This is a genomic window from Chitinophaga filiformis, assembly GCF_023100805.1.
In the GTDB taxonomy this organism is placed as follows: Bacteria; Bacteroidota; Bacteroidia; order Chitinophagales; family Chitinophagaceae; genus Chitinophaga; species Chitinophaga filiformis_B.
In genome coordinates, this window is record NZ_CP095855.1 from 7,481,253 (window position 1) to 7,538,923 (window position 57,671).

The 57,671-nt window shown below is 46.3% G+C and carries 37 protein-coding genes and 1 tRNA gene (2 of these 38 cut by a window edge); 13 read left to right on the plus strand and 25 right to left on the minus strand.

Going from position 1 to position 57,671, the window contains the following annotated elements; all coding sequences use genetic code 11:
• Positions 1 to 695: the 3' portion of a hypothetical protein gene (locus MYF79_RS29220; protein ID WP_247811385.1), read on the plus strand. 403 nt of this gene lie to the left of the window's left edge; the window shows 695 of its 1,098 coding nt (coding positions 404-1,098); the start codon falls outside the window, past its left edge; the stop codon is at positions 693 to 695.
• A 140-nt stretch (positions 696 to 835) separates the two neighbouring features.
• On the opposite strand, the gene MYF79_RS29225 is transcribed toward MYF79_RS29220, so the two are convergent.
• The 6 genes from MYF79_RS29225 to MYF79_RS29250 all read right to left on the minus strand — a co-directional run bounded on the left by MYF79_RS29225 (position 836) and on the right by MYF79_RS29250 (position 9,846).
• Entirely contained in the window at positions 836 to 3,787 is a 2,952-nt protein-coding gene (locus MYF79_RS29225) for a glycoside hydrolase family 9 protein (RefSeq protein ID WP_247811386.1), read from the minus strand.
• 421 nt (positions 3,788 to 4,208) lie between these two features.
• Positions 4,209 to 5,240 carry a hypothetical protein gene (locus MYF79_RS29230; RefSeq protein ID WP_247811387.1) on the minus strand — a complete coding sequence of 344 codons (1,032 nt, stop codon included), beginning with the start codon at positions 5,238 to 5,240 and terminating at the stop codon, positions 4,209 to 4,211.
• Positions 5,241 to 5,383: 143 nt separating this feature from the next.
• Positions 5,384 to 5,701, minus strand: a complete 318-nt coding sequence (locus MYF79_RS29235) for a hypothetical protein (RefSeq protein ID WP_247811388.1) — start codon at positions 5,699 to 5,701, stop codon at positions 5,384 to 5,386.
• Between the two features lie 96 nt (positions 5,702 to 5,797).
• Positions 5,798 to 6,247, minus strand: a complete 450-nt coding sequence (locus MYF79_RS29240) for a MauE/DoxX family redox-associated membrane protein (RefSeq protein ID WP_247811389.1) — start codon at positions 6,245 to 6,247, stop codon at positions 5,798 to 5,800.
• Positions 6,248 to 6,501: 254 nt separating this feature from the next.
• Positions 6,502 to 8,643: an outer membrane beta-barrel family protein gene (locus MYF79_RS29245; protein WP_247811390.1), complete on the minus strand. Its 2,142-nt coding sequence runs from the start codon at positions 8,641 to 8,643 to the stop codon at positions 6,502 to 6,504.
• Between the two features lie 126 nt (positions 8,644 to 8,769).
• Positions 8,770 to 9,846 (minus strand): helix-turn-helix domain-containing protein, encoded by a 1,077-nt coding sequence (locus MYF79_RS29250; protein WP_247811391.1) that lies wholly within the window; start codon positions 9,844 to 9,846, stop codon positions 8,770 to 8,772.
• A gap of 109 nt (positions 9,847 to 9,955) precedes the next feature.
• Between MYF79_RS29250 and MYF79_RS29255 the strand changes: the two genes are divergently transcribed.
• Positions 9,956 to 10,333, plus strand: coding sequence for a hypothetical protein (locus tag MYF79_RS29255; RefSeq protein WP_247811392.1), 378 nt, complete (start codon positions 9,956 to 9,958; stop codon positions 10,331 to 10,333).
• A gap of 117 nt (positions 10,334 to 10,450) precedes the next feature.
• Here the strand turns inward: MYF79_RS29255 and MYF79_RS29260 are convergent, their stop codons facing one another.
• Both MYF79_RS29260 and MYF79_RS29265 read right to left on the minus strand, forming a co-directional pair.
• The gene (locus MYF79_RS29260; RefSeq protein WP_247811393.1) at positions 10,451 to 11,428 is read right to left on the minus strand and encodes a helix-turn-helix domain-containing protein; all 978 of its coding nucleotides are present in this window, start codon (positions 11,426 to 11,428) and stop codon (positions 10,451 to 10,453) included.
• Between the two features lies 1 nt (position 11,429).
• The gene (locus MYF79_RS29265) at positions 11,430 to 12,194 is read right to left on the minus strand and encodes an SDR family NAD(P)-dependent oxidoreductase (protein WP_247811394.1); all 765 of its coding nucleotides are present in this window, start codon (positions 12,192 to 12,194) and stop codon (positions 11,430 to 11,432) included.
• 340 nt (positions 12,195 to 12,534) lie between these two features.
• Here MYF79_RS29265 and MYF79_RS29270 point away from each other — a divergent pair, with 340 nt between their 5' ends.
• The 4 genes from MYF79_RS29270 to MYF79_RS29285 all read left to right on the plus strand — a co-directional run bounded on the left by MYF79_RS29270 (position 12,535) and on the right by MYF79_RS29285 (position 21,099).
• The gene (locus MYF79_RS29270; RefSeq protein ID WP_247811395.1) at positions 12,535 to 14,961 is read left to right on the plus strand and encodes a TonB-dependent receptor; all 2,427 of its coding nucleotides are present in this window, start codon (positions 12,535 to 12,537) and stop codon (positions 14,959 to 14,961) included.
• A gap of 318 nt (positions 14,962 to 15,279) precedes the next feature.
• Positions 15,280 to 18,285, plus strand: coding sequence for a SusC/RagA family TonB-linked outer membrane protein (locus tag MYF79_RS29275; protein WP_247811396.1), 3,006 nt, complete (start codon positions 15,280 to 15,282; stop codon positions 18,283 to 18,285).
• Positions 18,286 to 18,330: 45 nt separating this feature from the next.
• A complete protein-coding gene (locus MYF79_RS29280; protein WP_247811397.1) occupies positions 18,331 to 19,935 on the plus strand; it encodes a RagB/SusD family nutrient uptake outer membrane protein in 1,605 nt (534 codons plus the stop codon).
• A gap of 81 nt (positions 19,936 to 20,016) precedes the next feature.
• On the plus strand, positions 20,017 to 21,099 hold the full coding sequence (locus tag MYF79_RS29285; protein ID WP_247811398.1) for a phosphatidylinositol-specific phospholipase C1-like protein: 1,083 nt from the start codon (positions 20,017 to 20,019) through the stop codon (positions 21,097 to 21,099).
• A gap of 64 nt (positions 21,100 to 21,163) precedes the next feature.
• Here MYF79_RS29285 and MYF79_RS29290 read toward each other — a convergent pair whose 3' ends face one another.
• Positions 21,164 to 21,799, minus strand: coding sequence for a DUF6000 family protein (locus MYF79_RS29290; RefSeq protein ID WP_247811399.1), 636 nt, complete (start codon positions 21,797 to 21,799; stop codon positions 21,164 to 21,166).
• Positions 21,800 to 21,992: 193 nt separating this feature from the next.
• Between MYF79_RS29290 and MYF79_RS29295 the strand changes: the two genes are divergently transcribed.
• Positions 21,993 to 22,418 carry an SRPBCC family protein gene (locus MYF79_RS29295; protein WP_247811400.1) on the plus strand — a complete coding sequence of 142 codons (426 nt, stop codon included), beginning with the start codon at positions 21,993 to 21,995 and terminating at the stop codon, positions 22,416 to 22,418.
• Between the two features lie 120 nt (positions 22,419 to 22,538).
• Here the strand turns inward: MYF79_RS29295 and MYF79_RS29300 are convergent, their stop codons facing one another.
• From MYF79_RS29300 to MYF79_RS29335, 8 genes are all read right to left on the minus strand, one after another.
• Positions 22,539 to 23,309, minus strand: a complete 771-nt coding sequence (locus MYF79_RS29300) for a hypothetical protein (RefSeq protein WP_247811401.1) — start codon at positions 23,307 to 23,309, stop codon at positions 22,539 to 22,541.
• A gap of 164 nt (positions 23,310 to 23,473) precedes the next feature.
• A complete protein-coding gene (locus tag MYF79_RS29305; protein ID WP_247811402.1) occupies positions 23,474 to 24,055 on the minus strand; it encodes an HPP family protein in 582 nt (193 codons plus the stop codon).
• Between the two features lie 187 nt (positions 24,056 to 24,242).
• On the minus strand, positions 24,243 to 24,821 hold the full coding sequence (gene nudK / locus MYF79_RS29310) for a GDP-mannose pyrophosphatase NudK (RefSeq protein WP_247811403.1): 579 nt from the start codon (positions 24,819 to 24,821) through the stop codon (positions 24,243 to 24,245).
• A gap of 47 nt (positions 24,822 to 24,868) precedes the next feature.
• Complete coding sequence (locus MYF79_RS29315; RefSeq protein WP_247811404.1) at positions 24,869 to 26,200, minus strand: vanadium-dependent haloperoxidase; 1,332 nt, start codon at positions 26,198 to 26,200, stop codon at positions 24,869 to 24,871.
• A gap of 3 nt (positions 26,201 to 26,203) precedes the next feature.
• The gene (locus MYF79_RS29320) at positions 26,204 to 29,494 is read right to left on the minus strand and encodes a VCBS repeat-containing protein (RefSeq protein WP_247811405.1); all 3,291 of its coding nucleotides are present in this window, start codon (positions 29,492 to 29,494) and stop codon (positions 26,204 to 26,206) included.
• A gap of 131 nt (positions 29,495 to 29,625) precedes the next feature.
• Entirely contained in the window at positions 29,626 to 31,215 is a 1,590-nt protein-coding gene (locus MYF79_RS29325; RefSeq protein ID WP_247811406.1) for a SusD/RagB family nutrient-binding outer membrane lipoprotein, read from the minus strand.
• 5 nt (positions 31,216 to 31,220) lie between these two features.
• The gene (locus MYF79_RS29330) at positions 31,221 to 34,331 is read right to left on the minus strand and encodes a SusC/RagA family TonB-linked outer membrane protein (RefSeq protein ID WP_247811407.1); all 3,111 of its coding nucleotides are present in this window, start codon (positions 34,329 to 34,331) and stop codon (positions 31,221 to 31,223) included.
• 885 nt (positions 34,332 to 35,216) lie between these two features.
• Positions 35,217 to 36,188: a glycoside hydrolase family 43 protein gene (locus tag MYF79_RS29335; protein WP_247811408.1), complete on the minus strand. Its 972-nt coding sequence runs from the start codon at positions 36,186 to 36,188 to the stop codon at positions 35,217 to 35,219.
• A gap of 116 nt (positions 36,189 to 36,304) precedes the next feature.
• On the opposite strand from MYF79_RS29335, the gene MYF79_RS29340 reads away from it, so the two are divergent.
• The 4 genes from MYF79_RS29340 (at position 36,305) to MYF79_RS29355 (ending at position 43,376) form a co-directional block, all read left to right on the plus strand.
• Positions 36,305 to 36,862: an RNA polymerase sigma factor gene (locus MYF79_RS29340; RefSeq protein WP_247811409.1), complete on the plus strand. Its 558-nt coding sequence runs from the start codon at positions 36,305 to 36,307 to the stop codon at positions 36,860 to 36,862.
• A gap of 125 nt (positions 36,863 to 36,987) precedes the next feature.
• Positions 36,988 to 38,169, plus strand: a complete 1,182-nt coding sequence (locus MYF79_RS29345; RefSeq protein WP_247811410.1) for a FecR family protein — start codon at positions 36,988 to 36,990, stop codon at positions 38,167 to 38,169.
• Between the two features lie 258 nt (positions 38,170 to 38,427).
• Positions 38,428 to 41,718: a SusC/RagA family TonB-linked outer membrane protein gene (locus MYF79_RS29350; RefSeq protein WP_247811411.1), complete on the plus strand. Its 3,291-nt coding sequence runs from the start codon at positions 38,428 to 38,430 to the stop codon at positions 41,716 to 41,718.
• A gap of 26 nt (positions 41,719 to 41,744) precedes the next feature.
• Entirely contained in the window at positions 41,745 to 43,376 is a 1,632-nt protein-coding gene (locus MYF79_RS29355; protein ID WP_247811412.1) for a RagB/SusD family nutrient uptake outer membrane protein, read from the plus strand.
• A 226-nt stretch (positions 43,377 to 43,602) separates the two neighbouring features.
• On the opposite strand, the gene MYF79_RS29360 is transcribed toward MYF79_RS29355, so the two are convergent.
• The 8 genes from MYF79_RS29360 to MYF79_RS29395 form a co-directional block, all read right to left on the minus strand.
• On the minus strand, positions 43,603 to 45,060 hold the full coding sequence (locus tag MYF79_RS29360; protein ID WP_247811413.1) for a glycoside hydrolase family 30 protein: 1,458 nt from the start codon (positions 45,058 to 45,060) through the stop codon (positions 43,603 to 43,605).
• Positions 45,061 to 45,079: 19 nt separating this feature from the next.
• Positions 45,080 to 46,537 (minus strand): glycoside hydrolase family 30 protein, encoded by a 1,458-nt coding sequence (locus tag MYF79_RS29365; RefSeq protein ID WP_247811414.1) that lies wholly within the window; start codon positions 46,535 to 46,537, stop codon positions 45,080 to 45,082.
• Entirely contained in the window at positions 46,534 to 47,391 is an 858-nt protein-coding gene (locus tag MYF79_RS29370) for a glycoside hydrolase family 16 protein (protein ID WP_247811415.1), read from the minus strand. Before MYF79_RS29370 ends, MYF79_RS29365 begins: the two co-directional genes overlap by 4 nt.
• 101 nt (positions 47,392 to 47,492) lie before the next feature.
• The gene (locus tag MYF79_RS29375) at positions 47,493 to 48,350 is read right to left on the minus strand and encodes a hypothetical protein (protein WP_247811416.1); all 858 of its coding nucleotides are present in this window, start codon (positions 48,348 to 48,350) and stop codon (positions 47,493 to 47,495) included.
• 38 nt (positions 48,351 to 48,388) lie between these two features.
• Complete coding sequence (locus MYF79_RS29380) at positions 48,389 to 49,927, minus strand: RagB/SusD family nutrient uptake outer membrane protein (RefSeq protein ID WP_247811417.1); 1,539 nt, start codon at positions 49,925 to 49,927, stop codon at positions 48,389 to 48,391.
• A 20-nt stretch (positions 49,928 to 49,947) separates the two neighbouring features.
• Positions 49,948 to 53,304: a TonB-dependent receptor gene (locus tag MYF79_RS29385; RefSeq protein WP_247811418.1), complete on the minus strand. Its 3,357-nt coding sequence runs from the start codon at positions 53,302 to 53,304 to the stop codon at positions 49,948 to 49,950.
• 293 nt (positions 53,305 to 53,597) lie between these two features.
• Positions 53,598 to 54,785: a FecR domain-containing protein gene (locus tag MYF79_RS29390; RefSeq protein WP_247811419.1), complete on the minus strand. Its 1,188-nt coding sequence runs from the start codon at positions 54,783 to 54,785 to the stop codon at positions 53,598 to 53,600.
• 79 nt (positions 54,786 to 54,864) lie between these two features.
• Positions 54,865 to 55,455: an RNA polymerase sigma factor gene (locus tag MYF79_RS29395; RefSeq protein ID WP_247811420.1), complete on the minus strand. Its 591-nt coding sequence runs from the start codon at positions 55,453 to 55,455 to the stop codon at positions 54,865 to 54,867.
• Positions 55,456 to 55,679: 224 nt separating this feature from the next.
• On the opposite strand from MYF79_RS29395, the gene MYF79_RS29400 reads away from it, so the two are divergent.
• Both MYF79_RS29400 and MYF79_RS29405 read left to right on the plus strand, forming a co-directional pair.
• Positions 55,680 to 55,753 (plus strand) — tRNA-Asp (locus MYF79_RS29400).
• A 338-nt stretch (positions 55,754 to 56,091) separates the two neighbouring features.
• Positions 56,092 to 57,671: the 5' portion of a hypothetical protein gene (locus MYF79_RS29405; RefSeq protein WP_247811421.1), read on the plus strand. It continues 13 nt past the right edge of the window; 1,580 of the gene's 1,593 nt are visible here — the first part of the coding sequence; its start codon is at positions 56,092 to 56,094; the stop codon falls past the right edge of the window.

Below are 57,671 nucleotides of genomic sequence, written 5' to 3' on the forward strand. Positions count from 1 at the left end.
CATGGTTATGCATATATCTGGCGCGTGCCTTCGGCACTTATGGATACTTGAAGACCATGGAGCAATATCACTATTGCTACAGGATCTTTACCTGGGTAGCAGAAAATACGGCCATCACTGAAGCGATGCAAGGTGACCTGCATCCTTTTAATGTATTCATGAATTGCCTGAAAAAATCTCCCGGAGTCGAAGACCTCCAGGAGAAAATAATATTGCAGATGATGGGCTTCGGCTGGCACATCTTCGGCTCTACTCATGAAGACCTCAGCACTTCCTTTTTCACCCGGATTATCGAATTCGATCCCCGGTTCCTGACCCTGATTGTCCCTTTTGAACAGGAACAACTAAAATCTTATCTGGACCCCGTGCAGGCAAACATCACCCCTGCCATCATAAAGAACCTCTTAAACGGCTTTTCTTCCAGTAAAAAAGCCAGAAAACATTTCAGGGCATTCTTTTCTATTAAACCCCACTGGCTGTTAAAACTGATCATCACCCGCACACCTGAAATGGTCTTCCACCTGGTCAGAAGGAATGAACAGGACCTGTTACATCCTTTCCTGAAACATTATAAACGGGAAATCGCCGCACTAAAGAACGAAAACGAGCAGACCTTGTTGCAATATGCTATGACATCCAGGGGAGTTGTGGAGAATACTATTCAGATCCTGCGTCAATATGGCCAGCTAGCCTGAACAGCATACCCCGGCCACTAGTAATAATAGGGCTTTTGCATACCACAACTCCATTTTCAAAAGATCTAAAGCGAAGAGCCTTCAAATCCTGCGACTTGAAGGCTCCATACTTTTCAGTTGACTGTTCTATATAAAAATTCCTATTGGATCATCAGTTTTGTGCTTATCACCTTTTTCTTACCGCTGGCTACTTCAACATGATAGATACCTGCCAGTACGGAAGGATCAATCCTAAACGTTTCATTCGCTTTTGCACGCTTCCTCAATACCACTTTACCAGACATATCTGTAAGCGTCACTATCACATCCGTAATAGCGGGATCGGCTACGCGGATGGCGAAGCTATGCTCTGTAACCGGGTTAGGATAAACAGCAGTGGTATATTTTGACGGAACAGTGCTGCTTGCAAGCGTAGCTCTTGCACCTGCCTCCGTTCCTGCTGCCTCGAAATGCGACCATCCATAGGGGCCTATATAATGCACATAATAATTGCCATTCACTCTTGCAGGCAGGCTATTAGACCAGGTATTGGTAAGGTTAACGCCATTGATCTCCAGGAGGCTCAGGTTCCATGAATTGATGTATGAAATATTGCCGGAGATAACGAAGCAATATTCTCCCGTGCCATCTTTCTTAAATGGAAGCATTACCGGCGATGGATCACTGCAATTTCCCTGGTTGGCGTTTGGAGTAAAGTTAGCCGTGATGGATACATTAGCAGTTACTGTGATCTTAACAGGATTGATAGTATCTGATACGGCGCCGCTCCAGTTACTGAACTTATAGCCACTGGCCGGGGTAGCGGTAATGGTCACCTGTGTACCTTCGGGATAGATACCTCCTGCAGGGCTGAGTGAAACAGCGCCCGAACCGCTTACAGCTGTGGTGACAGTATATTGTTTAGGCACAACCACGTTAGTAACTGTAAGGCTTGAGTTGGACACAAAGCCCCCGTCGGTTGTAGTGGCAGTGATGGTAGCCTTACCTGCAGCCAGTGCGCTTACAAGCCCTGTGTTACTTACAGCAGCAATCGCCGGTGCACTGGAAGTCCAGGTCACGTTTTTATTGGTAGCATTAGCAGGTACTACTGTGGCATTGAGCTGCAGGGTAGTATTGATATCCAGTGAGGCTGTTGCAGGGCTGACGCTTACACCCGTAACAGGTACCACCACGGCAGGCGTCGGAGTACTGCCATATACGAGTACATTATCTACATAAAGCGGAATGGTAGCTACTTCCTTAAGCGTGCCATCAAGGCCTTTTGACGACCAGTCATTGGCCGGATTCCAGGCAGCTGCACTGGCCTCATAAGGCAGTCGTATACGTATCTGCGATTCTTTTCTCGATTCCCCCTGTCCGCCGGGCCAGATCTTAATACTGTTATTGAATGTTACTTCAGTGTAGTAGATGTGCTGAACAGAATCCCATGGTTTTAACTGAGTAAAGGTAACATCTGCATTGTTAGACGAAACAACATAACTAGCCGGGGAATAGCCGGCACTCAGCCCCTCAGAAATATCAATGAACAGGCGGAAAGCATGTTTGGAGGCAATACGCGCCGGCCAGGCAGTATGATTGTTCACCCATACAGACCATTCAGTATAAGTATTGCCGCTGCCGTTCAGCCTTGCCTCTATCAGGAACTCTCCTGAAGGCGTTTCAGCAAGCGGGAAATTTGCCAGGGGCGTTCCGCCATAATCTTCCACAAGCTTCGACAGCAGTCCTGAAAAACCAGCATTATAATCGCAGGCTACTTCATTGTTCACATAGTTGGAGCGATCGTCTGTATAAGTATCATCATTTCCCGGGCCTCCTACCAGGGCACCATATAGCGTATGTCTTGTTGCGGCGGGAGGACCATTCAGGTTATTGGACCAGCAGCCATGAGCAGTACGATGATGGGGATTAACCGGTGGATTAGTACCGAAACCACATACATAGCTACGATTACGGGGATTGCTGCCCAGTGCATAGTTCATTTGCCGCAGGGCAAAATTGTAGTACTTTGTTCCCTTTGCGGTAGTGGTAGCAGCATCCTTATAATAGGTGGCCAGGAAACTGGTATTAATGGCATATCTTAAAGCGCCCCATACATCCAGGAATGCCAGGCCGCCTGGCGTATAGGTAATACGCTGCCCATTGTAACCATCTGTCCAGTAATCGAGGTGACGTTCTATATCTTCTTTATACTGTGCCTTACCTGTGAGCTTTGCCAGCAGGGCATAACAGCCATAAGACTTATCATCCCAGGCAAGTCCCCACTTAAAGGATTTAATAGTACTCTGAGGTTCTGAAGACAGGTTGGCATAATAGCTCTCCGCCTTTGCCAGCCACGCTGCATCGCCGGTAGCACGATATAACCATATAGCGCCCCATACCAGTTCGTCATTGTAACCACTGAATGACTGATAATAACCAGCAGCATCGGTGATGGCGCTGGAATACTTCCCGCGGTAGTTGTCAGCAAAGTTGTATAACTGTATAGCGTGGCTCAGCAATGTAGCGCTGTAGGAAGGATCGTCGGTCTTAAATACAATGCTGGCCGCTGCCATCGCCGCAGCGGTTTCACCTGCAAGGTCAGAGCCGGGATGCGCCTGATCGATCTTATAGGAAGGGCGGGACATGGCCATTACTTCAGCTGCGCCCCACCAGGCATGATCGGTACCACCGTTACCTACCTGCCCGTACAATTCATTGGGAGCAGTATGGCAGCGAATAAAGTAATCATTTACAAAACGCAGATTGCTCTTCAGGTATTTCATCTGCCCTGCGGCATTATATCCCCCGGGAAAGTCTATCGCTCCCCATGCCAGCATAGTGGCAGAGAAGGCCATGGGGAAATTGAACTTAACATGATCCCCCGCGTCATACCAGCCACCAGTCAAGTCGTGGCTGACATCACTACCATCATTCATCGCCGAATTAGCGCGCCAGCTTACGCGGTTATCTGCAGGGAGCTGGCCAGAACGCTGGCATTCGTAGAAGAACATCGACTTTTGCAATGCTTCTGCATAATTGTAATTCTGTGCATAGGTTAGTTTGAGGGATACCATTAGTAGAATGGCAGCAATCAGACTACATCTTTTTTTCATGGTCTTTTAATTTTGAAGGTACTTGTTGGATCAACTGAAAATAAAAAGGTATAGTCGCTGCTGCAGGTTGCAGCAGACCAGGAGAGGGAAACGGACTTTATACAGATACGCGGATATTATGCATCAATGACCACTCCATTGATACTTACCTGATGCCGTTGAGCATTGCCAGTTGAATATCCTTAAATATTAGCTTGATATGGTTTTCAGAAGAAATTTCCGGTTAAATGGGTTTAGGATTTATACCAACGGCGAGAAAGAAAGCAGCATCTTTTTTGCCATTGGCAAGGTGAACAATATGATTCCACAAGTTTACGGGAATTATATGCGATAACCAAGCACTCATTTAAAAAAATATTAATTCAATAAAGGGATCCCATGGTGTATATTGTACAATAGACACTTATATACAGGCAGCATATCAGGGCAAGTCCATTGCAAATGCTATCACCTGGTCTTTTAAGAGAACATACAAATTTCCGGCATTGATATGATAGGACAGCACCTCACGTTTGTCTACCGGAAGATAAAAACTGCCGGCATAACTGCCATTTTCCAGATTGTAGGTATCCAGTACCGGATATTGTTTAAACGTATTTTCCAGCTCATTGTCCGCCCGCAAATCAGACTCTATGAATAGTACGCGGTCATTCGCGAAGGCACGCTTATTCACCTTAACGCGGGGCGAGGACGCATACAACTTCTGCATGGGACCAGTCCCCCTGCCCGATACCTGTATATTATTATAAGAAACGGTATCAATGGTATGCTGCTTATAGCGCAGCTGCATATCGGTATCCATACAATAAATACCATTCTCAAAATAAGGTATATAAAACAGGCGGTCCTTTTTCGTATTGCTGCACAAGATCCCATCGGTAGAAAAACCTGCATCCGCTTTTTCCGACAAGAGATCGGATGTGCGCTGTTCGCCACTATGCATGTTGATACGCATAAACACAGGTTGAAAACTCCCCTGAACAAATCCTCTTATCACTACGAAAGAATCTGATAACTGTAGCGACTTCACGAAAGGGCCCGCAGATAATTTTATACTGTCAAACACCATTGCATGCAAGCCTTTGCTAAACAGCTTCCCGCTATTGTATTCATGCACATAAATGTGAGCGGCATCTGCAAAAAAATGTACAGGGGGCCGGAGTTGTTTACTTACATTGAGCAGCACAGTGTCTTTGATGTGCAGCTTGCTGTCAAGGCGGTATACCTGCCGATGGGAAGGTTCGGATAAATACAGGCTGTCTCCCCAGCCAAACAATCGCTCAGCCCTAAGTGGCAATTGATATGAAAGCTGCCGGTGGACATTCACTTTAATCCATTGCCTGTCAAAGCCGTTCTTCTTATCGTTCGGCATACCCGATACAGCCACCAGTACAAGCAAACATGCGAATGCTGCCATCATCGTACAACTGATGAATATGATAGTTCGTTTCATAAACTAAAGCAAAAGAGGAGAACAGAGACTACCCCGGAAGTAGTCCCTGTAAATTAATATGAGACCGGGCAATTGATCGCCACCCGGCATCGTTGCATCGCATTTACTTTAACGGTATTGCTACTATGAGCAATAGAGAAAGCTTACAGGTCCGTCAGGAATACCTCCCAAACGTAAGTCTTCCCCTGTGACTGGAATGTAGTTGCACAACAGAAATAGGAGTCGCCACTGCAGTTGGCAGCACTGTTGGGATCTGCAACACTCTTTACTGTGTTGCCGAATGACAGGATGAGATTACCGCCGTAGGTTGCAGTGCGATCGGCCGGAAGTCCCGGAATGGTCACTGTCCGGTAGCAGACATCCTGTGTCTTTTTAATGATGGTACCTGCGTTAGTAGAAATTGTTAATCCAATGGCAGCTACGGCTACCAATGCAGCAAAACTGAATTTCATCTTTTTCATGTGTTCGCTTTTAAGATTAAGAAATAATAAACAGCCATCATAGGCTGCCCCTACTTATACAAGAGGAGAGGGTCCTGTTTTATTGCAATAAAAGAGTTAAGACAATGACATATTCTGCCTGTTAAGTATCGTCAGCCGGCTTTGCAGCAATATGGCGATTACAGTAAGCAGCGTAAACATAAGGTTAACTACCAGGTGTTGCTCCCAGGTTAACAGCTCGATGATGCCGCCACAACTGCAAGGCAGATCGTAGGCATAATGCAGCATGGTATACACATATCCTGTAAATAGTGTGATCAGGAATAACGATGCATACAGGCCGGCTACCCGTGTGGGTTTAAAGATCAGCATTGCAGCTATCAGCAGTTCGCCTGCAGGCACCATGACAGCTACCAGCGGCGCAATGTGCTGCAGAAAAGGAGAACGGCCGGCTTCAAATCTGAATTTGTCAAATTGGATCAGTTTACTGAGGCCGGTGTAGATCCAGAGTAGTAGCAATACGGCAGTAATTGCTTCAATGGCTAAATTGAGCGCTCTGAGTTTCATATGGAAATCAATACAGAATGAAAGAAAGCTGGCGGGGGCTTAGTGTTTCATTGGATTTTGTAATGGATTTGTCTTTTGGTCAACAAGTCAGTTTCACGTGGTTATCTACTCGATAAAATTAGTAAAAGCCGATGAGAATTACAATACTTTTTCAGGTAGCTAGTATATAAGTATAAATTCAGGACGCAGTGCGCCCTGAATTTTAAGTATAGGGAAACAGTACATTCACAGACATTCAGGTCATTGCTGTTCCTTTACAATCCTGCCCTGTTCTCTTCCTCGTTCTTATTGAGCTGTTTCGCTTTATAAGTGGATTTTCCGAAGCTGTAATTAAGCGAGAGCACTACCCGCTGCTGGCCATACCAGTGAGACAGCTGGTTATTGATGATCTGCTTCTGACGGAACACAATGGTGAATGTTGTACTATTGAACATGTCATAGTAATTGATCCGTGTATTCAGCTTCCCTTTCAGCCAGCTGCGCTGCAGCCCTATATCAACATTCCACAGCGGCTTCGCAATATAAAGACTGATACCACTGCGTGAGCGGTAGGAATAATATACATCAAATGTGAATTGTTTAGGCAAAGTAAATACCTGGCTTCCTCTGATAGAAAAGTCTGTTACTCCCACGGCATAGGTAACGCCGTGATAGGGTATTTGCTCCTTTCTGTAATCACTGCTGATATTATGCTGCATTCTCCACCATTTTGTAACTGTAAAGGGAATACTGGCTGTAATCGTGGCAAAATCTTTATGGGGCATGTTCTTGCCAAGATATTCCAGCACATTGGTAACAGTGTCATACTCCGGGTATCTGAGCATGGCATCTGTTTCCCGGCCGGCATTCAACGTGAATGTAAATGACCTGATGGTGTAAGTTAAAGCCAGCGTATTTGTTTTAGAAGGCAGGAGATAAGGATTGCCTACTACATAATTTAATGGACTGTTATAGAACCTGAATGGGTTCAGCTGGGTAAAATTAGGACGGGTGATGCGGCGGGCAAAAGATAGGCCTATCTGTTGATTTTCACTAATAGTATAAGCCGCATTTATACCCGGCAACCAGGTAAGGTAATTCCGCCTGGTTACCTGTTGTTGGGTGATAGAATTTGCAACGCTATGGGTATGCTCCACACGAAGGCCTCCTGAAAGGTCAAATTTGCCCAGTTTCCTTTCGTAAGAGAGGTATGCTGCGGATATATATTCGTCGTAATGAAAGTTGTTTGACCGTCCGCTATCCGGTACGAAAATGTGCTCTTTGTTCAGTGTGTCATAATGAATGGCATTCCGGGTGGATGTGAATGCAAACCTGCTGCCTGTACGGAAAGTACCATAGCTGGTTTCCCTTGAAAGGTCCGCCTGGATTGTACGGATACGGATGTCCTGCTGTAAGGCTGTTTTCCAGTAATCTTCCAGCATTTTGCTGATGATATCGCTCGTCTGTATATCTTCCTGCTGCCGGGTATTGGCCTGTGCAAATGAACCTAACAACTGCAATTGGGTCTTTCCCCACTGTCCGGCATAATTCAGGTTAACAAGATAATTACGCTGGGTTGGATCATAGCGGTTTTCGGTTTTTGTATTAAAAACAAGGTGCTGCGCTGTAGCATCTGTTGCATGAAGCGTATTGTATGCATAGGCATCCCGGTTTATCAGGTAAGCGCTGAACTGCAATTCAATATGCTGATCCTTCTTAAAATTATAATCCGCTCCCAGCTGATAGCTGAAGTTATTATTAGTGGTGGGCACCCTGGTACTGGTGGTCAGGATATCAGTACTTGCGAGGTGCTGTAAAGCCGAGTACCGGTAAATCGTGGTACCCTTCGTATAACCCAGCCGGGTCATATAGGTGATTTTAGAGGTTTTGTAGGTGAGCTGCAACTGATTATCGCTGTAGGTATGAGCATTCCGCTGTAGACTGGAACTGATATTTCCCCTCCAGCCCAGTGTAATATCCTGCTTCAGGCGTATGTCAATAATTGCTTTGTATGCTGCGTCGTATTGGGAAGACGGGTTATTGATCAGCGCGATAGACGCGATCATGTCCGATGAAAGACCTGCCAGGTAGTTCTGCAGTGCTTCTGGGCTCATCAGCACTGGTTTACCATCAATAAAAACCGCCGGTGTGATCCTGCCATATAGTAAGAGGGCACCGTCCCCTCCTATCTCAAGGCCGGGAACCTTTTTCAATACATCAAAGCCATTGACAGCTGTTCTAAACAGGCGGTTGCCCGATACCGTTATCACCAGCTTATCGGCTTGCTGCCTCACGGACGGAGGGTTTGCATTCACTTCCACGGCCTGCAACTGTCGGGTGCTGATTGTTGAGTCCTGCGCCTGGGTAAACAGGCAAAGCATCATAAGAAAACAAAAAAAGGGAAAGACTTTCGCCATCGACTATAGGTTTCCCCAAACGTAGTAAGGGTTCCAACACCTGTGGTTTTGCTTTTCAAATCAGGAGTCCTGATTTATAAATCCGGACGGCGGCAAAATTATAAACTTCAGGTTTTCAACACATTATCAATCAGTGGTTTTCATGGCATTTTCTTTAAATAGTGCTGGAGTGGTGTCTGTGACCTTCTTAAAAGCAGTATAAAAAGTAGACTTGGAGTTGTACCCCACCTCGTAGCCGATGGCTTCAAATGTCAGGTGTTCTTTCGTAGCGATCAGTTTACAGGCTTCATTGATGCGGTACTCATTGATGTAGGTAGAAAAGCTTTTACCCAGGTTATCGTTCAGCAGTTGCGACAACTGGTGAGCAGGGATATTAATAGCCCGTGCCAGGTCACTGAGTTTAAGATTGGGATCTTTATACAGCGCTTTATCCATGATGGCCTGTCCCAGCTTCTCTGCCCAGGCCCTGGCATCATTGTCAGCTATCTTCTTCTTTTCAGGTTTATTGAAAGAGGCCAGCTCCGGAGCTGTGAGTAGCTGATCCATCTTGCCGCCTTTTACGAAAAAGAAAATAGTGAGATACAGGATTGAAGAGAAGGCAATACCTCCGCCGATATATATACCGTATATATACCGCAATAAGGCCAGCAGGTAAACCACATAAAGCAGGCAATTAGATCCGTATACCCACAGCCAGAACTGCTCCGTAGCATTTAATGCCGAGCGGTTCACCAAAAAGGTCTTTAATGTACTCCACAGTAAAACGCCGGTAGCTACTATATAAGCGGCCCATACCAGGTAAATGAGCCGGGCAACAAAGTGGTTCCATAAGTTGGGACATGTCTGATAAGGGAAAACAGCACCACCTACCACCAATAATCCCAGCAGCACCCCCCATTCCCGTTTCCAGTTGGCCGGTATTGCGGCGACCCGTCCCATGGCGGCCCTAAAAAAGTAATACAGGGATGGACCGATCAGGAAACACGCCGACAGCCCCACCTGCAGATATATCTTGGGCAGCTGGGGATTAAAATAGATAAATACTGATTTAGCCACACGAATACTAATGGCCAGCAACAGGATCCCCAAAAGGAGAAATGGAATGGATTTTCGCTTGTTATACAGGATGTAAATTCCAAGTACCAAACCGTTAAACGCTCCCAGGGCACTAAGGAAAAACAATATTTGCTGGCTGATATTCATGAGGATGGGTGTTAATGGGCACGGGCAAATATATATAATTATAGGGGACATGGCACACAGAAAAGATAAGCTTATATTAGCTTTATTTTCATTACCAAATGCTTGAAAATTGACTGAAGATCTACTCGATTTAACATCCGAAGAAAAAGACGTTGCTCAAAAGAATGCTTTCAATAAATTGAAAATGATATTGTTCGTTCTTGCCATCCTGGTATCACTGCTGAGCATTGTAATCGCTTTTGTTACCATTCCGGATAATGCAACTTTAACCAAACCGTCCTTCCTGTCGGACTGGAAAGTTCCCTATGCCATTGGCCTGGTTAATTTGGTTATTTTTCCTTTGATATCGTTGTTACTGTCTTTTTTAACCGGCATCATACCCTTTCGGAAATTTAACTACCGGCAAAGAGTATTGGTTCTCTTTCTTTTGATATTATTGATAATTGAAAGTATTGCCTTGTATCAACTGGCGTCCATTAAATATTAAGGTGAGTAGGCACGACGATGATTGTAGCCAGATGCAACCTGAATACCATTTCATGGTGCAAATAAAAATCCCTTTTAAGTAAAGTCTTAAAAGGGATTTACTTTATCAGTACATTTCTTATGACCTGAATGCCACCGGCGAAAAAGAAGCCTGTTTCTTGAAGAAATTCGAAAAGTGCGCCGGGTCATCAAACCCTAAAGTGTAAGCGATCTCAGAAACACTCCAATCTGTCTGTTTTAACAGGATCTTCGCTTCCTGGACAATACGCTTGCTGATGATATCGGTAGTGGTCTGGCCGGTTACTTCTTTCAAGACTTTATTCAGATGATTGACATGTACCGCCAGCCTGTCAGCATAATCTTTAGCCGCACGGAGCTTAAGCCTTTGCTCCGGCGATTCTATCGGGAACTGGCGCTCCAGTAATTCCACGAACAGGGACGATATTCTTTCAGACGCGCTGTGAACCGGGTCGAGCACGGACATAGGCTGCAATTTCTGACCGAAATGGATCACTTCCAGGATGAGGTTACGCAGCAGATCATACTTATAAACATAATCGGAAGCCAGCTCTTTCTGCATCTTTCTGAAGATATATTCCAGTTCTGTCCGCTCGTCCTCTGTCAGTTCAAATATTGGCAATGCACCAGGCCGGAATATCGGCAGTTCATCTACTATAACGCCCACTTTATTCCTGGACAGGAAATCTTCCGTGAAGATGAAGAACATGCCTGTCTGGTTGCCATCTTCTGGGATCCAGTGATAGGGTATCTTGGGAGTAGCAAAAAGCAGAGCGCCCTCCCGGATATCCACCACCTTATCTGCATACTCGGCCCTGCTCCTGCCCTTCAGCAGGCTGACCTTATAATAAGATCGCCTGCTGTAAGGCATGATGCGCGAGCCTGTTTTCTTATCAAACAGCTTCTCTATTTCGAATATGTTGAAATGTCCCACTTCTTTCTCAATACCGGCAGGATACTCCGCTTGTGAGTTCCGGTAAAAATCCGTTATAGATGATTTAGAGATCATATCCGGTGCAACCTTTACCTTAAAGGTAGCACTTTTACCAGATCTCCGTTTGGTGACCGTCGCTGGCATATCAGATGCGCATTCCTCCGGAGACCTCTATGCGCTGGGCGGTGATCCACCTGGCGTCATCTGTGCACAGGAAGGCTACCACACCGCCAATATCTTCCGGCACTCCTGTACGTCCCAGGGCTGTCATTTCGCGTACAAACTTGTTCACTTCCGGATTATCTCTCACCACACCTCCGGAAAAGTCTGTCGCAATTGCTCCCGGCGCTATAACATTCGACCTTATGCCTCTTGGCGCCAGTTCAGCAGCCCAGTAGCGGGTAACTGCCTCCACAGCCGCCTTCATAGAACCATATGCGGAATACCTTGGAATGGTTACGCGGGTATGTCCGGAAGATATATTGATGATACCACCTCCGTCATTCATTAAAGCCAAAGCTCCCTGTGTGAGGAAATAAACACCTTTGAAATGGATGTTCATCAGTTCATCGAACATCTGCTCCGGCACTTCTGCAAAGGGTGCATTACGTCCTACGCCGGCATTATTGATAAGGAAATCAAAGCCGGTTGCATTAAAAGTATCAGTCAGTACTTTCTTCAACTGAGCAAAAAAAACATCAAAGCTTTTAATATCCCCTGTATTTAACTGCAGGGCCGCTGCCTTGCGTCCTTTCTCCTGTACCAGCTTTACTACGTTCTGAGCATCCTCTTCCCTGCTGTTATAGGTGATGATCACATCAATTCCTTTTTCTGCGATCCTGAGCGCCATGTCTCTTCCTAAACCACGGCTACCGCCGGTTATCAAAGCTATTTTATTCTTATTTTCCATCTTGCTTATGATTTTGATGGAACAAAGTTCGCACAGGATAAAAGATCCATCGTTGAGCATATCAATCCATTACTTGCAAATTTCAAATAAGGGTTGATTTACAGCTATTAAGTTTGGATGTTCACTTTTATCCACTGTTTCAATACAATGCCTTTATAGTAATGCAGCTGGTTCACACGACCTGGTATGATGAACGCCAACAGTTACGACCAGTCGGCACCGTATATCATTTTTTCCGCATTGCGAAAACCATTTTCCCAATTTGATAAACCATCCCCTGCTTCCTCCTTTAGATTTGCGCCGCGTTCAGAATAATACATTCATCAGCTAATCAGCCTATATGCATACTAAATTTAACCAACTGTTCGGATTGTTGTGTCTACTATGTGCCATGTTCACCGGCACCCATGCCTATTCTATCAATGAACCGCTTTCTGCTATTAAAGGGACCGTCATTACCGGCGATGGTAGTCCTGCCGCTTTTGTAGCAGTACAGATCAAGGAAAAAAACAGGGGTACACTGACCAATGAAAAAGGAGAATTCCTGTTTAAGAGAATGCATCCCGGCCACTACACGCTGCAGGTGATGCTGATCGGTTACAAGGTGGTGACCAAAGAAGTAGACCTTGCCCAGGATGAGATCATCAACGTTACTATCCAGCTGGAAGCTTCCAACCAACAGCTGCAGGAAGTGATCATCAACAGTACCAGGAATAAATATAAAGCCGACGCAGTATCGGGCTCCCTGCGCCTGAAAACGCCATTGCTGGAGATACCACAGAACATCCAGGTGATCTCTGCCAGCCTGCTGGCTGACCAGCAGACCTTCGACATCGTGGATGGCATTACCCGCAATGTGAGCGGCGCTACCCGTGTAGGGCACTGGGACAACCAGTATGCGCAGATCCGGATGAGAGGTTCCAAGATCCCCGCTTTCCGCAATGGCATGAACATCGAAGCCAGCTGGGGGCCGACCGCAGAAGATGCAGCTATGATAGAACGTATTGAGTTCGTAAAAGGTCCTGCAGGCTTCATGTTGGCTGCCGGCGAGCCTGGTGGTTTTTATAACGTGGTTACCAAAAAGCCTACCGGTATCACGAAAGGTGCTGCTAATATCAGCATGGGTAGCTTTAGTACTTATCGTGCAGCGCTCGACTTTGACGGTAAGCTGAGTAAAGATGGTAAATTGTTGTACCGATTGAACGTTGCCGGTCAGCAGAAAGACTTTTATACCAAATACAATTACAGCAATCGTTACCTGTTTGCACCTGTGATTAAATACAACGTAGACGACAGAACATCGATCACATTGGAATATACTTTCCAGGGTTCCAAATATCTCGGCAATGGTAACTACCAGTTCTCCAGAAACAAATTGCTGGACGAAGGCATTTCCAACGACTTCTTTTATGGAGATCCTTCCCTGGAACCTGGCCGCCTCAGAGATCATAGTGCTTACGTTTATTTAGATCATCAGCTGAACGACAAATGGCAGGCACACGCACAGGTTGCTTATTTTAATTTCAGTATGGTGGCCAACAGTGTATGGGCGGATAGTGTAGGCAGAAACGGCAACATGAGCCGCTATTTCAGTGTTGGCGATGAAGCCGGTGAAAACCGGTTTGCACAGATGTCACTCTCAGGAGAGGAATATACCGGCGGCGTCCGTCACAGGATCCTGGCGGGAATTGATATGGGCAATAAGAAGTTCTGGGGCGACTTCCGTACACTGAAACCGCAGCTTCGCCTGAAAGACTCCATCTTCAATGTGTATCATCCTGTATATGGTATTCCGTTCGACTCAATTCCTGTTATAGACCGCTCACAAAGTGTGAGGACCAGGGCTGGGGCAAGCGCCTATATTTCATCCGTGAATTATACATCTGTATATGCGCAGGATGAACTTGGTTTCTTTGATAACAAACTGCGCTTGTCGCTGGGACTGCGATTCACTTATGCAGAAACAGTAGGAAAATCTAAAGCAGCCGAAATGAAAGACAAAGTATTTTCTCCCCGCGCTGGTCTGAGCTATTCCATTGACAAATCAACTTCCGTATACGCCTTATATGATCAGTCGTTCGTGCCACAGTCAGGACTGGATTCAAACCTGCAGGCATTCAAGGCAATCAGGGGTAATGATATTGAAGCGGGCATTAAGAAAGAATTCTTTAATGGCCGTTGGGTAGCCTCATTAACGGGTTACCGCATTGCCCGTCAGAACGCCAAGGTAGCACTTGGCATTAACGATAGCCGCGGCGCTCCGGTGTCTGTTGCACTTGGCGAAACCGTTACAAAGGGTATCGAAGCCGATATCAATGGTGAAATTGTGCCAGGCCTGAATGTGAATATCAACTATGCCTATACTGACTCCAAGATAACCAAAGAAGCGCCTACTACTGAGGCAAGCAAAACAACTGTAGGCAACATCACGCCTAATACGGCTGCACATGTTACCAATGGCTGGCTTTCTTACCGTATTGACCATGGAATATTCACAGGGTTCGGTGCTTCCGCCGGTATTCAGTGGCAGGCAGAACGTGCTGTAGGAACAAATACCAAGAAGTCCAACATTCCTAACTATTTCCGTACAGACGCAGGCCTGAACTATTCCAAAGGGAAATACACTGTAGGCGTCCTCGTAAACAATCTGCTGGACGATCGTAAACTGCTTACTGCTGCTTCATTGCCTGCAAATGCATCCGGGTATTACAGCTACATTGTGGAACCACGCCGTAACTTCCGCATGACAATAGGTTACCGCTTCTAAAAAAAGCAGCTATTTTATTCCTAAAAAAGTAGCGGCTTTATATCTAAAAAGATAGTTACAATTAAAGCGCGGTTGTTGTTTAATCAACGATCGCGCTTTTTTATTATACATACTAACTCCAGTACCCCGCCTCTTCATTTCATATAATATATAGACCACTCGTCCCTGCTTTCACTGCCCTATTTAAAGGAATTGTTATGCTATTGTAAAGTGCTTTGATCCATGGATTCCTTGTAGATACTTTTGCATTTCCATAGCTATGGTTCTTTGACATATCACCATCTCTACTCCTTCAGCAATCCTTAACAATTAAATTACATGAAGAGAATGTATTTTTTAAAATTAAGGTCATTCTGTAGCATTGCAAGTAAGGCAGTCCCTGCATTATTACTTGCGATGTTACTGAGCTTCTCTGCTTTTGCTCAGACGAATGGCACTATTAAAGGTATAGTAACAGACGAGAACAATGTACCTCTTCCCGGTGTAACTGTTTCTGTAAAAGGAACCAACACCGGAACTATTACAAATGCGAACGGGGCCTACACAATTGTCGCTAAAGGACCGGAAGATGTGATCCTCTTCACGTTAATGGGATCCCTTCCGAAAGAAATCATTGCCGGAGACAAAAAAGTGATCAATGTAACGCTGGTTACTGACACAAAACAATTGAAAGATGTAGTAGTGATCGGTTATGGTACCGCCAGTAAGAAAGATGTAACAGGCTCAATTACGACCATCAAATCAGAAGAATTTAATCAGGGTGTACTAACTACTCCCGCTGAATTATTACAGGGTAAAGTGGCTGGTCTGAACGTGACCAAAAGCGGCGACCCTAATGCCACTCCTGCTGTTGTTTTAAGGGGACCTTCCACCATCCGTACTACCGGTGGCGCGATGGAGCCGTTCTATGTAATAGACGGTGTGCCAGGTGCATCTATCGACCTGCTGGCTCCTGCCGATATTGAAAGCATTGATGTATTGAAAGACGCTGCCGCCACCGCTATCTATGGCGCCCGTGCTGCTAACGGCGTGATCATCGTTACTACCAGGAAAGCAAAAGCAGGCCAGACAAGGCTGTCCTACAACGCCTATGTTGCGATGGAAGAAGTGTCCAAACAACTGGACATGCTGACTGGCGATGAGCTGCGTGCATATCTTAAAAAGAACGACCAGACCTTAATTCCCGATCTGAATGACGATGGTTCCAATACGAACTGGCAGAAGCTGGTCGAAAGAAAAGGTTACTCACATAATCACAACGTTTCTTTCGGCGGTTCCAATGCCACTACAGATTATGGCGGCAGTTTCAACTACCTGAAGAACGATGGTATCCTGAAAAACACCTCCCTGGAGCGTACCACTGTAAGAGGTTACATTACCCAGCGCTTCTTTGACAATCGGTTGCGTTTAGGTTTAACTGTTACCAACAGCCATACCAGGAGCAATGACATTGTGCAGGCACAGGTATTATCCAATATGTTATTTTACCTGCCGACCGTAAGTCCTTTCAACCCGGATGGCACTTATAAGGAATATTATGCCAGAACAGGCAGTGGTACATTGAACCCGCTGTCACTGATCAATAATAACTTTATCAAAACAGATGACAGCAAAACGTTGATCACGGGCCTTGTACAGGCAGATATCTTCAAAGGTCTGAAATATACTTTATCGTTGTCTTCCCAGAGAAATCAGAACAACTACAACAGTTATTATAACCATGCTTCAGGCCTGGCCGTAAACCTGAATGGCGTAGCTACGAGGAAGGCTTATCAAAATACAAGTACGGTAGTGGAGTCTTATTTCAACTACGATAAAACACTTGGCGCCAATACTATTAAATTGCTGGCTGGTTATACCTATCAGCAGGACCGTACCAACGATGGTTTCGGTATTACCACACAGAATTTCTCCAATGATGCGCTGACCTATAACAATTTATTCCTTTCAAATCCGGCGAATACGTCACAAATAGGTTTCGACAACAATCCTATCTCTACGCTCAGGCTGATCTCCTACTACGGTCGTGTGCAATATTCATACGCTGACAAGTACCTGTTCATGGCCTCTTTGAGAAATGACGGTTCATCAGCATTCGGTATCAACAATCGCTGGGGATATTTCCCTGCAGTTTCTGCCGGCTGGAATATCAGCAGCGAGCCTTTCATGAAGCATGTTGACCTGGTCAGTGTACTGAAACTGAGAGCAGGTTATGGTGTATCCGGTAACAGTGCCGGCTTTAACGCGTTCTCTTCCCTGCTGATCTATGGCACGCCTGCAGGTAATTCCAAGTTCCTGTACAATGGCAATATTACCAACGCTATTGGTCCTGTGCGTAACGATAACCCAGACCTGAAATGGGAAAGCACTGCTACTACCAACATAGGTCTGGACTTCGGTATCCTGAAAGACAGGGTAAGCGGTTCAATTGATTATTATATCAAGAAAACTTCTGACCTGATCTACGATCAGTACCCGGTATCTACTACACAATATTTCGTACCAACCTATACCGCTAACGTAGGCAGCATTAAGAATAGTGGTATTGAACTGGCATTGAGTGCTACAATAGTGAAATCGCACGGCTTCACCTGGAGAACGAATCTCAACCTGGCGCACAACAAGAATGAGATCACCAATCTATCCAACGAGAAATTTGCCATCAACTATATCCAGACGGCACAGCTGGGTGGTAAAGGGCAATCCGGCAACTACAGTCAGATTATCTTGCCCGGGTATGCTTTAGGCACATTCAACCTGTGGCATTATATGGGAAAGAATGACAATGGTGTAAGTACATATCAGAAAGCAGACGGTACCATTACCGCTACCCAGCCGCTCACGACAGATGCAAAGCTGGGAGGCAACGCACAGCCTAAACTGATGTATGGATGGAGCAACAATTTCTACTATAAGAACTTTGACCTGAATTTCCTGTTACGTGGTGTATTAGGTAACAAGATCCTGAATGCTACACTCGCCGGCCTGAATAACCCAGTCGATTCGAAGATTCAGAATATCCCACATTTTACTACGAATGAATCATATAATGACATCAACGCCTACCTGATATCTGACCGTTTCCTGGAAAGCGGCTCTTACCTGCGCCTGGACAACCTGTCGCTGGGATATACTTTCAAGCCACATACACAGTCAGTAAAGAGCATCCGTTTCTATGCCACCGGCAACAACCTTTTTGTGATCACCAGGTATCGTGGTATAGATCCTGAGATCAATATCGGTGGTGTTACTCCGGGTATTGACAATAACAACTTCTATCCAAAAACACGTACTTATATCGTTGGTCTGAGTGCATCATTTTAATTAAGGCAATGAGTGTTCCTACAGGAACAAAAAAAATATTAACGGATGAAAAAGAGAAATATATTCATCACTGCGCTTGCAGCACTTGTTACTGTCAGTGCCTGCAGGAAATTAGATGTGGATGTTGAATCACAATATGTAAACGGCAACTTTCCTTCCACTTCACAGGACTATGCTGCCTTATTAGGCACCATGTATACAAACCTGGCCTCCAACTATGCCATCGCCTACTGGCGTATGCAGGAGCTCTCTACAGATGAAGCGATCATTCCTGCCCGTGATGGTAACTTTGACGATGGCGGTCAGTACAGGCAATTACACTATCATACCTGGACATATGATCATCCTAACGTAACCGGTATCTGGCAATGGGGTTTCGGCGGCATCAATAACTGTAACCGCCTGATCAATCTGACGAAAGCCTCCAGTGTGGACACCACCACGAAAGCAGCTAATATTGCGGAGGTAAGGGCTATACGCGCCTTGTACTATTTCTTTATGATGGATACTTATGGTAATGTACCACTTATCACTGATTTCCCGGTAGCCACTTTACCAGCCACACAGGAAAGGGCCAAAATCTTTGCGTTCATTGAATCAGAATTGAAAGCCATTGCGCAGCAATTGCCTTCCAAATCGAACAATGCGGCCACCAACGTTTTGCAGTATGGCCGTCCTACAAAAGCAATGGCATTCGCCCTGCTGGCAAAGATGTACCTGAATGCGGCAGTATATCTGGGCGCGGGCAATGACCGTAACCAGGATGTTGTTGCTATGACAGACAGTATCCAGAACAATAGCAGTTACTTCCTGGATGGCAGGTTCCGCGATATCTTCCTGCCGAATAACGGTCCGCAGATCAATGAGACCATCTTCGCTATTCCGTACGATCAGCAGATTCCCGGTAACCAGTTCACCCGTTTTGGATTCTACTATTACCTGGCGCAGGCATACGGCTTTAACGTTGGTCTGAGTATTGCGATGAGCACAACGCCTGAATTCTACAAGCGTTTTAACCTGAAAGGTGATGTAAGGAACAATACCTGGCTGGTAGGCCCTCAATACTATCCTGATGGTAACGGCGGCTTCACTAACCAGCCTGTATATTATCCCAACAGTACCAACCAGGTGGTGATCACTCCAGACCTCATACTGGTACCACCCAAACCAATGGATCTTGGTAATACCATTGCCAGCCAGGCAGAAGGTGTACGTTCCATCAAGTACTATCCTGACCCTGCCATTATCCAGGCTACCCGTCTGAATGGTAATGATGTACCGGTATTCCGCCTGGCAGACGTTTACCTGATGAAAGCAGAGGCTATTCTGCGCGGAGCGGCGCCTACTACAGTCAACGGTGTATTGCAAACACCTGATTATTTGGTTAACTTGCTACGCTCGCGTGCCGGTGCGCCTCCGGTTGCCGGTATTGACCTGCCGGGCTTATTGGACGAACGTGCGCGTGAACTGTCGTGGGAAGGATGGCGTCGTAATGACCTGATCCGCTTCGACCTGTTTGAAAAAGAATATCCTTTGCCAAACGATAACCTGAGCATGAACAAGGATACGAGGAGAAGACTCTATCCTATTCCTATCACGGAGATCAGGCTGAATGGCAACCTGAGACAGAATCCAGGTTACGATCAATAATTAAAGGATTACAATAAAAGAACATTAAGGCCCGGCAGCCGGTTCTTTCACAGGCCGGCTGTTCTTTAAAACAATAAATCAATGAAGGCATTTACAGGATTTGTACTGGCAGCAGCTCTCAGCCTGCTGCATAACGATGTACCAGACAGCGTGAAGATGAACAGGATACAAGTCATCGGTTCACACAACAGTTACAAGAAAGCCATTGATCCTGCACTGTTTAAAATGTTCCAGCAGCGGGACTCAGTATCGGCCAGTAAAATCGACTACGAGCACATTTCCATTGCCGAGCAGCTGGATATGGGCTTACTGAACCTGGAGGTCGATGTTTATGCAGACGCAAAAGGCGGAAAATATGCACATCCCAAAGGACTGGACTGGGTAAAAGGACAGGCGCCTTATGATGAGAAAGGCATTATGAATGAACCTGGGTTCAAAGTATTACACATCCCCGACCTGGACTTCCGCAATGACTACCTGACGTTAAAGAACCTGCTGGCAGAGTTAAGAACATGGTCAGAAAAGCACCCGCAACACTACCCGGTATTTATTACCCTGGAGCCTAAGGATGGCGCTTCAAAAAGTAAGGAAATCACTGAACCGGAACCATTTACTACTGAAGTTTTTGATCAGCTGGATAAGGCACTGATAGATGGATTGGGGAAAGAGCACCTCATTATGCCTGATATGGTGAGAGGAAAATACAAGACGCTGGAAGAAGCCATACTACACGACAACTGGCCAACGGTGAAAGCAGTTGAGGGCAAATTCGCTTTCATCCTTGACGCCAAAGATGCCAAAAGAGATCTGTATATCGCCGGTCATCCCGCGCTGAAAAGCCGTGTTGTGTTCACCAATTCCGATCCCGGTTCTCCGGAAGCAGCAATGATGATCAGGAACGACCCTAATGATCCGGAAATAAAAGACCTGGTAGAGAAAGGATACATCATCCGTACAAGAGCTGATTCCGATACCAGGGAAGCACGCCTGAACGATAGATCAAGCTTTGTAGCCGCCTGCAATTCAGGAGCGCAGATCATTACCACTGATTATTACAGGAAGAGCACACATTTCAAGTCTGACTACGAGATCAGCTTTGAAGGAAAGAAATATTGCAGATTGAATCCTTTATTTAATAACACGGCCGCTGTGAGCAAGAAGTAATTGGGTTCATGTTATTGTTTGAAGAGCGTCTTGTGAAACGGTGATGCGTTTTGCAAGGCGCTTTTTAATTTACCCTGTTTTCCCTGATGCGCTCAAGCTGTTCCATTGACTGGCTAAATTGTTTTTTATATTCTTCCAGATGCCAGCCAGGTTTATTGGCAACAAATTTCTCCCATTTATCCTGATACCGTTTAGCGGCATCCTGATCAATGTACCATAATGCACAAAGGGCTTCAGGTTGATCATGAACAAGATCTTTCCTTTCCAGATAATAATCCAGGTATTGTTCAAGATAACCAATTGATTTTCCGGTACCAAAAGACGCTAGCGCAATACAATATGCAGCACCTGCATAACAGAAATTACTCTTAAGCAATAAAGTACCAATAGTATCTTCAAATTCTATATACCTGTTAGCAGCGGCAAAATATGCACCGGTTGTCAACGTCCTCCAGTTGAAGCATTCTAATAATATTCTGACAACATCTGGAGTAATTTCTTCGGATGCATTTTTAGCAGCGCTAAGTCGCTCCTTTTTAGGAGACAAAAAGCTCATATAAAAAGGTTTTACCCATTTAGTAGTAAATTCCAGTGGCGGTGGGACCTGACTGCCAGTTACCACTAAGCTTTCAAACGGGTTATTATGCAAGGCTACTGTTTCCACCTCATTCGACTTGGTAAATGGTTTTCTGAAAATCATATATGGGCATAGATTATAGCTAGCTATCCTCATCGAAGATACAAATACTCACAATATCCGTTTTATGTGCTCACAGACAGGCAAGTCGTAAATCGCCTCTTCTTTGTCTTTTTCACCCCTCATCCTTATAAACACACCACCGTAAGTTTGTATCGTTAACAACAACAAAATAAACAAACAAAAACGCTCTGATATGACAACTACAACCAAAACCGCAATTACCGTAGAAACCACCATTCAGGCGCCGGTAGCAAAAGTATGGGAATACTGGAACCAGCCTGAACATATTAAGAAATGGGCTTTCGCTTCTGACGACTGGCACGTACCTGCATCCGAAAACGACCTGCGTACAGGCGGTAAGTTCAGTACTACGATGGCAGCTAAAGATGGTAGTTTCAGTTTTGACTTTGGTGGCGTGTATACACAGGTGAAAGAACACAAGCTGATAGAATACACCCTGGGAGATGAAAGAAAGGTAAGCATCCTTTTCAGCAGCATAGGTGAGGCAACCAAAATAGTGGAGACTTTCGAAGCGGAAGATACTCACTCTGTTGAAATGCAGCAGAGCGGCTGGCAGGCCATCCTGGATAACTTTAAAAAGTATACAGAAGCCAATTAATAAAAGTCTTTACGCAGCATCAGCTATTTCCGGTACTGCACGGACATAAAAAGAGGAGTTGTTCCAACACTATATCGGGACAACTCCTTTCTTTACTATTCGAATTGACTGACCTCCTGGTTATCTAAAAAAGCCGGCGGCGGTAGTGGTTTTTTCCACCCAGCAACCCGAACTGGCTTTTAGTACATACTCACTCAACCCCACCCTGTTCGCTCCCGGCGCCCAGTCATAGGTATACCCCAGCCTTGTCCACGGATAATAATAATCCGTAGCTGAATTCAAGGGACGATAGTAGGAGTAGATGATATTGTTATTGAACCACACCCGGTACTCATCAGGTACACTGCTTACCAGCGTGGAGCCCGTGGTGGTAGTGGTAATGGCGGTGTCTCCTGCGGGACGGAACAGCTTTGAAGCGTGCACCCATACCTGTGCAATATGTGTATTACTCTTGCTATTTACAGGAGGCAATCCCAGCAGCTGACTGATACGCTGTATTGTGTCTGAGCTCGGGGTAAAGCCCGGTCCCAGTTTTTGTAACATTTGAGACGGAATGAAAAACCAGCTATCTCCCCAGGTGGTGGTAATAGAATCTCCCGCTGGGAAACTTTCAGGATACCGCATGAAGGTAGCCATCAATACATAGCTTTGTCCATTGATGGTCTTCCATTGCAGCCTGGGGTTGCTTGCCGAAACAGGCCAGAGGGTATCTATTGCTTCCGAGCCATTATCCACCATGGCATCTTTAATAGATTGAGCATATAGCGCATTCATGTCCGGATTGGGTGTTACCTCGTCGTCATCTTTCGAGCAACTCACTACGGTAAGGCCAAGCAGAACAATAACAATGGTAAATAAGCTGTTGTGGAAACAGGGAGAGGCGTTTTTCATTGGATTTCTTGTGATCTATTGAGAATGAGATAAAATTAACAGCTATTTCCATTCATTCTCCGGCCATTCCTGGTCATTATTATTTCCCTTGTTCATTTTGTTCATTTTCCCAGCCCTGGCAATAGCACCCTTCCTGTTGGAAAGGGCCTACGCCACCACGCGGGCTAATGCGCACGCCTTCTTCGTGTAGTATGCCAGATGCGGTGATGGGGATACTTCCTGTGGGAGGTCACGTTATTGAAGATGAGTGCTACCATCAATAAGATCAGGACGCCAGACAGCACAGGACTTAATACATACATATATCCCATGGCTTTAATCTTCTCCGACCCGATATTAGCGATCAGGGCTGTAGCGCCGCCAGGCGGGTGCAGGGTTTTGGTGATCTGCATCAGCACGATGGACAGCGAGACGGATAATGCTGCGGCCAGCCACAATTCACCCGGTATCAGCTTATGAACAGTAACCCCTACCAGGGCACAGATAAGATGCCCGCCTACCAGGTTTCTCGGTTGGGCAAGGGGACTGTTGATGATGCCATAAATGAGCACGGAAGATGCTCCAAAGGAGCCAATGAGGAATAAATTATCTGTAGGGGATAAAAAGTTACTTTGCAGAAGGCCGATCAGCCCGATACCGGTAAATGCGCCCAGGAAAGTCCAGAAGTGTTCCCTGAAGTCAAGCAAAGTTTCCTTGTACAGGACATACCTCACCCTGCGGAGATGCCGCTTTGTCTTTTTTCCCATTATTTCCCTTTATTCCCTTTTTTGAGCGGCAAAACTAAGGCAACAAAATGGCATCGTCAATAGTCATTATGTGTCGTATAGCAGTCATATACCTGAGGTTGGTCTGCATTCAGGTTGGAGCTGAGGTGGATCCAGTCGCCGCTGCTGACGGCAGAACCATTTAAATATCAGCAACATACAGATCCAATCATAATATTCCTTTCAAGCGCAGGTGCTGCAACAACATAATCGTTTTTGCATCTCTGATATCTCCATTATCTATCATGGCAAGCGCTTTTTCAAAAGGAAGCTCCAACACTTCAATCTCTTCCTGCTCATGCGCTACCCCACCGCCTTCATGCACTTTCATGTCAGGGGCATACTCAGCGACAAAGAAGTAAAGGATCTCGGTCACTGAACCCGGCGACATATACGCTTCAAATATCTTGCGGACATGAGATAGCTTGTAACCCGTTTCTTCTTCTACCTCCCTGCGGATGCAGTCCTCAGGACTATCCTTATCCAGCAGGCCGGCACAGGCTTCGATGAGCATACCGGAAGCATTACCGTTAACAAAAGTGGGCAGGCGGAACTGACGCGTCAGGATAACAGACCTTTGTTCCACATTATACAGGAGAATTACCGCCCCGTTTCCACGGTCATAGGCTTCCCGGGTCTGGGTCTGCCAGCTACCGTTCTTCAGTTTAAAATCGTAGGTGTATTTGCGAAGTGTATACCAATTGTCGGACAGGACCTCTTCTTTCTGAATTTTTATTTCGGGCAACATAAACTGATCAATGTTAACGGTTAGCCCCAAATATACCTCAAAAGATCTTACATACTGCTGCCATATATAGGTTTAATACCAGCAGCTTTGATCTTTTCCAGTACCTTCTCTCCCACCTTACGTCCCTGTGCTACGCCATTGTCAATTGCATCACGATAATGGATGCCTCCGTATAAACGGGAAATGGCGGCTTCCTGTGATGCGGCCAGGAAGGAGTTAAACTTACGCGCAGGGATCTCAAACATTTCCTCGGAGTTATCTTCATAGGCAAAATGATCGCCCAGCAGGTAGGTCAGCACGGTAGCCGCAGCAGAAGATACCACACTATGGCCACTGGTGTATTCAGGAAATGGAGGTGTTTGTAATAAAGGCTTCCATTTCACGTCTATGTAACGGTTAATATATGTTTCCGGACGGATGCGGTTAGAAAGGTATTTTGCGTCCCAGCAACTGATAAAAGCATCCATCATCGTAACGGCAGCGACAGCATGCAGCAGGACGGTCTTATCGAAATCCAGCTGTGCCCTGCGGGCGGCAATGCCAGCAATATTCATCCAATGGCCGCCTGGTGTGATCTTTTTAAAACCGATGGCCATATGTCCGTAAGTACTTACGGCAAAAGGATTACAATCCCAAAAGGACGCAATGACCCGCTGTTCCATATTGAGATTGACACCGGCATCAAACACTTCCCTGTTCAGTGCATAGAACGCGCTTGCAGTGTCTTTGCTGAAAGGTACAGGAGCTGCCGGCACAAACTGGTTGCAGGAATCTATGATCATGGGCCTGATAGTGTTCCAGTGAGGCTCTACCGCTTCAATATAAGCCGGTGGCGTGGGATACCAGTATTCTTCTCCTTTCACCGGTGTATAACGTACAAGTGTACTGAGCTTTCCGTAACCATCCGGCCGCGACCACTGCACGGTTTGTTTGGCAACATCTTCCGCAACAGCCACGGAATTCCGGACAATGCTATCCGGCACCTTATCTTTCTTAAATAACAGCAGCAGTTTTTCCTCATCCTTCTGCAGCATAAACCCTGAAGGCAACATCAGCTTACCTGTTTCCAGTATGCTGTACACTGCTGCTATGCGATAATCATACATACGCCCGCCATCATGTACTGCGATGCCAGGATATGATCTGATAAATGTAGCCGCATCGGGAATGTTTTTGTTATGTGCTGTTATGATGCTGTAAGCCGATATCATCGCATAGCTGTAAAAGCGGCAGGCGGCAGGAGGATTCACCACATCGTGCATCATAACCATCGACAGTGAAAATACCGATGGCTGTATATAGTCTGTAAAGCTCGTTTTAGACTGTTGTGTATATCCGAACTGATATACAAAGAGCAGAAGGATCGTCAATCTTTTCATACGTTAGTTTACTTTAAACAGGGTGATCCCTTTATTATTCACACCTATCATGACATATGGCTTATTGCCGATGTTCATGACAGTAGCCGATTTCACATCTCCTTTCACGCAAAGGCCTGAAGCAGGCTGCGGGATATAGGTGAAATTCCCTTTGCCATCACCTTTTAACAGGCAGCCGTAACCGGCATCAAAACTGCCCAGTTTCAGGCGGTTATCACACTGGTTACCCAGTAGCAGGAGGTCCAGTTTCCCGTCCCTGTCATAGTCAGCAGGAAGGATCTTTGACACAACTGAGAACTGTGCTTCCACAGGCAGCACTGCTGGTACAAACTTACCGTTGCGGTATAAAAAGCAACATGTTTTCGTTTCCACAGCGGTTAATTTGCCAGCCTGGCTCAGTTCTTCCGCCGAAAAAATATCCTTCATTGTAGCATTGGAATAATTGCGGTAAGAAGAGAACTTACGGCGCATGGGATAGATCTGCTCATTGAGCTCATCGCGGCTGACGAAGGGATAGCTTACGCCTTCGACATAAAAGTTAAGGAAGGGATCAATAGAACCATTTTTGTCAAAGTCGGCAAAGTAAAGCTCTGCCGGCTGTTTTACAGACGTATGTATCTGGGTATTTTGTCCCAGGTTGCCTGCAATAATATCTTCATGACCATCGCCATCTACATCCGCCATTGTCAGCCCAAACCAGAAACCTGTTTCCGGCTGGTCAAAGTATTGCAAAGTCAGATCTTTAAAACCATCCTGTTTGTTGGCAAAGACCATCACCGGCATAAATTCACCACAGATCACCAGGTCCTTTCTGCCATCCCTGTCAATGTCCGTCCAGCGGGCGTCGGTCACCATTCCCGCCGAGGCGAAAGGAATGCTTGCAGCGGTGAATTGCCCTTTGCCGTCGTTGATCAGCAGGTAAGATACAGGTGGTGTCGGATACTTGCCAGGAATGACACGGCCTCCTACAAATACATCCATATCGCCGTCATTGTCAAAATCGCATGGACGTACGCAGGCCTTACTGCTGGCACTCACATTGGGTAAAGCGCCCTTTGAAAGAGAGAAAACCCCTTTGCCGTTGTTGAGATACAGCTCATCCTGTAAAGCTGCCGTATTGGGCTCAAAAAGGCCATATCCCCCCTTTGCCACATAAAGGTCGGGAGCACCGTCGCCATTGGCGTCAAAGAAAGCGGCTGCGGCCACCTGCGATGGCATGTCGCTGCCGGAGATCACCTTCGTTCCCATTATAAAACCGCCACCCGGTTTCTGGAAGTAGATCCTGGCCGGTTGTTCGTTATCACCTCCTATGAACAGGTCTTCCAGTCCGTCCCTGTTCACATCGGCCTTTTCAAAGACAGGACCGGTTTTGGAATACATGAACATCATGAGCAGCTGGCGTTTGAAATCATTGACAGGAAGCTCGGTATGCCTGTAGGTAAAAAGACTGTCTGCATTACTGAAATAGGTGACTGCGGGCGGCTGCGCTGCATTGGCGGCTTGCGGCCCATCCGGTGCATAAGCAACAGTCAGCAGCTGATTGGCGGCAACGTCTTTGAGGTGCTGTACTTTATTGTCGGGCCAGATAATACAAACAGAGTCTGCCCGCGTATCATCACCCAGGCCGAATAACAACTGGGTGGATACGGCGGACAGATAACCCCTGTTTGGATTGACCTCCAGATATTGTTTTACACCTTTGCTATAGACGTATACCTTCGCGCCTATAGCGCCGGTATTTTTATCGTTTCCTTTTAATTTAACAGCCAGATACGACCGCTTGTTCTGTTCGCGGCTCATATTCTGGTATATGGCGGCTGTTTCATTGATCTTATTCACCACCAGGTCAAGATCGCCGTCGTTGTCAAGATCTGCATACACAGCGCCACTCGAAATCCCGCCGGCGTCCAGGCCCCATTCATTCCGCATGTTGGTGAATGTAAGGTCCCTGTTGTTTTTAAAGATGTAATTCTGCAATGATGTTGAGGGCATAGCAGCCACAAGGTCCATCAGCAATACCGGCTCCCGGTCAATGGCCTTTTTTACCTTATAGTCTCCCCAGTAACGCAGGAAATCTTTATTGGTATAATCCCGCAGGTAGCCGTTGGTAACAAAAATATCTTTATAGCCGTCGTTGTCGAGGTCCGCAATGAGCGGGCACCAGCTCCAGTCGGTATTGGATACACCGGCCAGCTGACCTATCTCACTGAAAGTACCGTCCCCATTGTTCAGTTGTAGCATGTTGCGCATGTACTGCTTGTAGAGATCCTGTGAGATCATCAGCTCAAAGGATTCATAGTTCTCCTGCAATTGCAGCAGCTTCTGACGTTGGTTATCTTCCGGCAGCATATCCAGGGTCATGACATCAGGCAGGCCATCGTTGTTAAAGTCTGCGATATCAACCCCCATAGAGAAATGAGAGAGATGCCCAAAACAGTTGGTAGCATCTTCCGCGAAGGTGCCGTCATGTTTATTTATATAGAGGTAATCGCGTTCGTTGTAATCGTTGGTGACATAAATATCCTGCCAGCCATCTTTGTTGATATCCGCTATTGCAACCCCCAGGCCGAAGGTCAGCGGATTCTGTATGATTCCGGCCTGTTTTGATATTTCGGTAAAATGGTTCCCGTCGTTCCTGTACAATTTATTACCTGCCAGCGAATCCGTTTCATTGCGGAACCTCGTAAACTCCATATTATCTATCTTGATCACGTTGTGGTTCAGCAGGAACATGTCGAGGTCACCGTCATTGTCCATATCAAAGAAAACAGCTGTTGTACTATATCCCGGGTCGTCCAGGCCATACTCTTTTGCTTTCTCTGCAAATTTTGCGTTGCCCTGGTTGATGAATAGCTGGTTCCTGCGCAGTTCATCGCTTTTTTTACCAGAGTAGCATACATAGATATCGAGCAGGCCATCTCCGTTCACATCGGCCATGGTAACGCCGGTCTTCCAGCCATCAGGCTTTCCCTCCAACCCTTTCCCGGCTTCTTTTGTAATATCGGCAAACCGCATGTTGCCTTTATTGAGATAAAGTTTGTTAGGGGTCATATTTGCGGTAAAGAACAGGTCCTGCAGACCATCATTGTTAATATCTCCTACGGCCACACCGCCACCATTATAGAAATATTCATAAGCCAGTACATTCAGCTTTTCAGTTTCGTTCAATGCATTACTGAATTTAACGCCGGTCGTTTTGGGCGCCAACAGCTGGAATAGTGGTTGCTGGGCTACTGTACGGGAAGCTGTAATAGTTAACAACAGGAAGATAGCAGGGATACTAATTTTTTTCATCAGGTATTGATTGCATTGGTGTCCTGCCGTGGAATAGCTGATCATCGAATACTTTTTTACAGAGGAACTTTCCTGGAATAAAAGCTAATGCGACCCTCAGGGGTCGCATTAGCATAAGTTCAATAGTTAAATTATTGCGCATCCCACCATACTCTGGAAGTGTAGGTATCACCTTTATCAAGGCGACCTACAGCGGCCTGGTAGTTAGTTGGATTAGTAGATGCTTCTGTTGTCTGGTAAGCAATTCTTCTTGGTATGGTACCACCGGTGAAATTACCTATGTAGTTAACAGGAGTCAGCACAGGATAACCAGATCTTCTCCAATTAATCCATGCTTCAATAAAGTTGAACAGCAAACCATCAGTCGCCCAGTACTGTTCATTAATCATTTTCAGTGAAGCATTTGCACTGCTTTGATCCAGCGGATGAGCGTCAGCATAGGCGTCGGCAGTACCAGCATTGATAGCAGCAGCTGAGCTGAAGGTGGCCAGTGACTGTAAAGCTGCAGATACTCCGTTCCTGTAGTGACCGGCAGCAGTACCTGGAATAGTCCAGCCACGTACAGCTGCTTCTGCCAGTAACAGTTCTGTTTCAGCATAGGTCAGCACGAAATTCGGAGCACTGCGGCCGAGATACACAGCGGTAGTAGGACGGGAATATTTACCTAAAGGATAGATATCGCCTGCTGCACCTGTACTTCCCGGATAATCTGACCTCTTGGTAATGTCTGTGGCGCCCCCTGCCAGATCATAGCCATTAGGCATACCGATCTGCGCGCTGGGTGTTTTATCACCCGGCAAGGAACTATTGGTTCCATTTTTCAGACCAGCAGGCGGTACTTCCGCCGCTACGCCCAGGCGAGGGTCATTGTTAGCTTTCAGATAGTCGATCAGTGGTTTTGACCATTTTACTTCCCTGTAGTCTTCTGTAACCAACAAAGCACTGCTGGTACCGTTACCGTTACCGGTAGAGTTATCGGTAGGGCAGACAGCATTGTCACCTATACCCTCAAAAGTACCGCCTGCTGCAGCTTTTTCAGCATACTGGCGAGCCAGTGTAGGATTAGCCCTCACCAGGCGCATAGCAGAACGTAACATCAGTGAATAACCAAATCTCTTCCATTTCGGAATGTTACCACCATAGAAAAGGTCTGAGGTGATCTGATCTTTTGATGCGTCCAGCCCATTAATAGCAGTCTCCAGTTCTGACAGCATGGAAGTATAGATTGCTTCCTGCGTATCGTATACCGGCGTGAACGTATTTGTCTTGCCTTTCAGTGCTTCGGAATAAGGCACGTCGCCATAGCAATCAGTGATATGCTGCATGATCAACACTTTCATAATAGTACCCACATTGGCGAGGTTCGTCAATTGTTTCTCATTAGCCAGCTGTATCATTTCGTAAGCAAGGCTGGCAGCCCTGTAATCATCACTCCACAACTGGTTCTGATAACCTATGATACCGGATGATGCAACATATTTATCACCATTGCTATAGTAATTGTAAGTAGAAGCCAATAATTGCGGCCACATACTTTCGAACAGCAATTGTGCATATCCTGTATTAGCATACTGATATTGCGCCCTGGAAAGCAGCAGATTAGCATTATACCTTGAAGCATCCACAGCAACCGGGTCGGTGTTAATTTCATCAAAATCATGGGTACAACCTGAAGAGAACAGTGTCAGACCCAGTGTTATATATAGCAAACCTTTTTTCATGTCCATTATTTTTTAAATTTAACATTCACGTTCACACCGTAGGTACGGGTACTTGGCAAGCTTGTACCTTCGATACCTGCATAGTTGATGAGTGAAGAAAATCCTGCTTCAGGGTCTACGTTATCAGATTTCCGCATGAGGGTAAGCAGATTACGTGCTACGAGAGAAACACCGATAGACTCGAATGGAGTTTTGCCCAGCATCTTTCTACCCATTGTATAACCCAATGTTACCTGGCGCAGCTTGATGAAGTCAGCATCCAGCACGCTATTCTTGGAGATCTTATTCGCATAGGTCTGATAATAGGTTTGCGCATCTACATTCTTCGTGTTTTTCAATCCGGTACTTTCAATAATACCATCTACTACTATACCTGATTCCCTGCCTACCAGCGTCATTTTATCCAGACCGCGGTTTACAGCATAGTCTTTCGTTGCTGACAGGAGTTTTGCTCCGAACTTACCATCAATTAAGAATGACAGGTTGAAGCCTTTGTAAGAGAAGTCATTATTGATACCACCGAAGAATTTAGGCAGTACACTACCCATTGGCCTCAGCACACCATCGTTCTGTGGCAGACCGGAAGCATCCAGCAGCAGTTCGCCTTTATCATTACGTTTGAAATCGTAAGCCAGGATCTGTGGACCAGCCATACCTTTTACAAGAGCAGTGTTAGCGTTCAGCGGGCGGTAAGTACCCAGTGTCAGTACAGTACTGCTACTGTTCGCGCCATAGATGTCGAGGATCTTATTCTTAACATAGGTACCATTCACAGAAGCATTCCAGGTGAAGCTTGATGTAGACACAATAGTACCATTTACAGCAGCTTCAAAACCTATGTTCTGGGTAGAACCGGTGGGGAAATAAGCCCTGTCGTAACCGGTTGCCGGAGAGATCGTACCCTGGATGATCTCGTTCTTTGTTTTACGGTGGAAATAAGCCAGGTCAACACCTAATCTGTTATTGAAGAATTTCGTTTCCAGACCTACTTCTATTTCTTTCAACGTAAATGGTTTCAGATACAGGTTTGGCAGTGTTGAAGAGAAGTCGCCTGTGCTCACGCTGCCGATTGTACTACCTACGTTATAATAAGATTTGGTGATATAAGCGTCAACAGGCTCACCACTCGCATTGGCCCAGGAAGCGCGCAACTTACCATAGTTCAACTTAGGAATATGAACCAGCTCGGAGAATATAAAGCTACCGGACACAGATGGTACAAAGATACTCCTGTTGCTGGAAGGCAAAGTGGAGTAAACATCGTAACGGCCGGTTGTTCCTATAGTCAGGAAGCCTTTATATGAGAAGTCAGCAGTATAGTAACCTGATTGTGATTCTCTTGATTCATAATCGTAATTTCTGCCGAAGTTCGTTACGTTACTATAGGAATACACGTAAGGTATGATAAACTGGTTACCGGATACGCCAACCATTTCCCAGTTCCTTTTGCGTAGGTTACCACCCACTGCCAGGTCTACCTGCAGGTCTTCCACGATGTTCTTTTTGAAACCGATCAAACCGTCCACATTCATTTCAGTGGTTTGTTCATTACGCAGGTCCAGGTCACCACTCACTGTTGTACCATTCGGAAGTGTACTGGTAGAGTAAGCGGTACCCCATGGCGTTACTCTGAATTTCCTGTCATTGATGTTGTCATAACCAATACGAGCCTGAGCATATAAGAAGTCGAAAAGGTCATAACGGGCAGTCAGCGCAGAGATCCAGCGCCTCCTGTCTATGTTGTTGATATACTGGTTCACTACAAACCAGGGGTTTGTTACATAGTTATCGTCTGTCCATACTACTTCACGGCCGTTATTGTTGGGATCATAACCCGGCTTCATGAGATCTTCATTGATATTTGTAGCGAGGAAGATACCGTTGTTCGCATTCAGCGGACCATCACTCAACTGCGGACGGTTCTGTGAACGGTCATCGATATAGTTTACCAGTGCGCTTACTTTCAGCTTGGAAGTTACATTCTGTTCCAGGTTCAGGTTGAAGGTTTTACGTTTCAGTCCACTGTTCCTTAAGATGGACTTATTGTCCATAGAGGAAGCGGACACACGGAAAACGCCTTTTTCTCCACCACCGGATACTGATAAAGTATTCGTAAAGGTGGGGCCTGTTCTGTAGAAACGGCTGATATTATCATCTACAGCGGAATAAGCGTATGATTTACCATCAAACTGCGGAGTCATTGATCCATCCAGTTTTGAACCCCAGCTTAAACGTGTGCTGTTTAATGCATCAGCAGCATTGGCAGGTTTCACACCATGCTGTCCCTGCCCGTATGTATACTGGTATTCTGTGTAGTCGATCGCTTTATCTGCCGTCAGGTTGGTGTTATATTCCACCTGCATGGTTCCTTTCTTACCGCTCTTGGTAGTGATGAGGATCACACCGTTGGTAGCACGGGTACCATACAATGCAGAAGCAGACGCACCTTTCAGTACTGTCATGCTTTCAATATCATCGGGGTTGATGTTGGAGATACCATCACCATTGTCTGAACCACCCCACTCACCGGCAGCTCCTCTCTGGGAGTTATCCATCGGGATACCGTTGATAACGTACAGCGGACTGCTGGCGCCAAAGCTGGCCATACCTCTTAACAGCACACGTGCGGAAGAACCAGGACCACCATTGGTACCGCTTACGCTCAGACCAGCTACACGGCCGCCGAGTGAATACGCAACGTTGGTTTCACGCGCCTGTGTCAGTGCAGCTCCGTCAACTTTCGTAACAGAGTAACCCAGCTTTTTGGATTCTTTTGATATACCCAGCGCTGTTACCGTTACCTCACCTAACTGGGAAGAAGATTCTTCCATGGTGAAGTCAACAGATGACTGTCCGGCGGCAACTTTAATGCCTTTGGACGTATAACCTATCAATGAAGTTTCGAGTGTAATTTCTCCTTCGGGCACATTTTTCAGGGTAAACGCACCATCAGCGCCAGTGATTGCAAAGATGTTCTTTCCTTGCACCTTGACACTCACGGAACCCAGAGGGGCTCCACTTTTTGAATCTTTAACAGTTCCCTGTACCTGCCTTGTTTGAGCAAATGCTACTGTGGAGAGTAGCATCGCAACAACCAGCAAACGTAGATGTCTCATTATCGATTTAGTTTTTGGTTAGAGAATAGACAAGTGCATGACACTTGAAGGCATAGAAGGTCTGGTCGCTGTGCGACAGTGTTTCGTCTCATTGTTCGATACTGTTATATTTGGTTGTTGTTAGAAAATACTTTCCCCCTTATGCTATTTTCATAGCATTGATTACGATTCCATAAAGTATTAATTTGATTTTAGCTGATACTTTCCCCTACGGTCTATTCACTGTGCTGTAACAGGGACTTGTTCCCCGTTACAAACACACATGCGGACATCATCCGGTAAATAGTAAAGACTCAATAACGATTTGAAGTGATAAAATAATTGTTCATTGTTCTAGTTTCCACTTTAGCAATCTGATTGACTCTAGTAGTTATAATTTGGCTTCGAAGAAAATTGTTCAATAGTTACTGTTCGATAGTCACTGTTCAATAGTATAATTCCCAAAGTTGTCCTACTCTTACGAGTAATACAATTCACTGTTCATGTTTGTTTCAAAAATTCTATAAATGACAAGTTTCCCTACATGGAAGGCGGCATTTTGCCAGTTTTCATAACTGATTTGCTAATCACTGTCCTTCTTTTTTTGCACTCTCTCGTTTACGGCTCTTAACATTGAATGTACTCAAATTTAACATTTCGTACAATAACAAATGCGTTGTACATAATTATAACCAAATGAGCGCTAAAACAAATACTATTTTAACAACTACTGATCTTATGTAAACCGTTTTAGCATATTTATAACACTTGATTTCGGCAATATGTTCATCTGATATTATTTTACCACCAGGCGTGGTGTGATTTTGCCTTTATAATTAATCACTTATCAATAAAAAAAAGTGACCACCACTGGCAGTCACTTTTCAGTATTCGTTTCCGTATGATTTACTTCAGCTTATCTTTTTTCACCCCCTCTTTGGTGATCTTCACAGGGACGATCAGCCCGTTTTCGTCAAAATGCATTTCGTCAATACACACGACCCTGTTGTTGGCCGCTGTTTCTGTGAGTGGGCGCCTATGGTAAACGATATACCAGCGGTCAGTACCTGGTACATTGATTACCGAATGATGCCCTGCACCAGTGGCTACTGAGGTATCCTGCTGAAGGATCTTGTCTATACGCTTAAACGGTCCCGCGGGAGAATCGGCAATGGCATACGCCACCGAGTAGTGGGGCCCGCCCCATCCGCCTTCCGACCACATAAAGTAGTATTTGCCATTACGGATGAACATGAATGGTCCTTCCACATAACCAGAAGGGGTTATTTCTTTAAAGGTATTGCCGTCTTCAAAAGGAGTAAATCCTTTAAAGTCTGCTTTCAGCTTTGCAATATTACAATGGCCCCATCCACCATATATAATATAGTACTGTCCGTCCTTATCCCGGAAAACGAACTGGTCTATCGGCTGCGCCTTGTTATGAAACTTGTCGATCAGCGGTTTACCCAGGTAATCTTTATAGGGACCACCTGGCTTATCGGCCACGGCGACGCCTATGCCGCCCTCTTCATTGTCGCTCTGTATATCATTGGCCGCGAAGAAAAAGTAATATTTGCCATCCTTCTGCACAATTGCCGGCGCCCACATGGCCTTTTTAGCCCATTTTACAGCTGCCGTATCCAGAATATGGGGATGTTTGGTCCATTTTACCAGGTCCCGCGAGGAAAAAGCATCAAAAAACACCTGTTTCTCATATTTATCAGAATAAGTAGGGTACACCCAATATTCTTTGCCCCATATTGCCGCTTCAGGGTCTGCATACCACCCCTGCACGATAGGATTACCAGCCCGTTTCTGTGCCGCCGAAGGCAGGGACAGCGCTGTTCCCAGTAATAAAAATGTTAAGACCTTTCTCATAATATAATTTCCAGTTTGGCCACAATATAATAATTGAGTAGTACAGATCTATGGGTGGCAGGCCCCATTTCATTTTTTGTTCCTACTTTTACGCCAGCATTCAAACGATAGGTAAATTGTCAAATTCATCCTTACCGGAGGAGCGGAAACTATTGCAGCAGATAGCCAGGGGTGACGAGTCTGCTTATACACTTGTATTTAACCATTACAGCAAGCAGGTGTTTAATGTGGCCATGCTTTATCTGAAAGACACTATACCAGCACGGGAAGTCGTGCAGGAGATCTTTCTGAAAATATGGCTGAAGAGGGAAACTATGCCTGCCGTAGAAGACCTCACCGCCTATCTTTTTATCCTCACCCGCAATCATATATACGATAGTTTCAAAAAACAGGCAAGCCAGGTAAAAGCCCTGGACCATTTTGTGCTGCACCAGCCCAGCGTCGTAGAAGATACCGACCATCGCCTCCAGGATCGCCAGTATGACCACCTGCTGGATAAAGTAGTATCCAGCCTTCCCCCTGAGCGGAAAAAGGTCTATATCGCGCGGAAAGAGGGCATGAGCAATGAAGAGATCTCTGTCAGGATGAATATTTCCATTCATACTGTCAAGAAACAGATGCAACTGGCCATGCAAACAGTAAGAAGTTTTGTGAAAGAACAACTCCATATATAAGGCCCCACTATACAACCTATCTAACTAACTGAATATCATCTCCAAAAAAAATTTCAAGCCCGAATACTCCTTTCGTTTTCCCCGGTCGTCTTTATTCCTATCAACCAGTGCCAAACGAATCGTCTATGACAATACCTGAAATAAAGCGATTGCTTGATAAGTATAAGCGTAACGAGATCAGTGAGGAGGAATATCTCCAGCTGATGCAGGAAGTCGCTGACGACGCCCATACATCCGCTATCAAGGCCGATATAATGGAGACATTATACGGGAAAGTACCTGATATGGGATTAGCTGAGGACGAAGCAACTGCTATGCTGACTGGTATTTTCCAGGCTGGCCAGGCGGATGCCCATCGTTTACGGGTGGTGAGGCGCAAAAGGCTGGTATACGGTTCCCTGGCGGCTGCAGTAGTAGCAGGCATGATCGCTACCGGTGTCTATATGTCACTGCCCGGCAAACAGGCGGCCCCGGTAGCAGCTATACGTCCGAAACCGCTGTTGCCTGGTTCGGATAAGGCGGTGCTCACCCTGGCAGATGGAACGGTTATACCGCTGGACAGTGCCAATAACGGTACGCTGGCACAGCAGGGCAGTACGCAGATCATGAACAGGAACGGAGCCCTCAGCTATAATGCAGGAGGACAGGCCGGCGAAGTGATGTACAATACCGTAGCGACGCCCCACGGCGGTCAATACCAGCTAACCCTGGCTGACGGCAGCCGTGTATGGCTGAACGCTGCCAGCAGCATCCGTTTTCCCACGGCCTTTACAGGCAGTGAACGCCTTGTGGAGATCACCGGCGAGGTCTATTTCGAGGTCGCACAACAGCCTGAGCTGCCTTTCCGGGTGAAAGTGAATGATGTTCAGGTGAATGTTTTAGGTACCAGCTTTAATATCATGGCCTACCAGGATGAACAGGCCATAAAAACCACACTGGTGGATGGTGCAGTGCAGCTGAAGCACGGCAACAGCTCCAGTGTATTAAAACCAGGATTACAGGCTACCCTTTCTGCCAGGGACGATCATTTTGTGATCGCCGCCGCCGATATGGAGGAGACGCTTGCCTGGAAGGAAGGCAAATTCCGTTTCAGGAACACAAATATCCGGACCATTATGCGACAGCTGTCGCGCTGGTATGACATCGATGTGAGCTACCAGGGAGATGTGTCGGATATAGACCTGACAGGTATCATATCCCGCCGGGAAGAAGCCGGTAAGCTATTAAAAGCACTGGAGGCTACCCAAAGGGTACAATTCGAGGTGAACGGGAACAAAGTAACCGTGAAACCCGGGGAACAACAGTAAATCCCTTGCGACAAGGGGGACAACATTATGTAAAAACTAAAATTTCCAGTTATGGCCACGTAGAAAAAAATCACGTACTGTCAACTTTAGGTAGAAAACCGGATTCCGACTGCCATCGGAACCCGGCACAAATGGCTACCAATTTCCTTAACGTTTGAAAATCGATTATTAAGCCAAGAACACAAAAGTATGGAACTACGCGAGACATGCAAGGCCTATCCGAGGAAGGGCTTCTTGCACAGTAAATTATTGTTGGTTATGAAATTAACTGCCATTTTAACACTGGTGTTCTCTCTGAATCTGAGCGCCAGGTCTTATTCCCAAACAGTCACGATCGCAGGAAAACACCTTGCCTTGTACGATATCTTCAACAGTATCAGTAAACAGACTGGTTATGAGTTTGTTTACGACGAAAAACTGCTGCAGGGTACAGGTGCTGTAGATATCAATTTAAAATCGGCCAGCCTGTCTGAAGTGCTGGACAGATGCCTGAAAGATAAACCGCTCTCTTACACTATCATGGACAAGATCATCGTGATCCGTCCGAAAGCAGTGAAAAAAGAGACGCCCACCGCCATCCAGCCCGCGGCTGCCATTGAGGGTACTGTGGTGGATGCTACCGGTCAGCCCCTGCCTAACGTGGCTGTTCAGGTAAAAGGCACTACCCGTGGTGTACTGACAGATGCCAAAGGACATTTCTCGCTCCAGGCAGAAAGCACCGATGTACTGGTGTTCAATTATGTTGGTTTTGAGAAAAAAGAGATCACGGTAGGCGGTCAGACCAACATCCAGGTTACGCTGACCGAATCCAATAAACAGCTGAATACTGTTGTAGTAACAGCGCTGGGCATCAAAAGATCAGAGAAATCTGTTACCTATGCTACCCAGCAGGTAAGCGGTGTAGAGCTGACAAAAGCCAAAGACCCGAACCTGATCAATACCCTGAACGGTAAGGTAGCGGGTCTGACTATCTCTCAAAGCTCTTCCGGTGTGGGTGGTTCCGCAAAGGTGATCCTGCGCGGCGCTAAATCAGGTCTCGGAAGTAACCAGGCGCTTTACGTGGTAGACGGGGTGCCTATGAACAACTCCCTGACTTCACAACCTAACAGCTCTTATGGTGGCAGCGGCGCTTATGATGGCGGCGACCCGATCTCCAACCTGAACCCGGATGACATTGAAAGCATCTCCACATTGAAAGGTGCTTCTGCTGCGGCCCTTTACGGTAGCCAGGGCGCCAATGGCGTGATCCTGATCACCACAAAAAGTGGCAAAGCCGGCCGCACGGTAGTCAACTTCTCATCCAGCCTGACCCTTAGCAATATAGCCTACAAGCCTGAATTCCAGAACAGCTACGGTCAGACCAACGCCACCAACACACAGAGCTGGGGTAGTAAAATATCCGGTGGTAAAGATAACCTGTCATCTTTCTTCCAGACGGGCCAGAACCTGACCAACTCTATCAGCCTGGCAGGTGGTTCTGACAAGATGCAGACCTATTTCTCTTACGCCAATACTTCTGCAAAAGGTATTCAGCCTACGAATAAACTGTCCCGTAATAACATCACTTTCAAAGAAACAGGACATTTTCTGAATGATAAACTGACTGCAGAAGCTGATGTTAACTATGTCAATCAGACGATTGACAATACGATCCTGAGTGGCTTCTATTTTAACCCGCTGACTGGCCTGTACCTCTTCCCACGTGGAAAAGACCTGCAGCCGTACAAGGACAATTACGAAGTATTCGATCCTACCAGGCGCCTCATGGTGCAGAACTGGCCGTTCAACGAAGATGTGCAGCAGAACCCCTGGTGGATCATTCACCGCGATCCGAACACCCTTGACCGCAACCGCCTGCTGATGAACGCCAGCCTGAAATACGATGTGAACAAATGGCTGAACATCACCGCACGTGGAAGCATGGACAGGATCAACGATGTATTTGAGCAGAAAATATATGCCGGTACCATCCAAACCCTCTCTCCCGCCAATGGTGTGTATGTATACAGCAATACCACTACCAATCAGCAGTATGGTGACCTGCTGGCCAATTTCGACATACCGGTAGGCGACAAGATCCGTATCACCGGTGTGCTGGGCGGAAGCATCAGGGACGTAGTGACCAAAGGCGAGAAATTCAATTCCGGACAGGATGGTCTGAACATTCCTAACCTTTTCGTGATCCAGAACTTCAAAACCTTCAATCCGCTGAACTCCGGTACCTTACAGGAAAATCACAGCCAGGTGCAATCCGTTTTCGGTAGTGCCAACATCTCCTACAAGGACTGGGCATACCTGGACCTGACCGCACGTAATGACTGGGCCTCCAACCTGGCCTTTACGCCTTCCGGTTCTTACTTTTACCCTTCTGTAGGTCTGAACGTGATCCTGAGCCAGGTAGCTAAACTGCCTGCGTTCATCAGCTTTGCCAAAGTACGAGGTTCCTTCGCACAGGTGGGCAATTCTCCACTGGCTTACCAGTCTAACCCTGCTCTGTATAACTTCAGCGCGGGTGGCGGCTTCAGTCTGAACACCACGGCTCCTTTCACTGATCTGAAACCAGAAAAGACCAATTCACTGGAGTTCGGTACAGAATGGCATTTCTTTGAGAACAGGCTGGGTGTAGATGTGACATACTATAAGACCAATACCAAGAACCAGACTTTACAGATCAGGGCTCCGCAGGGATCTTTCTATGATAACTTCTTCATCAATGCCGGTAATATCCAGAACCAGGGTGTGGAAGCTATTGTACGTTATGAAGTGTTACGTGATACCAAGCTGAAATGGAACACCAGCATAAACTTCTCTACGAATAAGAATAAGATTATCGAATTGTCTCCTAACGCGCCTGAGTTTACACTGAGTGGTGCATCCGGATCCAACTATGTATCTAAATTCAAGGTAGGCGGTTCTTTTGGAGACATTTATGGTACCGTATTGCAGCGTGATGCACAGGGTCGTGTCATGATCGATGCAAACGGTAATCCGATCAAGCAGGGCGGTGACTTCGTATACCTGGGTAACTCTAATACCAGGTGGCAATTGGGATGGAACAACAACCTGCAGTATAAAGATTTCAACCTGTCTTTCCTGATCGATGGCAAATTCGGTGGTAAGGTAATGTCTATCACCCAGTCCATGATGGACCAGTATGGCGTATCCAAAGTGAGCGGCGAAGCACGTGATGCAGGCGGCGTTGCAGTGAATGGTGTTGATCCTAACGGCAATGCTGTATCCAAAGTAGATGCACAGAAATGGTACTCAACTATTGGTGGCCGTGAAGCAGCTTCCGGAGAATATATGTACAGCGCTACTACTGTACGCCTGCGCGAGGTTGCACTGGGTTATACCATCCCTGTAAAGAATACCAGCTTCGTGAAAGCATTGAAATTATCACTGACCGGACGTAACCTGGTGTATTTCTCCAAGAAAGCGCCATTCGATCCTGAGTTGACAATGTCGACTGCCAACGGTCTGTCAGGCGTGGATATCTTCATGCCTCCTGCTACCCGCAACTACGGCCTGTCACTGAATGCTACCTTCTAATCATTGTTGCCATTAAACTGAAGAAAATGAAACGTTACTATATAAAAAGCATGTGGGCTATTGCAGCAGCAGTATTGCTGGGAGCCAGTGCGTGTACGAAGAACTTTGAAGTATACAACCAGGACAATACCGGCATTACTCCGGACGACCTGAAGGGAGATTTTAATGATATCGGTGCATTCCTTACAAGGGCACAGCGTTCTATTATCAACTTTTCTGATGGTGGGGATCCCAACTCTTACCAGTTACAACAAAATCTGAATGCTGACTGCTATTCAGGTTATTTTATGTCGCCCAACCCATTTAACGGCGGACAAAACAACCTGTCCTACTCGCTTATAAGCGGCTGGAATGGTGAGCCTTTCAAGGTAGGTTACCTCAATATCATGTCTTCTGTGAGCAAGCTGCGTTTAAGTGGTGTCGATACGGCTTATCCTGCAGTATGGGCTGTAGCGCAGATAGTGCAGATAACCGGTATGAGCCGTGTTACCGACATCTATGGTCCTATTCCCTACAGTAAGGTGGGTACCAGCAAGAGCGCTATTCCGTACGACAGCCAGGAAGATGTGTACAAACGTTTCTTCCTGGAGCTGGACACTGCTACCAATAACCTGCGTACACAGGTCGCCGGTAACGGAAAGCCATTGCCCTTCGCTTTTTCCAGATTTGACCTCGTATACGATGGTGATTTCACAAAGTGGTTACAATATGCTAACAGCCTCCGTTTACGCCTCGCTATGCATATCGTGAAAGCTGCTCCCGAACTGGCAAAGGAACAGGCCGAAAAAGCCCTGGATCCGGCCAACGGCGGTGTGATCACGGGTAATGCAGGCAATATGAAAGTAAAGGTATCGGGCTCAGGCTTTAGTAATCCACTGGTGTTTATAGCACAGAACTGGCTGGATATCCGTATCGGTGCGTCTATTCAAAGCTATATGAGCGGTTACAATGATCCGCGCATCGGCAAATATTTTGACAAGTCTACCGATCCTGCGTTTCCTTCCCGCTACCAGGGCATCCGAATAGGCTCTGTCAATGGCAATGTGTCCAAAGGAGATTATACCGGGTATTCTTCGTTGAACCTGACAGGCAGTACGCCGTCCTTCTCTATCACCACTCCTGTACAGATCATGACTGCTGCAGAAGTATACTTCCTGAGAGCAGAGGCTGCCCTGCGTAACTGGGCAAATGCAGGTAGTGATGTACAAACACTATATAACCAGGGCATCACTACTTCGATGGAACAATGGGGCGCAAATGCCGGTGCTTATCTCAACGATAATACCAGCACACCTGCCGGCTATACAGATCCAAAGAACAGCGCAAACAATGCAGCAGCGCCTTCTGCCATCACCATCAAGTGGGATGATGCAGCAAGCCCTGAAGCAAAAATGGAACGTCTCATTACACAGAAATGGATCGCTATGTTCCCTGAAGGCCAGGAAGCCTGGACAGAATTCCGCCGCACAGGGTATCCTAAACTGTTCCCTGTCGTGAACAATTTCAGCGGTGGTGTCATCAGCAGTACTACCCAGATCAGACGCTTACCCTTCCCACAGAACGAGTATAACACCAACAGCGCGGAAGTGGCCAAGGCTATTGTGTTGCTGAAAGGCGCCGACAATGGTGCAACAAGATTATGGTGGGATGTACAATAATACGGGTTGTTAAGAATGTCAATATTGTGAATGTATCGTTATAAATGGAAACCATCAGTTGGGAATTAAGAATCACTGACTGGACTAAAGAGTGAAGAACAGGAAGCCGTCTCAATTCGTTTTGAGGCGGCTTCTTTTTTGTGGATATTCAGTCGGATATAATACGGAGATACCCGCATAAAAAAGCCTCCGCAAAGGGAGGCTTTCCATTTGGTACAAGGATATCCTATTCTATTATCAGTGTTGCGATTGAATGTGGCAGGCTCGTTGCGGCAGCTGCTTCACCCTTGATCCACAACTTGTAAGGGATCTCTTTTGATGACATGTTCAACACAACAACTGCGAGCTTACCGTCTTTGTTAACGAAAGCGGTTGTCTCCAGGTCTGTTCTGTTGGATGATGCGATCACACGTTTTGCTCCCGGGCGGATGAACTTAGAAAAGTGCCCCAGGTAATAATAAGCGTTGGTATAGATCAGTTCACCTGTCTTTGTATCTGCATGCACCGGTGCAAAGCAGAAGTTACCAACGTGATTAGGACCGCCATTTTCATCCAGCAGGATGTTCCAGTCTGTCCAGGCAACGGTACCGTTGTTGAAGTCATTGACCATCGAGTGACCATAACGCTCACCGATGAACCATTCATTGATACGCTCCCGCTTGAAAGACTCGATACACCCTTCGGTAAAGATCAGGTGCTTGTCGGGGAAAGTTTCTGCCACACGGCGTACATTGTCAAACATCATGGTACTACCCGTCCAGGTCTCATACCAGTGATAACCAATGCCCCAGACATATTTTGCAGCCGCTGGATCTTCCAGGATAGTGCTGGCGCGCTGATACACCTGATCGCGATTATGATCCCAGGCTATCAGTTTCTTTGCAGCCAATCCCTGTTTCTGTAAGGTAGGACCTAAGTAACGTTTGATAAAATCCCTCTCTTCTTCGGCAGAGTAGTTGCAGGATTCCCACTTCTGTTTTGCCATCGGTTCATTCTGAACAGAAAGTCCCCATACCGGGATGCCCAGTGACTCATAAGTTTTGATAAACTTCACAAAGAAGTTCGCCCATGACTGGTAATACTTTGGCAACAGTTTACCACCATGCAGCATATCGTTGTTGTCCTTCATCCAGGCCGGAGGGCTCCAGGGGCTTACATACAATGGCAATTTTCCTCCTGCGGCGGTTATAGCCGCTTTAATGAAAGGAATGCGGTATTGCATATCGTGCGCTACACTGAATGTTCTCAGTAAGCTATCATTGTCCTTTACATAGCTGTAAGAATCGCTGGAGAAATCGCAGCTCTGTATATTGGTCCTGGCCAATGTGTACCCAATGCCCTCTACCGGATCATAATACGCCTTCATCAGTTCTGCTCTCTTCTGGTTGGGCATTTTAGCCCATGTTTCAGCAGCGGCATCGGTGAGTGCGCCACCAATACCCAACAGCGTCTGGAAACGCTTTGCAGGGTCTACAAAGATGCACACTTCTGTTTCAAGCGGCTGTTTCATGGGAGCAAAAGATAAAGTGCCCGTTTCGGTCAACCGGAGTTTGGTATTCTCTGCCGTGGTGTATACAGTAACACCTTTACGTGTAGTGGAATCTTTTCCATTATGCAGGGCTTCGCTCTTCGCGTAACCGGCGTAAGCCACCAGCAACAGCCCTATCAATGCGAATTTTCTCATTTATAAACGATGTTAGAATTTACCAGATATATGTTGCTACAGCTCCATTGGCAAGCGTACTGGTCACTATTTTTTCCTTGTACCTGATATTGAATGTCTGCGGTATGGCGCCATTGTTTACAACGATCAGCACCTTTTTACCATCGGGGGTTTTAAACGCCACATTGTCCAATTGGTTTGTAATATTAGAAGCGATCCTGACTGCGCCCGGGCGTACAAATTTAGATGCGTGACCGATGATATAATATGCAACGTTACGAATGACGCCGGAACCAATTGTCAATGCTCCCAGACAGGTAGTACAACCACCTTCCGTATGCGGACCATAATTCGGATCGGAAGCCAGGTTCCATTCCAGTACATTGCGGCTCCAGTTGCGGGTAGCGCCAATGATCAGTGTGCTGACATGCCACTTCAGGTCGTTCCCGAAGTTGCCGGGTCCACCCACCCATTGTTCAGTGAAGTAAATATTCTTTTCAGGGTAAGCGTCATGTAACTGCGTGAGCGCTGTGATGCTGCCGCCATACAGATGAAAGGCCGAGCCGTCTACATAAGGATAAGCATCCCGGTCGTTCAGGATAGCAGCAGGATATTCCGGTTTGTCTGCGTTATGATCATATACAATGATCTTAGTGGTCAGACCGGCTGCTTTGAATGCAGGTCCCAGGTGATTCTTTACAAAGTCAGCCTGTTCATTGGCCTGCATGACCATACTCGGGTTGTTCCCGCCGTGCAGTGGCTCATTCTGGGGTGTAATGGCATCGATCGTGATACCTTCTGCCTTCATTGCCTGGATGTATTTTACAAAGTATAAAGCATAGGCGGCATAATATTCAGGTTTCAGGCTGCCGCCTTTAGAGGCATTGTTTGTTTTCATCCAGGATGGAGCTGACCATGGCGATCCCAGGATTTTGATATTGGGAGCCAGGGCCACTATTTTCTTCAGTATAGGCAGCAGGTCTTTCTTTTCCATGTCAATGCTGAATTTAGTCATATTGACATCTGTCTCACCTGTAGAGAGATCGTTGTAGGTAAATGGCGCCACACTCAGATCGGAGGCGCCAATGCTTACACGCAGGTAGCTCACACCGATATGTGTACTATCTGTCAGGAAGAGTTCTTTCAGCAATTCATCCTGTACATTGGCCGGAAGGGAATTGATCAGCATGGCGCTGCCATCTGTCAGGCAATAGCCAAAGCCATCTATGGTCTGGTACGTTTGTTCATCATTCACGCTGATGTCCGGGTATATATTGACAGTATCCTTAAAGAGCAGCCTGACCTTTTGCTTCTGGAACAGTACAGTTTTATCTCCCGTGGTCAGCCACATATTGACGTCTGTGGTATCGGTCATTGGCGGATCGACAGTGGGGCCTGGTATTTCTCCCCCATTTTTATCCTTGCAGCCTGCAATGGCGATCAGGCCTGTCATTAACAATACAGCCAGGCTGATCGATGTTTTATTACGGAATCTCATTTTTCAATCATTTTATAAACTCTTACATAGTCCACATCCATTGTTACCGGATAAATGGACTCATCCATTCCCTGTGCACCACCCCAGTCGCCACCAACAGCGATGTTCAGCAGGAGATGAAATTTCTTATCGAAAGGCCATACTTTGTATCCTTTCCCTTCATTAATAAACTCAAAGATGAGCTGATCGTCGATATACCCACGCAGGGCATAGGGTGTCCAATCCATTCTATACACATGATATTCCGTACTGGCGTTCTGTATTTTCTTAACGCTTGTTTTCTGTGTGTTTATTCTGAAATAATAGGCTTCTGTATGTGCACTGATATGGATCACATCCGGATCATATCCCACATGTTCCATAATATCGATCTCTCCTGATTTTGGCCAGTCTCCGTACGCCCATTCGGTTGGCAGCATCCAGATGGCAGGCCAGGTACCTTTACCCGCAGGCAGTTTTGCCTTGATCTCAAAGCGGCCGTACAGGAAATCCCCTTTCCCTTTTGTGACCAGTCGTGCGGAGGTATAATTACGGTTTTCCTTCACTTCTTTCCTGGCAGTAATGGCCAGTTTGCCATTTGCCACCGAGGCATTGTTCAGGCTGTTGGTATAATATTCCAGCTCATTGTTTCCCCATCCGCCACCACCAATATCGTATCCCCATTTTGTATTGTCGGGCAAACCGTTGTAATCAAATTCATCTGCCCAAACGGGTGTTGTTTCAAAGGTCCAGTGCTTATCTACGGGGCCCTGCGGCGTTACCGGGTTCGTTGTCGTATCGCTGCCGCCTTTTCCTGAGCAGGAAAGGATATTAAAGCTAAGCAGAATGAAGGGAAGATATTTGAGTGTTTTCATACGCGCTGTTTTATAAAGAAAAAAATTAGGAACCGGAGATCAGGAACCAGGTGTATGCACACCTTATCCCCGGGTCCCCAATTCCTAATCCAAAATAGACTTTATTTCTCTTCCAGGAACTTTACATCGTCGAGAGTGATACCGCCGGTTCCCAGTGTACCACCGGAGCTACCTGCTTTGATCACAATGTAAATGTCTCCTGCCTTACTAAAGGTCATAATACCATTTTTATCTTTGCCGGTACCATCACAACCAATCTTGGCGAGATCATCGTTAAAAGCTACCGCTCCGCAGCCAGACCAGGTATTGAGGGAAATAAATTTATTTCCGCTGTAGTCAGAACCCTGTTTAGGCACAGCAGCATCTATATAAACTTCAAACCAGGAATTGGTAGCGCCGTTACCCTGTACATGTCCTGAGAACACGTAGGATTTACCTGCCTTTACACTCACCTTCTGGTAGATAGCGCCATTGCTGTTGCCTGTGTTGCTGAATACCATTTTCCCATTCTCTATCTTGATACCGGTCTGTGTACCGCCGGTGTTCAACACCGTCCAGAACTGTTCGCTACCAGCTTCCATATTACCGCCTTGCAGGATATCCTGTGTTTCGGCATTCTGGGCAATGGTAATTTCCTTAGCGGTTTTTGCATATCCGCCACTGGTGAATACGGTGAATTGGATCTTATATTTTCCTGCCTGGAAAAAGCTCAGTGTATCAGTTTCGCGTTTGGATTTATGTCCTGCGTCGTCTATCCATTCAAAGAGGAACCCACCCGGCGTTGTATTTTTGACAACGATCTTATTCGGATTGCCGGCCAGTGGATCGGCAGTAAAAGACGCCGTAGGCAAGGGGCCCAGTCCTTTATCAGATGATTCCGGTGTACAACCGGATACTGCGCCGGCCAGCAGGGCGGCCATTGCGATAGTACGTGTATGTTTTATATACTGAAAGTTCATTTGTGCGGTTTGTTAGATCATGAATGCTGTTAATACGCTTATTTCCATTCAGGGTTCTGCTGAAGTTTTGTGTTTTCCAGTTCCAGTAACGGAATAGGCAGCACCTCGTGTTTACCTGTTTTGAAACCACGGTCGCCCAGCGCAGCTGCAGCTCTGCCGGTACGTACCAGGTCAAACCAGCGGTGGCCTTCACCAGCCAGTTCAAGGCGTCTTTCTTTGAAGATATTATCATCTGTTGCCTCGATAGGGCTGAGTCCTACGCGGGCGCGTACAGCATTCAGTAATTCATAGGCACGTGAACCTGGCCCACCGCTCTGGCCGGCTTTCACCAGCGCTTCCGCTTCCATCAGGTAAGTATCTGCCAGGCGGATCTCGTACAGGTTCTGGGGGAAGTTCAGTTCCATGTTACCAGGACCGGTAGATTTATCACTTATTTTCGCCGCGAATTTATTCAGGAACCAACCGGTATCATCATGTCCGGGAGAATAGCTTGCAATACCGTTTGCCTTCAGGCTATCCATGTTCAATACGGTTGCATTATAACGCGGATCAAAGTGAATAGCATCGAAGAGGCTCTTGGTAACTACCAGGAAGCTCCAGCCGGACACCATCTGAGGCGCCTCAGGCTTCAAAGCGGTATAACCTCTCGGGCCTACCATGATGTTCAGCACATTACCTTCGGTACAGCCTACACAATTCCAGTTACCGCCTGACTTGGAACTGAATGCAGCTTCAAATATTGATTCGCTGTTGAATTTATTGGCATTGAATTTCCACAGGTCAGCATAGTTGGCCAGCAACTTATAACCATATTTCGGACTTGTTTGTCCGGGTGTACCGTTTACTTCCGCCAGTTCTGCAGCAGCTTCCGCCCATTTTTCCTGGTACAGGTATACTTTACCCAACAGTGCATGCGCAGCGCCTCTGGTGGCACGTCCGCCGAGAGAATCTACCGGTACCTGATCAGGAAAATTAGGCTCTGCAATAGCATCCTTGATATCCTGGATGATCAGATTGTATACATCAGCAGGAGGCGACTGTACCACATTGTACATTTCTCCGGCAGTTACAGATGTAGTCAGCAAGGGAATATTTCTGAATAAACGTACGAGGTCGAAATAGAAGAATGCGCGGAGGAATTTGCATTCAGCGACAAAACGCTTCTTCAGGTTTTCATCCATCGGAACTTTAGGCAGTTTACCTAACAGCGTATTGGCACGGAAGATACCGGCATAGCCTTTTTTCCATAATTCTTCCTGGGGGCCCTGATCGGGAGCGAGGGTATATTTTGAAAATACCTGGAAGGCTGTTATGTCGCTTGCACCACCACCACCGGCAAGATGGTCATCTGAACCAGCATCCATAGCACCCACTTTGGTGACATAACCACCACCCTGCCAGCTTACCACATCGTATATTGCTACCAGGCCATTAAAAGCTTCTGTGGCATTACGGTAGTAGTTGGCTTCCAGATCGGTACCTATTGGTTCTATTTCGAGAAATTTATTGCTACAGCCGGCCGTCAGGTTTAATCCGATGGCCATGGCTATTATATATGGAATTTGTCTTGTTTTCATCTTGTTGTCAGCTTTAAAAATTAGAACGTAGCATTTACACCTACCATGAAAGAGCGGGCCTGCGGATAGATACCTCTGTCGATGCTGAATACGCCACCGCCAATTTCAGGATCATAACCGCTGTATTTGGTCAGGGTCAGCAGATTTTCACTCATCAGGTAAACACGGAATTTCTCGATGTATGCTTTCTTCAACAGGGAAGCAGGCAGGCTATAACCGATCTGCAGGGATTTGATCCTTGCATAGTTGCCGCTTTCCAGGTAGAAGTCGGATGGGTTGGTGAAATTATTGTTATCGTTCCCAGGTTTTGTTGTCAGACGTGGATAGTCATTGCTTGTGCCAGGACCAGTCCAGCGACCCAATGCTTTGGTCTGCCAGTTAGCCGTGGGAATATCCAGACGACGCAGTCCCTGGAAGATCTTGTTACCAGCAGCGCCCTGTACGAACAATACCAGGTCAAAGCCTTTATAACCTGAATTCAGGGTAAAACCATATGTCCAGCTTGGAGTAGGATTACCAAGGAACTTACGATCACCTTCATACTCTATTTTGCCGTTACCGTCTATATCTACCCAACGGAAATCACCGGGTACGGCGCCTGGCTGTATCTTCTTTCCATCTTTGTTTACATAAGCATCTACTTCCTGCTGCGTCTGGAAAATGCCATTGGTCTGGAAACCAAAGAAGGAACTATATGCCTGTCCAACAGCAGTACGTGTGATTGGCTTGCTGGTAGATTGAATGGATTCTCCGCCGGACAGATAGGCAATATTACGACCAAGGTTGGTTACCTTATTCTTCAGGTAGGAAACATTACCATTGATAGCGAAATTAACGTCGCCAAATTTCTTCCGGTAACCCAGTTCCAGTTCCACACCTCTGTTTTCCATATCAGCTACGTTAGCTGCAGGATTGGAGATGGCCCCTACATAGAATGGGATACGCGGATACTGCAGAATATCTTTCGTTGCCTTTCTAAACAGGTCAAATGACACTGTAATATCGCTCAGCACAGTTGCTTCAAAACCAATGTTTGTCTGGCTGGTGGATTCCCATTTCAGGTCAGGGTTGGGGGGCGCATTAGGGCTGTTTCCAATCACGTATGAGTCCCCGGTTCCGAAGCTATAGCTTCTGCCGCCGCCAACGGTAGAGAGGTATAAAAGGTCGCCGATATTGTCATTACCAACCACACCGTAACCACCACGTACCTTCAGGAAGTTAATGATCTCGTTACCCGACAGGAAACCTTCACTGGAAGCTACCCAACCTAGCGAGAAAGATGGGAAGATACCATACTTCTTATTAGCGCCAAAGCGGGAGGAACCGTCACGACGCACAATAGCTTCTGCGAGATATTTTTCGTTATAGTTATAGTTTACACGAGCAAACAGCGATGAAAGCTTATGATCCGGATTTTCACTACCGCTTGCGTCTTTCTGGGTTGGGGGTATAGGATACTTGAGTGATGCTTCTTTCAAACTGTTTATCGGCAGTTTGTAATAGGTCACAGAGCTTGACCTGGTATGGTTGTCAACATACGCACCCTGCCCTAACAGCAAGGTTACGTTATGCTTGCTGAATGCTTTGGTATAGGAGATAGTATTCTCCACATTCCAGTTAAAACCGTTGTTATAACTACGGTTGAAATTGTTCTTGTCAGTGATGGTCGATGAGTTAAGAAAAGACTCCGGCGTAAAAGTCTCACTTCCCCAGAAAGCGATCTTGGAACCCAGGGTAGAACGTAGTTTCAGACCCTTTATTGGTGATATTTCCAGGTAAGCATTACCTACGATGTTGTGAGACCAGTTATACCTGTTATCCTTACGGGTAGCAATATATGCCAGCGGATTGGTAATCTCCTGGAATACTGCGTTTGAAAGACCATAATAATTTCCGTTGGCATCTTTTGGCACTCTTGGATCATACGTTGCTGCAACCGCAGGATCGGTTATGGTAACCGGAGTAATCGGATCCAGGTTAATAGCAGATGCCAGCGGACCGCCAAACTCACTATTCGTGTTACCCAGACCGACAGACTTATCGTAGGCATATCCCACGTTCTGGCCGAAAGTTACCCATTCAGACAGTTTATGCGTAGAGTTCAGACGGAAGTTAATACGCTGATATTTGGAAATGTCAGTAGCCACAATACCCTCCTGGTTCAGATAACCGAAGGAAGAATAGAAAGTAGATTTCTCACTGCCACCGCTAACACTGATCTCATGATTCTGGCGGATGGCATTGTTGTTGAAGATCTGTGCCTGCCAGTCAGTACCTTGTCCTAAAGACTGCGGATCGGCATATTTAATACCTTCGTTACCAGCCATAGAAGCCTCGTTAACTAAGGTAGCATACTGGGTGGCATTCAGGAGTTTCAGTTTACGTGCCGGAGCTGAAGTACCATAATAACCATTATAATTTACGCTCAGCTTTCCGGCCTTACCTTTTTTGGTAGTGACCAGGATAACCCCTGCAGCAGCACGTGCACCATAGATAGCCTGGGAAGCGGCGTCTTTCAGTACTTCGATGGATTCAATGTCGTATTGGTTGAGGTAGCCGATACCACCATTATCTACCACAACACCGTCTACTACCCACAACGGATCGTTGTTGTTGAAGGTGGTAATCCCTCTTACCCTTACTGAGGATCCGGAACCTGGCTGACCAGAGCTGGACGCGATGGTAACACCGGAGGTTCTACCCTGCAGGGCGCTTTCAACGCGGGTAATAGACTGGCTTTCCAGGTCGGAAGCTCTCACGCTGGTGATAGCGCCGGTCACCACACTTTTTTTCTGTACGCCATAACCTACCACCACAGTTTCAGTCAGGGAGGTTTCAGAACCTTTCAGCCTGATGGAGAGGTTGCCGTTGCCTACCGCCTGCGTATATGGTGCAAATCCCAGTGCGCTGAATACCAGTAAACCATCGGCAGGCGCCTTCAGTTTAAACCGGCCATCCACATCGGTAGCAGTACCGGTGCTGCCATTTTTTACCCGAACGCTTACGCCGGGCACGGGGTCTCCTTTTTCATCTGTTACCCTTCCCGTTACGGTAATGGTAGTGTCTGCCAGTAGTTTAGCATCGGGCAGGCCTTTTACGATGATGCGGGTGCCGTCGATAGTATAGGCAAATGGTTGATTGCTAAGGCAGATATCGAGCACTTCTTTAAGGGTAGCGTTTTTAATATCGATAGTTACCGGATTGGCCGTTGCGAGTAATGTTTCATCGTACACTATGGAAATTCCTGCCTGACGTGCTACCTGTCGAAGTACTTTCTTGAGGGGAGCTTTTTTCTCAGATATAGAGATCTGTTGCGATACCCCTTTTGCGCTGATCTGCAAACAAACCACTAGCAACAAAAAGGTGGTCAGTTTCATAACGTTGACAATTTTGGCGGGTAGAGGCATCTGCGCACAGAAAGCCCTACCACTAAAGTTTAAATGCATACTTTTGTAGTGTTTGGGAATTTAGAAGATCAATAGTTGTTAACGTGACGTGGTTTTCAGAATGTCCCTGACAAATCTGCCGGAAGTGTTGCAAGCGCTTCCGGTCTTTGTTTCATAGGACAAACCGCTTCTTTAATTAATTTGTTTCAGTTACTAATTCCATAACGTAATCGTTTTTACTTGAATAATACCCCTGACTGTTTTACGTGGATTCAGTACAGGCTTTATTTCCCCGATGTAACAGTTAGTTTCCTTCCTGACAGTAAGAATGTAGGTCCATTTGCTTCCAGCATATGCAGAATATCAGATAAAGGTAAGCTCCGGCTAATACGTCCCCCAAAGAGCCGTTCATTTCCTGTCTGGTTGTAACTAATGTCAATATCATACCACCTGGACAACTGGCGTAGAATGTCCCCCAGGCTGGCGTTGTCAAATTCAAAAAAGCCTGTTTTCCAGGCAATTACCTGGTCAACGTCTGCCGGCCTCACTACCATATTACCCGTAGCCGGGTCCACGATGGCCTGTTGCCCTGGTTTCAGCCGTTGTTCTGTTGTTCCGTTTTTTACGTTTACGAGCCCTTCGATCAGTGTTGTATTAATACTTTTTTCGTCGGCATAGGCCATGATATCAAAGCTGGTACCCAGTACCTGCACTTCAAGCCCGTTCACCTTTACGAAAAATGGCTGCCTGGCATTGGGGACCACTTCAAAGTAGCCTTGTCCCTGTAATTCCACCTCCCGGCGGTCGCCATTAAAGGCGGTAGGGTATTTCATACTGGAAGCCGCATTCAGCCACACACGGCTGCCATCGGGCAGTACGATGTTGAACTGACCGCCCCTTGGCACGGTCAGCGTATTATATACAACGGCGCCGCTGTTGCCCTGTGCAGCGTATTCCAGCTGTCCGTTCTTCTGACGCACAATGGTCTGCCCCTGGTTGATCACCTGGTTGCCGGCACTGTCCAGCGTTACCACATCGCCGTTTGCCAGTATCAGTATAGCCTTATTAGTACCTGGTGCAATATCTCCGGTATTAGCGACCGTAGCGTTACCTGTGGTAAATGTCTTGCGGGACGAGACGGTATTCGTATAATAATACAAGCCACTTCCCAGCAGCAGTACCGCTGCGGCAGCAGCTATCCAGCGCAGGCGGGTGCGCTGCCGGAATTTTATCACTTTATCGCGGGAGATGTTCTGTAAAAGCCTTGTTTCTATCCTGTCGCTCAGTTCTGAAGGGATCTCATGGCGTTCTTCCATGGTCTTTTTGAACTCCCGCTGCATGGCAGCCAGCAGGGAACGGTGAGAACCCGACGATTGAAGCCAGGCATATAACTCCTCCGTTTCGACCACAGAGCATTGGCCGTCAAGGTATTTTTGTAAAAGTTTTTCGTAGTGGTCCGTGGATGATGACATAAATAATGAGCACCTTTTGCGGGTACTGTATATATTATCCGCAAATGAGGAAAGAGGGTACCCCTGTTTTAAAAAAAAGTTAAAGAATTTTCCGGGCGATGTAAATGGCGAGCAGAATATCGCCATGCCGGTGCACATAATCGTATATGAAGCGCATGCCCAGGACCATATGTTTCTTGACCGCATTCCGGGAAATGCCCAGCAAAAAGGCGGCTTCATCATAGCTTTTCCCCTCCTGCCGGCATAATTTGAATACATTCAGCCGTTGGGGTGGCATCTTTACCAATGCTTCCTGGAATAAACGTTCATATTCCTTGGCCCTCACCTCCTGTTCCGGCTGGGCGCCGGCAGCTTCATTGAGCTGGCTGTATAACTGGTCTCTTAGTACTTTATCGGTGGCCAGCTTATCGATCGTCTTTATAACATGATTCCTGGCGATCCGGTATAAATATCCTGTAAAGGACAGTTCGGGGTTGATACGGTCCCTGATCTCCCATACCTTCAGGAATACATCATGCACCAGATCCTCCGCGAGAGAAGGGACCTTGCAAAACCGCAATACATAGATGTAAAGTGAGGCGTGATAGTGCCGGTAGATCTTCGTGAACGCAGACTCATCTCCCTGCTTCATCCTTAACAACACCTCTTCCTCGGATGGCATACGATCCATATCAAATTGTACATTAGTAGGAACCCCCTAAAAGGTGTAAATCTAAATAAAAGTGCCCAATGTACAAATTGGGGCTGGATTTAATGCAGATGGGGCTGGAAGCGTATTTTTTACGCGTACCGGCTGCCGGCTTTTCAGAGTTGTAAATATTTCTACATAATTTATTTGCGCAATTGAAATAAATGTTCATATATTTGCACCCCCGACGAACGGGAAACTACGATGGATCAGTAGTTCAGTTGGTTAGAATGCCGCCCTGTCACGGCGGAGGTCGCGGGTTCGAGTCCCGTCTGGTCCGCAAGCTAAACGTTAATATTTAGTAAGATGCAAAAAGGCTTCAGATCGTGTAATCTGAAGCCTTTTTGCATTGAAGAAATTCAAGAACAGAAAAACGGAGGTATGTGGGCCCTGCAACCCAATTTACAATTCAGGAAATTTCGACTGCCTTATCCGTAAATAGATAGTTCTCCTCCTTAGCGCTTTCTTTTTGATGGTTCAATTTCTTAATCATCTTCTGGACTGACGTAGGGCAGATTTCTGAGCAATACATTACCATACATTTGCATGTAATTAAATTAAAAACCCGATACAACAAAAGATCTAATCTATTTTCTTTAAAACCAGAAATTGACATCCATGAAAATCCGATTGTGCCTGGCGACGGCCATTAGTATCGCCGTGATGGCTGCTTCCTGTAAACGGGAAGAGCAGAATGCTACAAAGCAGCAGCAGCTGGCAGTAGCCAAAAATCAGCTTAAATATATTACCGAAGCGAGCATTGCTCAAGGTAAAACTGAAATCCTGATTGACTCCAATACTGCCATTGTTCGTATTGCAGGTGATACGTTGTATCCACGCTGGTACAGGAAAAAACTGGCTGCAGCTGGTATAACCACTGCTACTGGGCGGTGGGCAGGAGATGCCGGTGTTAACGGTACACCGATTACTTTAGTTGGTAATATTTTAGAGAATCCTGAAAGGGCAATTGCGTCAAGCGCCTTCAATTATAAATTGCGCTATAGTATGAGCCCTATTCCCATAGGGAAGACGGGGTTGCTGCTTTTACATAAGAATGATTCAGAATTTTCAGTGGTGAAAACTTATACGGCGCCAACGACCGGAACTACCGGCCTGTCAGTATATGATAGCGTGTATGTCAATGCACAGGACGGTGCTTACTATCAACTTGAAATGGATACCTATGATGCAGACAATAAGCCGGTTGTGATCGTCTCCGACTATTGGTATCTGTATGGCTGGCAGTCCGTAGATGGTTATGGTACCGCATACGGCGCTGATATGAAAGTTTGTAATATTAGTGTGGATTATAAACCAGATCTCGTGCTGATGACCTCATATCGTTCAGGAAATGTCAATGGGGTGACTTTCAGAGTACTCAAGGATGTGAATGCTAATGTGACTTCGTTTACATCTACCAATACAGTGGTAAATTTAATGAATGGAGCTAATGATAATTATGTTCCCCTGGGTGGGGCCATCGCCGTTGGCAATGTAAATGGTGATGCTGCTGGCAAACAGGACTTCGTACTTGTTACTTACACGCGATTAAACTCCAGCGATAATTATAGCTGGCGTTACAAAATTGCATATGATATACAGGATGATGGTACGCCTGTCTCTTATTCTCCCGAGCAGGCGCTGACAGGCGTGGGTAATGATGATATAAAGGAAATTGGTGCTGCTTTGGCAGATATAAATGGAGATGGAAGTCTGGAGCTGGTATTAGCGGCTTTCCACAGTACTGCTCCATATAATTTCGAATATAAAATAGGCAGAAACATTAATGCATCAACCGGAGCTGCTACCTGGGACGCCACTACGTATAAGCAAAATATAAGCAATACAGCTTATGCCGGAGGTATAGATATTGCAAAGATCAACACAAATGAATCAACTGCACCAACTTCTATGTTTTGGAGCCGATACAATTACAGTGGCTTCCCTGTTTCAGAGGCTCATTTAAATAAGACTACAGGACTATTGGGCAGCACCATACGCACTTTTAATTACGACATTATAAGTAGTGTATCCGCTTCAGCTACAGGCGGAGGTGTAGGTGTTGGTGATATTGACAGGGACGGTGTGATGGATGTGGTGAATATGGCGTATTTCAATAATCGCTTCTATTTCCATATTGGTTACGGCATGATGGAGAATGGGACCCTGATGCAGTTTAAACATGGGCTGGCTACCAA

Bases quoted from the DNA above. Each gene is read 5' to 3' on its own strand.
- MYF79_RS29225 (WP_247811386.1), bottom strand. From the start codon at position 3,787: ATGAAAAAAAGATGTAGTCTGATTGCTGCCATTCTACTAATGGTATCC.
- MYF79_RS29230 (WP_247811387.1), bottom strand. From the start codon at position 5,240: ATGAAACGAACTATCATATTCATCAGTTGTACGATGATGGCAGCATTC.
- MYF79_RS29235 (WP_247811388.1), bottom strand. From the start codon at position 5,701: ATGAAAAAGATGAAATTCAGTTTTGCTGCATTGGTAGCCGTAGCTGCC.
- MYF79_RS29240 (WP_247811389.1), bottom strand. From the start codon at position 6,247: ATGAAACTCAGAGCGCTCAATTTAGCCATTGAAGCAATTACTGCCGTA.
- MYF79_RS29245 (WP_247811390.1), bottom strand. From the start codon at position 8,643: ATGGCGAAAGTCTTTCCCTTTTTTTGTTTTCTTATGATGCTTTGCCTG.
- MYF79_RS29250 (WP_247811391.1), bottom strand. From the start codon at position 9,846: ATGAATATCAGCCAGCAAATATTGTTTTTCCTTAGTGCCCTGGGAGCG.
- MYF79_RS29260 (WP_247811393.1), bottom strand. From the start codon at position 11,428: ATGCCAGCGACGGTCACCAAACGGAGATCTGGTAAAAGTGCTACCTTT.
- MYF79_RS29265 (WP_247811394.1), bottom strand. From the start codon at position 12,194: ATGGAAAATAAGAATAAAATAGCTTTGATAACCGGCGGTAGCCGTGGT.
- MYF79_RS29270 (WP_247811395.1), top strand. From the start codon at position 12,535: ATGCATACTAAATTTAACCAACTGTTCGGATTGTTGTGTCTACTATGT.
- MYF79_RS29275 (WP_247811396.1), top strand. From the start codon at position 15,280: ATGAAGAGAATGTATTTTTTAAAATTAAGGTCATTCTGTAGCATTGCA.
- MYF79_RS29280 (WP_247811397.1), top strand. From the start codon at position 18,331: ATGAAAAAGAGAAATATATTCATCACTGCGCTTGCAGCACTTGTTACT.
- MYF79_RS29285 (WP_247811398.1), top strand. From the start codon at position 20,017: ATGAAGGCATTTACAGGATTTGTACTGGCAGCAGCTCTCAGCCTGCTG.
- MYF79_RS29290 (WP_247811399.1), bottom strand. From the start codon at position 21,799: ATGATTTTCAGAAAACCATTTACCAAGTCGAATGAGGTGGAAACAGTA.
- MYF79_RS29295 (WP_247811400.1), top strand. From the start codon at position 21,993: ATGACAACTACAACCAAAACCGCAATTACCGTAGAAACCACCATTCAG.
- MYF79_RS29300 (WP_247811401.1), bottom strand. From the start codon at position 23,309: ATGAAAAACGCCTCTCCCTGTTTCCACAACAGCTTATTTACCATTGTT.
- MYF79_RS29305 (WP_247811402.1), bottom strand. From the start codon at position 24,055: ATGGGAAAAAAGACAAAGCGGCATCTCCGCAGGGTGAGGTATGTCCTG.
- nudK (WP_247811403.1), bottom strand. From the start codon at position 24,821: ATGTTGCCCGAAATAAAAATTCAGAAAGAAGAGGTCCTGTCCGACAAT.
- MYF79_RS29315 (WP_247811404.1), bottom strand. From the start codon at position 26,200: ATGAAAAGATTGACGATCCTTCTGCTCTTTGTATATCAGTTCGGATAT.
- MYF79_RS29320 (WP_247811405.1), bottom strand. From the start codon at position 29,494: ATGAAAAAAATTAGTATCCCTGCTATCTTCCTGTTGTTAACTATTACA.
- MYF79_RS29325 (WP_247811406.1), bottom strand. From the start codon at position 31,215: ATGAAAAAAGGTTTGCTATATATAACACTGGGTCTGACACTGTTCTCT.
- MYF79_RS29330 (WP_247811407.1), bottom strand. From the start codon at position 34,331: ATGAGACATCTACGTTTGCTGGTTGTTGCGATGCTACTCTCCACAGTA.
- MYF79_RS29335 (WP_247811408.1), bottom strand. From the start codon at position 36,188: ATGAGAAAGGTCTTAACATTTTTATTACTGGGAACAGCGCTGTCCCTG.
- MYF79_RS29345 (WP_247811410.1), top strand. From the start codon at position 36,988: ATGACAATACCTGAAATAAAGCGATTGCTTGATAAGTATAAGCGTAAC.
- MYF79_RS29350 (WP_247811411.1), top strand. From the start codon at position 38,428: ATGAAATTAACTGCCATTTTAACACTGGTGTTCTCTCTGAATCTGAGC.
- MYF79_RS29355 (WP_247811412.1), top strand. From the start codon at position 41,745: ATGAAACGTTACTATATAAAAAGCATGTGGGCTATTGCAGCAGCAGTA.
- MYF79_RS29360 (WP_247811413.1), bottom strand. From the start codon at position 45,060: ATGAGAAAATTCGCATTGATAGGGCTGTTGCTGGTGGCTTACGCCGGT.
- MYF79_RS29365 (WP_247811414.1), bottom strand. From the start codon at position 46,537: ATGAGATTCCGTAATAAAACATCGATCAGCCTGGCTGTATTGTTAATG.
- MYF79_RS29370 (WP_247811415.1), bottom strand. From the start codon at position 47,391: ATGAAAACACTCAAATATCTTCCCTTCATTCTGCTTAGCTTTAATATC.
- MYF79_RS29375 (WP_247811416.1), bottom strand. From the start codon at position 48,350: ATGAACTTTCAGTATATAAAACATACACGTACTATCGCAATGGCCGCC.
- MYF79_RS29380 (WP_247811417.1), bottom strand. From the start codon at position 49,927: ATGAAAACAAGACAAATTCCATATATAATAGCCATGGCCATCGGATTA.
- MYF79_RS29385 (WP_247811418.1), bottom strand. From the start codon at position 53,304: ATGAAACTGACCACCTTTTTGTTGCTAGTGGTTTGTTTGCAGATCAGC.
- MYF79_RS29390 (WP_247811419.1), bottom strand. From the start codon at position 54,785: ATGTCATCATCCACGGACCACTACGAAAAACTTTTACAAAAATACCTT.
- MYF79_RS29395 (WP_247811420.1), bottom strand. From the start codon at position 55,455: ATGGATCGTATGCCATCCGAGGAAGAGGTGTTGTTAAGGATGAAGCAG.